The organism is Clostridium beijerinckii, assembly GCF_036699995.1.
Lineage (GTDB): Bacteria > Bacillota > Clostridia > Clostridiales > Clostridiaceae > Clostridium > Clostridium helianthi.
In genome coordinates this window covers 4,626,371-4,684,041 of the sequence record NZ_CP144906.1, presented here as the reverse complement: position 1 = coordinate 4,684,041, position 57,671 = coordinate 4,626,371, and the positions used below count along the sequence as shown (strand labels likewise).

General features: G+C 29.7%; 48 protein-coding genes (2 of these 48 running past the window's edge). 41 read left to right on the top strand and 7 right to left on the bottom strand.

Features of this window, described 5'->3' with window-relative positions; all coding sequences use genetic code 11:
- Positions 1-1,031: the 5' portion of a DUF5105 domain-containing protein gene (locus PZA12_RS21440; RefSeq protein ID WP_103697608.1), read on the bottom strand. 181 nt of this gene lie to the left of the window's left edge; the window shows 1,031 of its 1,212 coding nt (coding positions 1-1,031); the start codon lies at positions 1,029-1,031; its stop codon lies beyond the left edge, outside the window.
- A 745-nt stretch (positions 1,032-1,776) separates the two neighbouring features.
- On the opposite strand from PZA12_RS21440, the gene PZA12_RS21435 reads away from it, so the two are divergent.
- Together PZA12_RS21435 and splB are read left to right on the top strand one after the other, a co-directional pair.
- Positions 1,777-2,295 carry a hypothetical protein gene (locus PZA12_RS21435; protein WP_103697607.1) on the top strand — a complete coding sequence of 173 codons (519 nt, stop codon included), beginning with the start codon at positions 1,777-1,779 and terminating at the stop codon, positions 2,293-2,295.
- A gap of 130 nt (positions 2,296-2,425) precedes the next feature.
- Positions 2,426-3,448, top strand: a complete 1,023-nt coding sequence (gene splB, locus PZA12_RS21430) for a spore photoproduct lyase (RefSeq protein WP_041899841.1) — start codon at positions 2,426-2,428, stop codon at positions 3,446-3,448.
- A gap of 273 nt (positions 3,449-3,721) precedes the next feature.
- Here the strand turns inward: splB and PZA12_RS21425 are convergent, their stop codons facing one another.
- Entirely contained in the window at positions 3,722-4,042 is a 321-nt protein-coding gene (locus tag PZA12_RS21425; protein ID WP_078114487.1) for a YddF family protein, read from the bottom strand.
- Positions 4,043-4,250: 208 nt separating this feature from the next.
- On the opposite strand from PZA12_RS21425, the gene PZA12_RS21420 reads away from it, so the two are divergent.
- Positions 4,251-5,078: a methyl-accepting chemotaxis protein gene (locus PZA12_RS21420; RefSeq protein WP_078114488.1), complete on the top strand. Its 828-nt coding sequence runs from the start codon at positions 4,251-4,253 to the stop codon at positions 5,076-5,078.
- Positions 5,079-5,280: 202 nt separating this feature from the next.
- On the opposite strand, the gene PZA12_RS21415 is transcribed toward PZA12_RS21420, so the two are convergent.
- Entirely contained in the window at positions 5,281-6,603 is a 1,323-nt protein-coding gene (locus PZA12_RS21415; protein WP_103697606.1) for an alpha-glucosidase/alpha-galactosidase, read from the bottom strand.
- A 237-nt stretch (positions 6,604-6,840) separates the two neighbouring features.
- On the opposite strand from PZA12_RS21415, the gene PZA12_RS21410 reads away from it, so the two are divergent.
- The 3 genes from PZA12_RS21410 (at position 6,841) to cysK (ending at position 9,727) form a co-directional block, all read left to right on the top strand.
- Entirely contained in the window at positions 6,841-7,680 is an 840-nt protein-coding gene (locus PZA12_RS21410; RefSeq protein ID WP_078114491.1) for an AraC family transcriptional regulator, read from the top strand.
- 149 nt (positions 7,681-7,829) lie between these two features.
- Entirely contained in the window at positions 7,830-8,351 is a 522-nt protein-coding gene (locus PZA12_RS21405) for a nitroreductase family protein (RefSeq protein WP_077842390.1), read from the top strand.
- A gap of 440 nt (positions 8,352-8,791) precedes the next feature.
- Complete coding sequence (gene cysK, locus PZA12_RS21400; RefSeq protein WP_077838876.1) at positions 8,792-9,727, top strand: cysteine synthase A; 936 nt, start codon at positions 8,792-8,794, stop codon at positions 9,725-9,727.
- A gap of 439 nt (positions 9,728-10,166) precedes the next feature.
- On the opposite strand, the gene PZA12_RS21395 is transcribed toward cysK, so the two are convergent.
- Entirely contained in the window at positions 10,167-10,577 is a 411-nt protein-coding gene (locus PZA12_RS21395; RefSeq protein WP_078114492.1) for a hemerythrin domain-containing protein, read from the bottom strand.
- 382 nt (positions 10,578-10,959) lie between these two features.
- Between PZA12_RS21395 and PZA12_RS21390 the strand changes: the two genes are divergently transcribed.
- The 19 genes from PZA12_RS21390 to PZA12_RS21300 all read left to right on the top strand — a co-directional run bounded on the left by PZA12_RS21390 (position 10,960) and on the right by PZA12_RS21300 (position 33,110).
- Complete coding sequence (locus tag PZA12_RS21390) at positions 10,960-12,090, top strand: iron-containing alcohol dehydrogenase (protein WP_078114493.1); 1,131 nt, start codon at positions 10,960-10,962, stop codon at positions 12,088-12,090.
- Positions 12,091-12,196: 106 nt separating this feature from the next.
- Positions 12,197-13,642 carry an APC family permease gene (locus tag PZA12_RS21385; RefSeq protein WP_078114494.1) on the top strand — a complete coding sequence of 482 codons (1,446 nt, stop codon included), beginning with the start codon at positions 12,197-12,199 and terminating at the stop codon, positions 13,640-13,642.
- Positions 13,596-14,414 (top strand): carbon-nitrogen hydrolase family protein, encoded by an 819-nt coding sequence (locus tag PZA12_RS21380; protein WP_103697605.1) that lies wholly within the window; start codon positions 13,596-13,598, stop codon positions 14,412-14,414. Before PZA12_RS21385 ends, PZA12_RS21380 begins: the two co-directional genes overlap by 47 nt.
- Positions 14,415-14,695: 281 nt before the next feature.
- A complete protein-coding gene (locus PZA12_RS21375; protein WP_103697604.1) occupies positions 14,696-15,421 on the top strand; it encodes an amino acid ABC transporter ATP-binding protein in 726 nt (241 codons plus the stop codon).
- Between the two features lie 81 nt (positions 15,422-15,502).
- Positions 15,503-16,387 (top strand): substrate-binding periplasmic protein, encoded by an 885-nt coding sequence (locus PZA12_RS21370; protein ID WP_017212546.1) that lies wholly within the window; start codon positions 15,503-15,505, stop codon positions 16,385-16,387.
- A gap of 58 nt (positions 16,388-16,445) precedes the next feature.
- Positions 16,446-17,153, top strand: a complete 708-nt coding sequence (locus PZA12_RS21365) for an amino acid ABC transporter permease (RefSeq protein WP_077830609.1) — start codon at positions 16,446-16,448, stop codon at positions 17,151-17,153.
- A 316-nt stretch (positions 17,154-17,469) separates the two neighbouring features.
- Entirely contained in the window at positions 17,470-18,687 is a 1,218-nt protein-coding gene (locus tag PZA12_RS21360; protein ID WP_103697603.1) for a PucR family transcriptional regulator, read from the top strand.
- A 432-nt stretch (positions 18,688-19,119) separates the two neighbouring features.
- Positions 19,120-20,460, top strand: a complete 1,341-nt coding sequence (gene gabT / locus PZA12_RS21355) for a 4-aminobutyrate--2-oxoglutarate transaminase (RefSeq protein ID WP_077309247.1) — start codon at positions 19,120-19,122, stop codon at positions 20,458-20,460.
- 219 nt (positions 20,461-20,679) lie between these two features.
- Positions 20,680-21,615, top strand: coding sequence for a M14 family metallopeptidase (locus PZA12_RS21350; RefSeq protein WP_103697602.1), 936 nt, complete (start codon positions 20,680-20,682; stop codon positions 21,613-21,615).
- Positions 21,612-22,547, top strand: coding sequence for a M14 family metallopeptidase (locus tag PZA12_RS21345; RefSeq protein ID WP_103697601.1), 936 nt, complete (start codon positions 21,612-21,614; stop codon positions 22,545-22,547). Before PZA12_RS21350 ends, PZA12_RS21345 begins: the two co-directional genes overlap by 4 nt.
- Positions 22,548-22,811: 264 nt before the next feature.
- The gene (locus tag PZA12_RS21340; RefSeq protein WP_103697600.1) at positions 22,812-24,215 is read left to right on the top strand and encodes a cation:dicarboxylate symporter family transporter; all 1,404 of its coding nucleotides are present in this window, start codon (positions 22,812-22,814) and stop codon (positions 24,213-24,215) included.
- 318 nt (positions 24,216-24,533) lie between these two features.
- On the top strand, positions 24,534-24,914 hold the full coding sequence (locus PZA12_RS21335; RefSeq protein WP_017212540.1) for a GntR family transcriptional regulator: 381 nt from the start codon (positions 24,534-24,536) through the stop codon (positions 24,912-24,914).
- 177 nt (positions 24,915-25,091) lie between these two features.
- Positions 25,092-25,949: an ABC transporter ATP-binding protein gene (locus tag PZA12_RS21330; protein WP_078114501.1), complete on the top strand. Its 858-nt coding sequence runs from the start codon at positions 25,092-25,094 to the stop codon at positions 25,947-25,949.
- Positions 25,950-26,105: 156 nt separating this feature from the next.
- Positions 26,106-26,765 (top strand): ABC-2 transporter permease, encoded by a 660-nt coding sequence (locus PZA12_RS21325; RefSeq protein WP_078114502.1) that lies wholly within the window; start codon positions 26,106-26,108, stop codon positions 26,763-26,765.
- 306 nt (positions 26,766-27,071) lie between these two features.
- On the top strand, positions 27,072-28,070 hold the full coding sequence (locus PZA12_RS21320; RefSeq protein WP_103697599.1) for a hypothetical protein: 999 nt from the start codon (positions 27,072-27,074) through the stop codon (positions 28,068-28,070).
- Positions 28,071-28,257: 187 nt separating this feature from the next.
- Positions 28,258-29,049 (top strand): phosphocholine cytidylyltransferase family protein, encoded by a 792-nt coding sequence (locus tag PZA12_RS21315; protein WP_078114504.1) that lies wholly within the window; start codon positions 28,258-28,260, stop codon positions 29,047-29,049.
- Between the two features lie 107 nt (positions 29,050-29,156).
- Positions 29,157-30,455: a phosphoenolpyruvate mutase gene (gene aepX, locus PZA12_RS21310; RefSeq protein ID WP_077830754.1), complete on the top strand. Its 1,299-nt coding sequence runs from the start codon at positions 29,157-29,159 to the stop codon at positions 30,453-30,455.
- A gap of 131 nt (positions 30,456-30,586) precedes the next feature.
- A complete protein-coding gene (gene aepY / locus PZA12_RS21305; protein WP_078114505.1) occupies positions 30,587-31,720 on the top strand; it encodes a phosphonopyruvate decarboxylase in 1,134 nt (377 codons plus the stop codon).
- A 265-nt stretch (positions 31,721-31,985) separates the two neighbouring features.
- Positions 31,986-33,110 carry a 2-aminoethylphosphonate aminotransferase gene (locus PZA12_RS21300; protein ID WP_103697598.1) on the top strand — a complete coding sequence of 375 codons (1,125 nt, stop codon included), beginning with the start codon at positions 31,986-31,988 and terminating at the stop codon, positions 33,108-33,110.
- Positions 33,111-33,126: 16 nt separating this feature from the next.
- Here the strand turns inward: PZA12_RS21300 and PZA12_RS21295 are convergent, their stop codons facing one another.
- Both PZA12_RS21295 and PZA12_RS21290 read right to left on the bottom strand, forming a co-directional pair.
- Positions 33,127-33,927 (bottom strand): metal ABC transporter permease, encoded by an 801-nt coding sequence (locus tag PZA12_RS21295; protein WP_041899814.1) that lies wholly within the window; start codon positions 33,925-33,927, stop codon positions 33,127-33,129.
- Positions 33,928-33,960: 33 nt separating this feature from the next.
- The gene (locus PZA12_RS21290; protein ID WP_041899812.1) at positions 33,961-34,632 is read right to left on the bottom strand and encodes a metal ABC transporter ATP-binding protein; all 672 of its coding nucleotides are present in this window, start codon (positions 34,630-34,632) and stop codon (positions 33,961-33,963) included.
- A 281-nt stretch (positions 34,633-34,913) separates the two neighbouring features.
- Here PZA12_RS21290 and dltD point away from each other — a divergent pair, with 281 nt between their 5' ends.
- Genes dltD through dltC form a run of 5 tightly spaced genes read left to right on the top strand, consistent with a single transcriptional unit; the run spans position 34,914 to position 39,170 of the window.
- Entirely contained in the window at positions 34,914-36,098 is a 1,185-nt protein-coding gene (dltD, locus tag PZA12_RS21285) for a D-alanyl-lipoteichoic acid biosynthesis protein DltD (RefSeq protein WP_103697597.1), read from the top strand.
- The gene (locus PZA12_RS21280; protein ID WP_017212532.1) at positions 36,064-36,204 is read left to right on the top strand and encodes a hypothetical protein; all 141 of its coding nucleotides are present in this window, start codon (positions 36,064-36,066) and stop codon (positions 36,202-36,204) included. The genes dltD and PZA12_RS21280 overlap by 35 nt, the downstream gene beginning before the upstream one ends.
- A 14-nt stretch (positions 36,205-36,218) precedes the next feature.
- Entirely contained in the window at positions 36,219-37,733 is a 1,515-nt protein-coding gene (dltA, locus tag PZA12_RS21275) for a D-alanine--poly(phosphoribitol) ligase subunit DltA (protein ID WP_103697596.1), read from the top strand.
- A complete protein-coding gene (gene dltB / locus PZA12_RS21270; RefSeq protein ID WP_103697595.1) occupies positions 37,733-38,887 on the top strand; it encodes a D-alanyl-lipoteichoic acid biosynthesis protein DltB in 1,155 nt (384 codons plus the stop codon). Before dltA ends, dltB begins: the two co-directional genes overlap by 1 nt.
- A 55-nt stretch (positions 38,888-38,942) precedes the next feature.
- The gene (dltC, locus tag PZA12_RS21265; RefSeq protein WP_017212529.1) at positions 38,943-39,170 is read left to right on the top strand and encodes a D-alanine--poly(phosphoribitol) ligase subunit DltC; all 228 of its coding nucleotides are present in this window, start codon (positions 38,943-38,945) and stop codon (positions 39,168-39,170) included.
- 899 nt (positions 39,171-40,069) lie between these two features.
- On the opposite strand, the gene PZA12_RS21260 is transcribed toward dltC, so the two are convergent.
- Positions 40,070-40,483: a hypothetical protein gene (locus PZA12_RS21260; RefSeq protein WP_078114510.1), complete on the bottom strand. Its 414-nt coding sequence runs from the start codon at positions 40,481-40,483 to the stop codon at positions 40,070-40,072.
- Positions 40,484-40,894: 411 nt separating this feature from the next.
- Here PZA12_RS21260 and PZA12_RS21255 point away from each other — a divergent pair, with 411 nt between their 5' ends.
- The 11 genes from PZA12_RS21255 to nifJ form a co-directional block, all read left to right on the top strand.
- On the top strand, positions 40,895-41,296 hold the full coding sequence (locus PZA12_RS21255) for a DUF6762 family protein (protein WP_065418946.1): 402 nt from the start codon (positions 40,895-40,897) through the stop codon (positions 41,294-41,296).
- A 129-nt stretch (positions 41,297-41,425) separates the two neighbouring features.
- Positions 41,426-43,210, top strand: a complete 1,785-nt coding sequence (pepF, locus tag PZA12_RS21250; protein WP_103697594.1) for an oligoendopeptidase F — start codon at positions 41,426-41,428, stop codon at positions 43,208-43,210.
- 356 nt (positions 43,211-43,566) lie between these two features.
- Positions 43,567-44,607 carry a rhomboid family intramembrane serine protease gene (locus PZA12_RS21245; protein WP_103697593.1) on the top strand — a complete coding sequence of 347 codons (1,041 nt, stop codon included), beginning with the start codon at positions 43,567-43,569 and terminating at the stop codon, positions 44,605-44,607.
- A gap of 215 nt (positions 44,608-44,822) precedes the next feature.
- Positions 44,823-46,211, top strand: coding sequence for a glycosyltransferase family 2 protein (locus PZA12_RS21240; protein ID WP_078114513.1), 1,389 nt, complete (start codon positions 44,823-44,825; stop codon positions 46,209-46,211).
- A gap of 445 nt (positions 46,212-46,656) precedes the next feature.
- Positions 46,657-48,606, top strand: coding sequence for a DNA gyrase/topoisomerase IV subunit B (locus PZA12_RS21235; protein WP_103697592.1), 1,950 nt, complete (start codon positions 46,657-46,659; stop codon positions 48,604-48,606).
- A 134-nt stretch (positions 48,607-48,740) separates the two neighbouring features.
- Positions 48,741-51,653: a DNA topoisomerase IV subunit A gene (locus PZA12_RS21230; RefSeq protein WP_103697591.1), complete on the top strand. Its 2,913-nt coding sequence runs from the start codon at positions 48,741-48,743 to the stop codon at positions 51,651-51,653.
- 532 nt (positions 51,654-52,185) lie between these two features.
- Positions 52,186-52,737 (top strand): DJ-1 family glyoxalase III, encoded by a 552-nt coding sequence (locus PZA12_RS21225; protein WP_041899802.1) that lies wholly within the window; start codon positions 52,186-52,188, stop codon positions 52,735-52,737.
- Between the two features lie 138 nt (positions 52,738-52,875).
- The gene (recJ, locus tag PZA12_RS21220) at positions 52,876-54,642 is read left to right on the top strand and encodes a single-stranded-DNA-specific exonuclease RecJ (RefSeq protein ID WP_078114517.1); all 1,767 of its coding nucleotides are present in this window, start codon (positions 52,876-52,878) and stop codon (positions 54,640-54,642) included.
- A gap of 95 nt (positions 54,643-54,737) precedes the next feature.
- On the top strand, positions 54,738-55,817 hold the full coding sequence (locus PZA12_RS21215) for an undecaprenyldiphospho-muramoylpentapeptide beta-N-acetylglucosaminyltransferase (protein ID WP_103697590.1): 1,080 nt from the start codon (positions 54,738-54,740) through the stop codon (positions 55,815-55,817).
- Between the two features lie 149 nt (positions 55,818-55,966).
- Entirely contained in the window at positions 55,967-56,398 is a 432-nt protein-coding gene (locus PZA12_RS21210; RefSeq protein ID WP_017211285.1) for a flavodoxin domain-containing protein, read from the top strand.
- A 150-nt stretch (positions 56,399-56,548) separates the two neighbouring features.
- Positions 56,549-57,671: the start of a pyruvate:ferredoxin (flavodoxin) oxidoreductase gene (gene nifJ, locus PZA12_RS21205; RefSeq protein ID WP_077840372.1), read on the top strand. The gene runs 2,387 nt beyond the window's last position; only the first 1,123 of its 3,510 coding nucleotides appear in the window; the start codon lies at positions 56,549-56,551; its stop codon lies beyond the right edge, outside the window.

Sequence of the window (57,671 nt, the reverse complement as noted above, 5' to 3'; positions counted from 1 at the left end):
ATACCATTTGATAGTGCCTGAGATGTAGTAATATTTACAGCATCTTTAGAAATTTGATCTCTATCTATAAATGTTGATGATACTTTAACTTGTGCAGAATTGTCTGTTTTAGACACTTCTTCAAAATTAACTGAGTTTTTACTTATAGCACTTCTTAGAGCAGTTATCATTCCTTGAAGTTGATCATCTGATAATGAAATACCAGATTGTCCAGATTCTTTCTTAAAAGTTTTAAAATCATTCTTATTTATATTCTTAATTATTCTTTCGCCAAAAGCTTTGCTGTAACCAAGTTTCTCCATGCCGCTACTATCTTCCTTAATTACTAAGTTCCAAAGAACTTCAGCACTTTCTTTTGGTGAGATACTTTCTTCATCAATATTAAGATTATCTTTATTTACCGCTAATTCAACTAACTTGTACCCGAAATTAGTTTGATCATCTGCAATCCAATATCTATTAACTTTTTTAAATTTAAATGTATTTGAAGATTTATCAGAGCTCACTTCTGCATTTTTTAATCCTTCTGTAAGCTTGCTTAAATATATTTCACCAAATTTTTTATTTTCCTCTTCATTACTTGTAAATTCCATTTTATCAGTTTCGTCTAAAGCATCCATTGCTGTTTGTTCATCGATTTTTTTTATATCAAAATTAGTAGTTGAAATTTCTACTTCGGCTTCGTCACCAGATTTAGAAATTTGCTTTGTTTCATAGGTAATCTTTGAAAGTGCTTCTTTATATGCTTCGCATATAGAATTTAATTGTTCATCTGAAGCTGAATATTGCATCAAAAGAACATTTTTTCTTAGTTGGTCCTTAATTTTATCTTCGTATTCTTTTACTATATTGTCCTTCTCAGAGTCAGATACCCCTATCTTTTGAAGATCTTTAGCATCAGATTTAAATATTAGTGAACAGTAAATATCAGCTGAATTTTTTGCTGCATTACTATCAAAGCATCCACTAAATAAAAAACTAAATAGTAACGCCACCAATACTAAAAAACTAATTATTCTTTTTTTCTTCATTATTTTTTACCCCTATCATTTTAAGTTTAGTAGTTAACAAAGTACATTATATCATCCAATTAAAGTAATTTAAAGTTGTTTTTTACTAATATGGATGCTATTATAAAATGGAATTGGGGTAAAATTTCATATCTATCTTTAAAGATAAAGAGAAAAGAGTGATGAAAATAATGAAGGATAGATTAAAGAAAATATGTTAAATACAGTTAAATTTCAGCAGTAACTAAACTTTTAATTAATATAAAATATTCTTAAGTAAAGTTTATATATAATTTTAAAGACCACTGTCCTAAGTTATTTTAGAACGGTGGTCTTTGTATAGAACTTTTATTACAAATAATGCTTATTATGTAAAAGGATTTTATAAAATGAAAATGTATACAAAAGTTTTAGATTAATTGTATCCAATGGTAAAAATACAGTATAATTACATATTTAATTTATTAATTAAGTTTATTATTTATGTTATAATGAATTTGAAATAGGTATTCTACAGATTATTTTTGTAGAAAGGAGTAATAAAAGCAAAATGTTTAACGTTAACAATGTCACTATGAAGTCGTATTTAGATAGGAATACTCAATGGGAACAGAATTAAATTTCTTTGTTTGAATAAAAAAATTAAAATTCTTAAAATAAGAAAAATATTTATAATTTCGGTATGTTTCAACAGAAGTCTAAATTATATATTATCCATCTATAGAATTAAAATTTTACATTAAAATATAAAAAAGGGAGAATAAATATGAAACAAGATAAAAATTATCTATCAGCAATTTTAATTATAGCAGCTACTGGGTTTAGCTTGTTTATTATTATGCAGAATTTTTTAACTAAAACAAATGAGAGAGGGATTAGTGCTGGATTGCCATTAATGATTCCAACATTGGCATTACTTATTCCTTTAGCCATAATAATTGTAACAATGATTTCAAGGGAAGTAAAATACAAGAAAGCTCTAACTAATGGGGTTAAAAGTGTGGGACTTATTAGAAAGATAACAGAAACAGGGAAGAAGTATTCAAGAAAATTGGAAGAAGTTAAATTGGAACTTGATGTTTTAGAACAGAATGGAAGTAAATTTTTAGGGGAAGTAACAACAGTTATTCGTTATGCAGAATTAGAGTTCTTAAAAGAAGGGGAGCCAGTTCCTGTTATTTATAAATTAGATAATAAGCAAGAAATATCAATAGATAGGAAACCCAATGTAAACGAGCTTAAGGATAGAATAAACAATTATAAAACACAAAATAATATCAAGTAATTAAAAGTAAATTTAGGTATATATAATATAATTTTTAGCAAATACTAGCTTTATATAAACAAACACACAATATAAATATAAAGAGAGGAGAAAAAGAACCAGCGTATATATGCTGGTTTTTTGAAAAAATATGTTTATACCTAAAAGAGTTATATTTGAAAAAGATTCATTAGATTATGAGGCAGCTAAAAATATTTTAAACAAGTTTAAAGATAAAGAGGATGTTGAAATTATCAATATTACTTCAAATAAATTGAAGCAGCATATTCCAGGAGAAGATTTTTATGCTCAGTATAGGGAAGGAAAGAAGACTTTAGTGGTTGGAACAAAGAAGAGTCTGAAATTTCAATCTTGTAAGCCTTCGGCCCATTATCAATTACCACTAATATCAGGGTGTATGGGGCAATGTGAATATTGTTATTTAAACACAAAACTCGGAGATAAACCTTTTGTAAAGGTACATGTAAATATTGATGAGATTTTAAGTCAGGCTCAGAAGTATATAGATGAAAGGTTGCCCGAAATAACCATATTTGAAGGTGCAGCTACATCAGATCCAATTCCCGTGGAACCTTATACTCATTCACTTGAAAAGGCTATAGTATTTTTTGGTAAGCATGAAAATGCTAGATTCAGGTTTGTAACAAAGTATAATGATATAGATTCACTATTGGATTTAGAACATAATGGTCATACTGAAATGAGATTTAGCATTAATACATCATCAGTTATTAATAAGTATGAGCATGCAACAGCTTCACGTGACTTAAGGATAGAAGCTAGTATAAAGGCGGCTAAGGCAGGATATCCAATTGGATTTTTAGTTGCACCTGTGTTCATTTATCCAAATTGGAAAGAAGAATATCATGATTTATTGCTAAGTTTAAGTGAAAATCTGCCAAAGGATTTAAAAACTCCAGTGACATTTGAAATAATATCTCATCGTTACACATCAACAGCAAAAAACATAATACTTCAGGTTTTTCCAGAAAGTGAATTGCCAATGAGTGATGAAGAGCGTAAATTCAAATATGGTCAATTTGGATATGGAAAGTATGTTTATCCGAAAGAAAATATAGATGAAATGAAACAATTCTTTATAAAAGAAATAGAGGACTTATTTGAAAATAAAGAAATTAAGTATGTTATATAGGTAAATAGCAGAACGTAGATTTAAGTTTATATACTGAAATGCAGTGTAGGTTTTATATTGAATAGATGTAATATTCTATAGGATTACTGGAATATAATTGAAAACACTAAAAAGCAGATATTATCCAATTCATAATACTCAATTTTATTTTAACAAGCTAAATTGGAAAGACCTGCTTTTTAGAATCTTGAGCAATACCATTTGTCTTTTCAGCGTAAGAGTATCTATACGTACAATAAGCTCAAATATAATTCTAAGTTGAAAATTTTCTATTTATTCTAATCGCTCCATTAATTTAAATGAATAGCCTATTTTTTCTATTTCATCCCTTGATAAGACTGATCCCTCTGGAGGTCTTACATTTAATTTAAAAACTATAGCTTTTTGTCCAACCTCTTGTTTAAAATTTATACGATTCATTTTAATATCCATATTAAGTGTATCCGCGATAGCCTCTGCTGTTGATTCGTGTCCTATTGCAGATATGAATCCGTCCTTATATAAAAGATTTTTTGCAGATTCCACATCTATATCACTTATTTTATAAACACCATTTGTTGTAGCAACAGTTCCATTAAATATAGCAACCTTCATGTTCATCACCTCTAATAATATATTACTACATAAATCCTATATTTGTCAGTCATTTAATTTTTTATTGCAAAATCAATTAACTTATTTGATCAAGTTTATGCATTTGATATTTAACTTTAACAAGAAATCAAATATAATTATAATAGTATTTAATATTTTAATCGAAGATATAGTAATAGCTTATAAGTAGTAAGGATGGAGTTAAAAAATGTTAAAAGATAATTTTGGAAATGATGAATTGAATAGTATTTATAATTCTATTAAATATATAGAGGCTTTCTTTGATAATGACATAGAAATTATGTTAACTGATAGAGAAAAAGTATTATATTACAAAGGAAGTAAGGAAATAGACTTTAAAATAAAAGAAGGAGATGTTGCTGGAGATTTCGTGAAAAACGCTATGAAGAAAGGAAAACCAGTAATTGAAGTGATTCCAAAAGAGTTCTTAGGGGTGGCTTTTAAATCATATATGATTCCAATTAAAGATGATACTGGTGTTATAGGTTCAATTGCAATAGGAAAGAGCTTAACTAAGAAAAATTCAGTAATGGATATTACAGAAAGTTTAATTCAATCGGTTTCTCAAATATCAACTGGAATAAATGATATTTCAGCTAGTTTTCAGGAATTAGCAAGTATGAATTCAGAAATACTGGTTAAAACAAATGTTGCGAATGAAATGGCAGCTAATACTGATGAGATAGTTGGATTTATAAAAGGTATATCGTCTCAAACAAATCTTCTGGGATTAAATGCAGCTATTGAGGCGGCAAGAGCAGGAGAACATGGGAAAGGGTTTAATGTTGTTGCAAAGGAAATTAGAAAATTATCCAATGAATCCCATAAATCTATAGGATCAATAGAAACAGTTATAAAAGATATATCAGATGCAATAAAAAAGATAAATGAAAAAGTATCAGATGTTGATACTGTATCAGATAAACAATTAACAGCATTAGAAAAAATAACAGAATCAATTGAAAATCTAAATTCTACTGCAAGTTTATTAGGGAAATTGTCAGAAGAATTATAATAAATTCCATTAGGAAATATTATATTATGTAAGAGGCCGAAATTATAAAGGCATTTACAGGAAATGCATCAGTAAATGATTCTTGTGATGAATCGGTAAAAAAATAATGAAGTTCTTGCAACTGAAAAATAAAGTGGATATTTGTGGCAGCTCTTATCATGAGAGGTGCCACAAACTATATAAAGGAAGTGAACAATTTGATTTAGTTAAAGTCTTTCATATAATCTCCGTGAGCTTCAATCATTTCATTACACATTTTTATAATATCATCAATGGATAATTCAGCAGCTGTATGTGGATCCATCATGGCAGCTTGATAGATTTTACGTCTATCTTTTGTAACTGCTGCTTCAATTGTCAATAATTGAGAGTTTATATTACTCATATTCATAGCAGCAAGTTGAGTTGGAAGTTTTCCTACATGAGTTGGATGAATTCCCATAGCGTCGACCATACAAGGAACTTCTACACAGGCATCAGTTGGTAAATTATCAATGAGTCCAGTATTTAGTACATTACCACCAATTTTATAAGGAGTATTAGTCACAATTGCCTCCATAATATAAGATGCATATTCTTTTGAGCGTTCATGTGTAACTTTACCATCACGTAATATTTCATTTTTTTCTTTTTGCCAACCATCAATTTGTTCAATGCATCTTCTTGGATATTCATCTAGGGGTATATTAAATCTATCAATTAGTTCTGGATATTTTGATTTAATGAAAAAAGGATTATATTCTGCATTATGTTCGCTTGACTCAGTGCAGTAGTATCCAAGGTGCTTGATGTATTCATAACGAACCATGTCTTTATGTTTTTCTTCACCGGAATTTTTTAGCTCAGCTCTTTTTCTAATCTCAGGGTATAAATCATTGCCTGCTTTATCATATATTTCTAATAACCAACCCATATGATTAATACCAGCAATTAGTTCTTTTCTTCCTTCTAGTTTATCTTCCATGCCTAAATCTTTTAACAAATGTTCTGAACATACTTGTACACTATGACAAAGTCCAATTGTTTTTACTTTAGTGAAACGTTGCATAAAACCTGTAAGCATGGCCATTGGATTAGTATAGTTTAAGAAATATGCATCAGGGCATACTTCTTCCATATCTTTTGCAAAGTCAGCCATCACGGGAATTGTTCTTAGAGCTCTCATAATTCCACCAATTCCCATTGTATCTGCAATAGTTTGTTTTAAACCATATTTTTTAGGAATTTCGAAATCTGTGATTGTGCAAGGATCATATCCCCCAACCTGAATAGCATTAACCACAAAAGTTGCATCTTTAAGTGCTAGCTTTCTATTTTCAACGCCTAAAAAACATTTTATATTAGCCCTGCCATTATTTATATTTTTGTTGATTGCATTTAGGATTATTTCACTTTCCTTTAATCTTTCCTCATCAATATCATAAAGTGCAATTTCACTATCTCGTAGTGCTTCTGTGCACATACAATCACCTAAGACATTTCTTGCAAATACAGTACTTCCAGCTCCCATAAATGTAATTTTCATATAATCATCCTCCTTGAGTAATTTTGATTTTATTATAGATAAATTATATAATTGTAAATGTATGCTTTCTATGTTTTATGTTTCTAAAAATTGTGCTTATGTTGAATGTTTGTATATTTTTATTAATAAAAATTAGAAGCGGATTTATGATTTTGGTAAGTTATCACATAAATTTAGTTTTAAAGTTGGATAGCTATATTCATAAAGTATGTAAGTACCATAGAGGAGGATTAATTAATGGAAGCAAAGTTAGAATTTACTTCAAAATATAAATCAATCAGTACATTAACAATATACTATGGAGGCCATGAGGTCTGTGCGCCATCCCATTCTTTTGGGCCTGCCATTCGTCATCACTATCTTTTGCATTATATTTTAAATGGAAAAGGGAAATATTATGTAAATAACAAATGCTATGAATTACAAAGAGGAGAGGCTTTCTTAATTTGTCCAGGTGAATCTACCTATTATAAAGCAGATAAAGAAGAGCCTTGGGAGTACTGTTGGGTAAGTTTTGATGGGAATGATGCTAGCACTATTCTAAAAAATTGTGGATTATCAAAAAATAATTTAATTTTTAAGGATAATAGTAATGGGATTTTCAAAGAAAGGCTACTTTCACTAATACATAATTATGAAGAAGATAGTCACAATGAGTATGCTCTCATTGGTCAGTTGTATATGTGTTTTTCAACCATGTATAATCAGGTGAATATAAAAGAAAAAAATACTTGTGAATCATATGCTGATAAGGCCCGCGATTATATTTATAATAACTTTGGCTATGATATCAAAGTTAGCGACATAGCTAAATACGTTGGAATTGATAGAACATATTTATATAAAATATTTATGGAGGAATATAAAATTTCACCTCAGAAATATCTTATTTCTTTTCGGTTAAATACTGCTGTGAATTTACTTGAAACTACGAAAATGAATATAACAGAGATTTCTTATTCTTGTGGATTTAAGGATACTCCTACTTTTTATAAACATTTTAAGAAACAGTTTAATATTACACCTGTGCAATATAGAAAAAGTAACATTGATTATATTAAACTACCTAATGAATAGAAAAGTTGATATTAATAGAACCAGATTAGTGTGATTAGTTATAAAATTGATATAGTGGTATAATTTAAATATAAAAATTATAAGTAATTATCTTTAAATTAAATGGAAAAATAACGTATAAACATTTTTGTGTAAAAGGAGATGTTATCATGAATGAAGTATTACAAAACATATTAACAAGAAGAAGTGTGAGAGCTTTTAAGGAAGAACAATTAAAAGATGAAGAATTAGATTTAATTTTACAGGCAGGAGTAAATGCACCAAGCGGAATGAACAAACAAAGTTGGCAATTTACAGTTGTTCAAAGCAAAGAAAAGATGGAGCAGCTTGCAAAAGTAGTTAGAGAAGCTTTGAAAAGGGATGCTGGATATAACTTTTATGCGCCTCCAACTTTAATTATGTTGTCTAATGATAGAGATAATACAAATGGACTTGCAGATTGTTCTTGTGCATTAGAAAATATATTCTTAATGGCAAATTCACTAGGAATAGGCTCATGTTGGATTAATCAATTAAAGAATATTTGTGATGAAAAAGAAGTAAGAGAAGTATTAAATAGCTTTGAAATACCTGAAAATCATATTGTTTGGGGAATGGCAGCTTTAGGGTATCCGGCTAATACACCGAAGGCACACGGAAGAAAAGATGGAGTGATTAAATTCATAAAGTAATATCTATTAAAACAAATATCAGAATCAAGATGTGTTTCAATATAGAGAAAAATAAGCAAAATATCCTGAGTCTAGGAATTTGCTTATTTTTTATTCTGTAGGAAATCTACACATATAAAAAGAGTTTGAAGCACAATACAGAATTTATCTAAAGTCACCTGAAACTTTGTTCTTTAAAAATTAGCAATAATTGAATTATGAATAAATTACTATAAATAGTTAGAAAATAGAATGTTATAATATATCAAAAATAAAATTTACTATTTTATTTTTTAAAATAATTATTAGTATGTATATTTATCATCAATTGCATATATATGTAATTTAGGCAAAACTTTTTAAAATATACAAAAAAGTATTGACTATATAAAAGTAGAGGAATATACTTATAACATAGTAAACTGATAAGAATTATATGAGAAAGTTAAGGAGTGGTTGGAATGTCAAAGATATATAAGAATTTAGCAGAATTAGTAGGTAGAACCCCATTACTAGAAGTTGCAAATTATAGTAAGGGAAAAGATTTAAAAGGAACAATATTAGCTAAGTTGGAGTATTTTAATCCAGCAGGAAGCGTTAAAGATAGAATTGCAAAGGCTATGATAGAAGATGCTGAAAACAAAGGGTTATTAAAACCAGGATCAGTAATAATTGAGCCAACTAGTGGTAATACAGGAATCGGTATTGCATCTGTAGGTACTGCAAAAGGGTATAAGGTTATAATTGTTATGCCAGAAACAATGAGTGTAGAAAGACGTAGTCTTATAAAAGCTTATGGAGCTGAAATAGTTCTAACTGAAGGAGCAAAGGGAATGAAAGGGGCTATAGCTAAAGCAAGTGAGTTAGCAAATGAGACTCCAAATTCATTTATACCAGGACAATTTGTAAATCCAGCCAATCCAGAAGTTCATAAAAATACAACTGGTCCTGAAATATGGGAAGATACAGATGGAAAAGTAGATATATTTGTTGCAGGTGTTGGTACAGGTGGAACTGTTACAGGAGTTGGAGAATACTTAAAGTCTAAAAATCCAGATATTAAAATTGTTGCAGTAGAACCAGCTGATTCACCAGTTTTATCAGAAGGTAAATCAGGACCTCACAAAATACAAGGAATTGGTGCTGGATTTGTGCCAGATGTTTTAAATACAAAAATATATGATGAAATTATAAAAATAACAACAGAAGAAGCATTTTCTGCTGCTAGAGAATTATCTAAAACAGAAGGCTTGCTTGTTGGTATTTCATCAGGAGCTGCTGCATATGCTGCAACAGAATTAGCAAAACGTCCAGAGAATGCAGGAAAAACAGTTGTGGTATTATTACCAGATACAGGAGAACGTTATTTATCAACTGCATTGTTTGAAGATAAGTAAGAATATATAAGAAAAATTAATCATAAACTCAATTTGCTTAGTTTTAAGTGAATTGAGTTTATTTTCGGTATATAAGATTATAGATTTTGTATAAGTAAATTAACAATAAGCCATATGCATAAGTTCAACACTTATTTGTCTATAGAACTCCAACTTGAAAATTTGAGATATCACAAACATAGAAATTGGATACATATTTGTATAGTAGGCATTTGAAAATAAGCTGCTTAGGTTCTTAAGGGAAGGTTGTTCATTTACTGCCTGTCACACTGAAAGTGGGAGCATGCAGTAATGGGTGCAACCTGCCATTTAGAACCTTTCAGCGAAATTTTCATAGTCCTATGGAACAAATATGTATTCAATTTCGTTGGGGATTCACATAAGTTAGATTCTCATTGCGGAACCCTATATGTGATTAGAAGTGAAGTATTATATAAATCTATCTAATTAATTTATATAACTCACTTTCTTCTTTATTAATTCTCTTTTCTATAGCAACTAAGATTTTTTTTGTTTCACTTATAAAAACTTCATTGCCTTCAGATATTATTTTACTCTTTGTATTAAATTTATTTTTGTAATTTGTAAATGTATCTGAAATTCCACCCATTTCATTAATATAGGAATTTGCTAAATTTTTAAGTTTATTATCATCTCCGTTAAGTAGATTAGGGTATAAAAATTTATCCTCTGAACTTAGATGGATTTTCAACTTTCCAGCAAGTTTGTTTATATGTGTAGTTATGTCCAAAAGGTCAGATTCAAATTTTTTATTATTAATTGACTCATTTATATAATTTATTTCCTCAAAAATGCCCTTATGCTCTCTCATCAAATTATCTATATTCATAATTAACACCTCATTAATATTTGTAATTCATTAACTAAAGTATAGTTTTTATATGATAATAAGTATGTAACAAGAGTTACAATATTTATTTATTTATTTATTTATTTATGAATATTTATCTTATAACTGAAAATTTTAGTATTAGCACTGAAATAACAAGAAGATTATTAATTGTCCAATGTGCACTAAATTATTGTCTATAAAATTATAGAATATATATTGCCAATATGGTATTATAGTGTTGACAAAGGTGTCTTTATTATTAATAAAGGCATTTTTTTATATTCTTTTATTGAAAATTAAGATTATAAGAAAATGCTAAGTTAGAGAGAAATTATCAGTAGTTTAGAATCAACAATTAAACTACTTAGGGGGAGTTAAAATGAATTTTAATTATAATTTACCAATAAATCTTCTATTTGGAAGAGGGAGAAGTAATGAAATAGGAATTGAGGTTGCTAAGTATGGAAAGAAAGCGCTTATTGTAACTGGGAGAAACAGTACAAAAAAAAGCGGATTACTTGATAAGACTATAGCTTTGTTAAATGAAGCAAAAGTTCAATATGAAATTTTTGATAAAGTAGAGCAAAATCCACTTACTACAACTGTATATGAAGGGGTGGATGTTATAAAAGAAACTGGATGTGATGTTGTTTTAGGGCTTGGTGGTGGAAGTATTATGGATGCAGCCAAAAGTATAGCCTTTTCAGCTAAAAATCCTGGAGATATATCAGAATATATATTTGGTATTAAACAAGGGAGTGAAGCATTGCCTATAGTTCTAGTTCCGACAACATGTGGGACTGGAAGTGAAGGAAACTGTTTTTCAGTTCTTACAAATCCTGAAACTAAGGATAAGAAATCCCTTAGAACAAATATAATTATTGCAAAAGCATCAATTATTGATCCAGAACTTATGGTGACAATGCCAAAGAGCATACTTGCATCTGTTGGATTTGATGCATTAGCGCATAATATGGAAGCGTATTTATCAAAAATAGGACAGCCATTAACAGATATGAAAGCATTTTATGGAATAAAATTATTAGCAGAGAACTTAATTAAAGTGTACAATGATCCAAGTGATTTAGATGCATGGGATAGTGTAACTTTAGCAAGTACATTAGGTGGAATGGTGATAGGAATAGCAGGAGTAACTGCACCTCATGGACTTGAACATCCAGCTAGCGGATTACATGATATTGTTCATGGTAAAGGATTGGCAGCTCTTACACCAATTATTGTTGAAAAATCATGGGAAAGTAATTTAGAAAAGTACAGTAACATATCTAAACTATTAGGAGGAACTGATGCAAAAGACTGTTCAGATGCTATAAGAAACTTTCTGAAAAAAATTGATTTGAAAGTTACTTTAGGGGAGCTTGGTATTACAGAAAAAGATGTAGAATGGATGGCTGAAAACTGTATGAAGGTTTCAAAACCAAGTATAGCAAATCATCCTAAGGAATTTTCATTAGAAGAAATTAAGGATATATATTACAAGTCATTATAATATAGAAATTTAAAGTAATTTATTAGATGCAAAGGCGCACTGAAATAAAAATCAGTGCGCCTTTTATGTTATCCAAATTAAAAAGTATTTATTAGGAGGAATAATTATGGAAAAATCAGGTTTAAAGAAGGATAATTTAAGTATTATTGAAACAGTGGCTTTATCAGTGGCTATTATAGCACCAACAGCAGCGATGTCATTAAATATATCTCTAATGGCTCAAACATGCTCGTTTTCTGCACCACTTGTATTTCTAATTTCAACTATAGTAGTAGGTCTTGTATCATATTCGATTATAAAATTTAATCATTATATATCTGCATCAGGTTCACTTTATGCTTTTACTAAAACAGCCCTAGGAAATAAAATGGGATTTACATCTGGATGGGCACTGTTACTTGCCTATATTGCATTAGCAGGAGGCACTGCAGCAGGGTTTGGTAATTTCTTCTCTGGATTTTTATCTGTATTTGGATTTCATGTAAATTGGATGCCAATCTCAATAATAGCATCTATTGCAATGATTGCATTAGGAATCATTGATGCAAAGATATGCAATAGAATTATTCTAGTAATAGAAGGAATATCAATATTACTTATACTATTACTTTCAGTTGTAATTTTAATTAAAGTTGCCACTACAAATGGTTTGAGCTTGATTCCTTTTAAGAGTAACGGGGTTAGCACATCAGCTTTAGCTTCAACTTCAGTATTTGCATTTCTTTCTTTTATAGGTTTTGAAAGTGCTTCAAGTTTAGGTGAAGAAACAAAGAATCCTAAAAAATTTATTCCAATAGCAATAATAAGTGCTGTATTTTTATCAGGTTTATTTTACTTAGTTTGTAGTTATGCACAAGTTATAGGTTTTGGTATTGATGCAAAAGGACTTGAGGCGTTATCTTCTTCAACACTTCCACTTTCAGATTTATCAACAAAATATATGACAGAAGGATTTGGTACAATATTAATGTTGGTTGCTGCATGTTCAAACTTTTCTTGTGCGCTTGGATCTTATTGTGCTGGTTCAAGAATGTTATTTGCATTAGGTAGAGATGGAATAATGCCAAAAGCGATGATGAAAATACATCCTAAACACAATACACCATATTTTGGATTAATATTAATAATAATAATATCAGATATAGTTCAAATTGCATTATTTAAACATGATGGTATAGAAGTGTTTGGTTATTTGGCAACAATAGGATCATTAGCTATACTTGTTTCGTATATATTTACAAGTATAGGAGCTATGGTTTATTTTACAAGAAACAAAGTATGGGGAAAAACTCATTTAATAATACCACTAGCATCAATAGCAGCCTTGTTATATGTATTATATTCTAATGTTTATCCTATACCAGAGTTTCCTAATAACCTATTCCCATATATAGTATTGGCATGGATTGTAATAGGTTTTGTTATTAGTAATATATTTGGAAAAAGTAAGATTAAAAGTGATGAAAAGAGAGAGGGTTACGTATTAGAAGTAAGGGGATGGAAAGATGAAAATAAAAGTTACTTGCGTTCAAATGGAGCCAAAACTAAATGATGTAAAGTATAATTTAGAAAAGATGGTTACATTCATAAATGAGATTATGGAGAAAGATAGTGAAACTGACTTAATAGTATTTCCTGAGTTAATTACATCGGGATATGAATGTGGCAATAAATTTAAAGAACTAGCTGAAGTAGTGGAAAGTAGTAATAGTATAAAAGTCATAAGTGAACTTGCAAAGAAATTTGGTACTAATATAGTTTATGGATTTCCAGAAAAAGATGGTGTTCTAAAAGATGTTCTTTACAATTCATCTGTGTGTATAGATAGTAGTGGGAGAGTGGCAGGAGTATATAGAAAAGTACATCTATTTGATACAGAAAAAAGATATTTTAAAGCAGGCTGTGAGTTCCCAATTTTTAATACCTCTTTTGGAAAAATTGGAGTAATGATTTGCTGGGATACTGCATTTCCTGAAGTTGCAAGGACTTATTGCTTGAAAGGGGCTGAGCTTCTTGTGGTTAATACTAATTGGGAAAAGCCATATTCTGATGATTGGGATTTAGTAACAAGAGCACGAGCGTTTGATAATTGCATATATTTAGTAGCAGCTAATAGAATTGGACAAGATAAAGAATTGGGCTTTTTTGGCCATAGTAAAATAGTAGACCCTGTTGGAAGACCATTAAAAGAGTTAAATGATGAGATAGAGGGAATAATATCTGGGGAAATAGATTTAGAATTGCCTAGAAAGCTTAGATCCGAATATTACACTTTATTTCAAGATAGAAGACCTGAACTATACAAAGAGATAATAAAAGAGTAATAACAAGTTAAAATATTTAACAAGGAAGTTATATATTGTATACAAATTGTAGTTGGAGTGATAGATTCAAGCATTATTGAATAAACTTAGTGTTGAATCAAATAGTGTGCATACTGCACAAAAAAATTGTTATTTATGATTATAGAAATAGGGGAACTACCATGATAATATTATCCTAACGCAAAACAATGTAATAATTTAATATTAAATGCGAAGGCGCACTGTAAGAAAAAAACGGTGCGCCTTTTTCTTATTACTTTAGATGAAGTGGAGTTGAGAATATGTATAAGGTTAATGAATTATCAAAGAAATATGGAGAGTTAGAGGTTTTAAAAAATATAAGTGTAGATATAAAAGAAGGGGAAGTAGTTTGCATAATAGGACCATCAGGATCTGGTAAAAGCACATTTTTAAGGTGTTTAAATTTATTTGAAGTTCCAACAGGTGGGGAAATGTTCTATGATGGTAAAAATATACTGGGTAAGAATGTTGATAGCCGTTCTCTTAGGGAAGAAGTAGGAATGGTATTTCAAAAATATAATTTATTTCCACTACACACAGTGATAGAAAATGTTATTTTGGCACCTGTGCTTACAAAAAAGAAAAATAGAAAAGAGGCTGAGGAAATAGCTCTAGAACTTCTTAAAAAGGTTGGTTTAAAAGACAAAGCAGATGTATATCCTAGGACTCTATCTGGTGGGCAACAGCAAAGAGTTGCAATAGCAAGAGCACTAGCAATGGAACCAAGGATGCTCTTATTTGATGAACCTACATCAGCGTTAGATCCAGAATTGGTTGGTGATGTGTTAGATGTTATGAAGCAATTAGCTAAGGATGGTATGACTATGGTAGTTGTTACTCATGAAATGGGATTTGCTAGAGATGTATCTGACAGAGTAATTTTTATGGACAAGGGTTATATAGTTGAGGAGGGTACGCCAAAAGAGATTTTTGCAAATCCAAAAAAACCAAGAACAAAGGAGTTTTTATCTAGAGTTTTAAACTAAATTCACATGTTAAATTTGAAATTACTATAGATAATGAAAAGATTCAACATTAAAAATAATTACGAAAAGGGGAAATTAATTATGAAAAAACTAGGGAAAAAATTATTAGTTGTAACAATGGTTATAATGAGTTGTATTGGATTTATGACGGGATGTGGTTCGGGAAGTTCTAGTACTACATCAACATCAGCAGGTAATGATAAATCAAAGGATACATTAGCAGCTGCAAAAGAAAAAGGGGTATTAACAGTTGCTTCATCAAATGATGCACCATTTGCATTTATGGATGCTAAAACAAATGAATTTACTGGAATTGATGCAGAAATCATAACAGAAGTTGCAAAAAGATTGGGAATTAATAAAGTTGAAATGAAGCAAATACCGTTTGAAAACCTGTTGGTTGAGTTAAATAATAATACAGTAGACATGGTAACAGATGGAATGTATGTTAAAGACGAGCGTAAGAAATTAGCATTATTTACAAACATATGGTATAAGGAAGGCGAAGCTATAGTAATTCCTAAGGATTCAAAAATTGCAAGTAAAGACGATTTGAAGAATGCAACATTGGGCGGGCAAAAAGGTACAGCATTTCTTGAAACAGCTCAAAAGTGGCAACAAGATGGATCCGTGAAAGATGTTAAAGTATTTGGAAGTCAATCTGAATTAATGTTAGCAGTAAATACTGGTAAGGTAGATGCATGTATAACTGATGGAATGGTTGCAGGGTATACATTATCACAAGATAGCAGTCTTAATTTAAAGATATTATCTCCATATAAAGCTGAAACATCTGGAATGATAGCAGCAGCTGTTAGAAAAAATGATAAAGCTTTAGCAGATGCAGTTAATGAACAGATTGATGAAATGAAGAAAGATGGAACAATATTAAAACTTCTTAAGAAGTATGGAATGAATGAAGATTATTTTGTATCAGTAGAAGATGGTAAAGCTTCTGACAAGTAACAATATAAACTAAAAAAGAATCCAGACGGGTTCTTTTTTAGAAGGGGAGGAAATATATATGGATATTCTATCTAATTTAGATTTTGGTACAGCTTTCAAGTTCTTAGTACCTTCATTAAAGGCAGGTCTTTGGGTTGTAGTACAAGCGACGGTATTTGGATTTTTTTTAGCAATAATTTTAGGATTATTTATTGCAATTGGACGTATTAGTAAAATAAAAATTTTAAGAGGATTTTTATTAGTATTTTTAGAATTTATAAGAGGAACTCCTTTATTAGTTCAATTAGTATATATGTATTATGTAGTACCGCTTTTAGTATCTATCATTGTACAAATCTGGAATCCAGGATATCAATTTAAAATAAGTTCGCTAGTTGCGGGAACACTAGGTCTTGGGATTAACTATGGCTGCTACATATCGGAAGTTATTCGTTCATCAATATTATCAATAGATGGAGGGCAAACAGAAGCAGCATTAGCATTAGGACTTACAAGTAATCAAACTATGTTTAGAATAATAATACCGCAGGCACTTCGGAATGTAATACCTGTCTTTGGGAATTACCTTGTAATGATGTTAAAAGATACATCACTTCTTGCATATGTCTCGGTTAGTGAACTATTATTACGTACTCAAAGTTATGCGTCTCAGTCATTTTTAACTATTGAATCATATACAATTTTAGCAGGATTTTATTTAATATTAAGTTTGCCACTTTCACAACTAGTAAAATTAGTAGAAAAGAAGATGTTGAAATTTAACTAGTGGGGTATATGGTGAACAATTATTTAGGTGTCACCTGGTAAATTATTTTCTATTATAAACGTTTATGTAAAAACTGTAACTAAGAATCAAGGTATTTACCCATATTAAAAGAGAATATGAAACATTGTTAGTAGAAGGTTGAGCAAATTCTGATTATATCAATAAATATTGAGAGTAAGAAGAATTTGATCAACCTTCTTTTTAATATGAAAAAATTATCATAATATTATATCTTTTTTTATGAGGAGATATTATTATAAAAATATAATAAATAAAGATGACATTTTAAATAATTAGAGGGGCAAGGGTGAAGTTTATGTCAATTTCGGTAAAAGATATACTTAAATTAGATTCCTTAAGAAAAATTAATCTTGTTGGTGGAGAAGGTGGCTTAGAAAAAAGCATAGAGTGGATATATGTGGCGGAATGTTTTGAGAATCCATTGGAGGGAATTAAATGGCTGCAAGGTGGAGAAATCATATTTATAACCGGCGTTGGAATTAGAGAAAATGAAGGGCTATTATTAGATTTTATTAAAGGAATTAGTGAGAAAAATGGTTCGGGCTTAATAGTAAATATAGGTCCATACATAAGGAATGTATCTGAAGAGGCGATTAAACTTGCTAATGAACTTGAAATTCCATTGTTCACATTACCTTGGGAAGTTAAATTGGTTGAAGTCTCAAGGGAAATTAGTAATGCTATTATTTTATCTCGTATTGAGGAAAATTCTTTATCACATTTTTTAAGTAATATTCTATTTGGAGATGGTGAATTAGAAGGAGATGCAATACAAAAGGCCGCATATTTTGGATATAATCTATCAGGCGGATGTTGCATATGTGTTATAGATATTGATGGTTTCGAGAGATATTTAAAGCTAAAGAATTTAGGTGATGAGAAAAGTATATCTAAGATTAAAATAAATTTTAGAAAAATAGTTCAAGATATACTTGATAAACATGCACTAAAGGTACCAATAATAGATAAGGATGATGCTGTGATCTTTTTTATTAGGTCAGAAGAAAATTGCATGAATAGATTAGACAAGGCTTTAAAAGAGATACAGTCAGCTACAAAGAATCGCATGGATGGAATGTCTGTAAGTGTAGGAATAGGAAACTCGTACAAGGATTTAAAAATGATGAAACAATCATTAAATGAAGCGGAGCTAGCTATAGATAGCGCAAAATGCCAAGGTTTAGATGACACAATTACAAGATACAAAGATATAGGGATTTACAGCATACTTTTCAGCGTTGAGAATAGGAGTATATTAGAAAATTATTTCTCAGAAGTTCTAGGTCCAATTAGTAGTTCTGATAGTAAAGATAACAATTTAGTTGAAATATTGGAGATGTATCTAAATGAGAATTGTAATATTACAGTTACAGCGGAAAAGCTATTTCTTCATAGAAACACCCTTAAATATAAAATTAAAAAAATAGAAGAACTATTAAATTGTGATTTACGGAATTTTAATGATTGTATTAAAGTAAAGATTGCACTAGACATTGGTAAAATTCTTAAATAGGCAGATGAATAGTGTATATATTGTATATAATTTGTTGTTTAGAGCCTTCATTGATATTTTATAGTTTTTCTAAATAAAAATATTTATGATTTTAGTAAGTTGCAAAACAAGTCTAAGTTATATATTAATAAAATATTTGAAAAATAAATAATATGGCCAATGTGCACTAATATGTTATTTTTAAGCATGTATTAATCTAAGTTTTAATATGTTTATGTGTATTTGATCTCGGTATTTTAGTCAAAACATACAAAAACATTATAATGCTTGGACATAGAAAAGAAAAATAGAAAGTATTATTATATAAACAAGTTAAGAAATTTAAATAAATTTTATAGGCAATGGAGTCTTTCGTGTAAATAAACATGATGGCTCCTTTTTTATGGAATTAGAAATATATTAAGAAAATAAACGTTAATGGAGGGTTTTATAATGATAGAAGAATCAAATGTAAAATTAGTAACATCAATACCAGGTCCTAAATCAATAGAGATATTAGAGGAAAGAAAAAAATATGTTGCCGATGGAGTTTCGGTATCAACAGGTATTGCTATAGCTGAAGCAAAGGGAGCATTAATTAAAGATGTAGATGGAAATGTATTTTTAGATTTTGCAGCAGGAATTGGTGTTCAAAATGTTGGACATTGTGATCCTGAGATTGTTGAAGAAATAAAGAAACAAACAGAATTATTTATTCACCCAAGCTATAATGTAGTAACATATGAATCTTACGGTGCTTTGGCAAAAAAATTAACTGAAATAACAGTTGGAGATTACGAAAAGAAAGTAATGTTTGCTAATAGTGGAGCAGAAGCAGTAGAAAATGCTATAAAAATAGCAAGAACTTATACTAAGAAAACAGGAGTACTTTCAGCTACTGGGTCTTTCCATGGTCGTACAAATATGACTATGTCAATAACAAGTAAATACAAACCATACAAAAATGGTTTTGGACCATTTGCACCAGAAACATATAAATTTGATTTCCCTTATTCGTATAGAGCACCACTTGGAGTTTCAGAAGAAGAATATGCAGATGAATGTATTAATAGACTAAAAACTATGCTTAAAACAACTCTTTCTCCAGACATGATTGCATGTTTAATAATTGAGCCATTACAAGGTGAAGGTGGATTTGTAGTTCCATCTGCAAAATACATGAGAGAATTGCAAAAAGTTTGTAATGAGAACAATATAGTATTTATAGTTGATGAGATACAAGCAGGATTTGCAAGAACAGGAAAAATGTTTGCACATGAACATTATGGTATAGAACCAGATATTATTACTATGTCAAAATCAATAGCTGCTGGGGTACCGCTAAGCGCAGTTGTTGCTAAAAAAGAAATCATGGATTCAGCCTGTGTTGGTGGAATTGGTGGAACGTATTCTGGAAGTCCTCTTGGATGCGTAGCAGCGCTTAAAGTTATTGAGAAGATTGAAAAAGAAAATCTATGTGAAAAATCATTAAAACTTGGCGGATATATTATGGAAAGACTAAATGAGATGAAGGAAAAGTATACAGTTATAGGAGATGTAAGAGGTTTAGGTGCAATGGTAGGATTAGAATTTGTAAAAGATAGAAGCACAAAAGAGCCAGCAGCAGATTTAGTTAAATCTATAATTAAAAAATGTTATGAAAATGGTGTTATATTCTTAAATGCAGGTATACTTGGAAATGTAATTCGTTTCCTACCACCATTAGTTATGACAGATGAACAAGTTAAATATGGAATGGATGTATTGGAAGAATCAATAAAAGAGTGTATATAAATAATATTCAAATATTTTAGAAAGTACTTTTATATATGGACTGTAAAAAAGTTTGACAATAAAATATCCAAGTAGTAATATTAGATTAAAGCAAAGAAGCTCACACAGTGGGATTCTTTGCTTATTTTTTGTATAAAAGAAAATTTTTTTACAATAATAATATCAATTTAGATTGTTTTTACAGAATAGGTTTTTGAGTGTGAGCATATGGAGGGGAACATGGTAGAAACGGTAGTATCTTTAGGATTAGCGGTTGATGAGAAGTTAGTAATCAAAAAAAATAGACTTACGTCAGTAAATATTAATGAAAAGGCTAAAAGAATATGTATTATAACAGGTCTTCATGGAGATGAACTTGAAGGTCAATATGTATGTTACAAATTAATAAGAAAAATTAAAGAAAATATTAAATACTTAAATGGAATTGTTGATATATATCCATCTTTAAATCCGCTTGGAATAGATTCAGTACATAGGGGAATGCCAACATTTGATTTAGATATGAATAGAATATTTCCAGGATCTGAAAGCGGAGCAATGGCAGAACATGTTGCAGCTAAAATTATTGAAGATATAGAAGGGGCTGATATGTGCATAGACCTGCATGCAAGCAATATATTTTTGAGAGAAGTGCCTCAAGTTAGGGTAAGTGAGCATATAAAGGATAAATTAGTACCTTATGCAAAGCTGTTGAATATGGATTTTATATGGGTTCATCCAGAATCTACTGTTCTGGAATCAACACTTACATATAGCTTAAATAATAAAAATATACCAACATTGCTTGTAGAGATGGGGGTCGGAATGAGAATTACACAAGAATATGGGGATCAATTAGTGGAAGGTATATTTAATTTAATGAAAAAATTAGACATATGGAATGGTAAAGTAAGTCCTGTAAGAGATCCCATAATATCAACTGAAAAAGAAGTGAAGTTTATAAATGCTAATTCATCAGGAATATTTATGCCTTGTGTAAAACATTTGGATGAAATAAAAAGAGAAGAAAAAATTGGAGAGATTTTTAATTCCTTAACTGGGGAAATAGAAGAAGAGGTTATTTCATCTTGTGATGGAGTAGTATTTACATTGAGAGAATACCCAGTTGTTTATGAAGGATCACTTATTGCGAGGGTACTTGGAGGCGTAAAATGATAAAAGAAATAATATATACATTAAAGTCACCACATAGAGATGATATGAGAATAACAGGATATAAATTTGGAAAAGGTGGAAAGTCAGCATGCATAGTAGGTGCAATAAGGGGAAATGAGATACAGCAATTATATACGTGTTCTCAATTGATTAAAACTTTAACTAAGTTAGAGCAAAGGGGAGCAATTTCAAGACATAGCGAAATTCTTGTGATTCCTTGTGTAAATCCTCATTCAATGAATATCGGAAAAAGATTTTGGACAATGGACAACACTGATATAAATAGAATGTTCCCAGGAGAAGTACATGGGGAAACAACTCAGAGAATTGCAAGTGGTGTTTTTGAACAAGTTAAGGATTATACGTATGGAATACAGTTTGCTAGTTTTTATATGCCTGGAGATTTTATTCCGCATATAAGGATGATGGAAACAGGATATCAGAGTCCAAGTCTTGCAAATTTATTTGGACTTCAGTATGTGTTAATTCGTAAGCCCAAACCTTATGATACCATGACATTAAACTATAATTGGCAGATGTGGAATGCAAGTGCCTTCTCTTTATATACAAATGCTACAGATCAAATTGATGAAGTTTCTGCCAAACATGCAGTAGTGGCTGTATTAAGATTTTTAACTAGAATGGGAGTCATAAAGTATACTAGTCACAGTGGATACATAGCTAGTGTTTTGCAGGAAGATGATTTGCTTTCGGTAAAGACTACTACAGGTGGAATATATAGAAGGTTAAAAAATCCAGGAGATGGAGTGGAAAGAGGCGATGTTCTTGCAGAAATAATCCATCCATATGAAGGTGAAATCATTGAAAAAATTACATCTCCTACTGATGGAATAATCTTTTTTGCTCATAAGTCACCAATGGTCATGGAAAATGTGGTTGCATATAAAATAATAAGAAGACTTCATGAGTAAAATTTACATAACTATTATGAATATTAGCTTTTGATAATTGAAAGTTATATTCATAATAGTTATTTTTTTTATCATAAATTTTAAATGATATTTTGATTAAAGTAGTAATAAGTATTACATAATTATTATAAAGTATTAAGAAGTATATGTTTTCAGGAAGAATATATTTAAAAATAGTATTAACTTTTATTGACATATGATCATATAATTGATACTATAAGTATACTAATTATATAGGAATTATAGGAATTATAGGAGGGAACAATGGAAAGTACATTTTTTTCAAAATTTATAATGATAACAAGCTATAAACCAATAATATTTATAGCGATTTTAATAGGTTTATTCTATGGACTTTATAAGTTAGAAAAGGCTGGATTAAACTTTTCAAAACGTATGATTATTTCAACTGTGGGAGGATTATTACTTGGAGTTATAATACAATTTATAGCAGGATTTCCAAGCAATACAGGGGATGTTACCTGGATAGGTGAGGTTACAAAATGGTATGGGTTAGTAGGAAATGGATTCATGGACCTATTAAAAATGTTAGTAGTACCATTAGTTTTTCTTTCAATGTTAAAAGTTATAATAAACATGGATGAAAAACAAAGTTTAGGAAAACTTACTTCTAGATCGATATTTGTTTTATTAGGAACTACAGCTATTGCTTCAATAGTTGCTATAATAATCGGAAATTTATTTAGACTTGGCGTTGGAGTTGAAGCAATCCAAAGTAAAGCTGAATTAAAAGAAATAACATCTTTTGTAGATACTATGAGAGGACTTTTACCAGCAAATCCAATAAAAGCAATGGCAGATGCAAACATAGTGGCTGTTGTTATATTTGCAGCATTTCTTGGAATAGCTATAAGAAAACTAAATAAGACTAACAAAGATATTATAAAACCAGCAATAGATGTTATAGAGGCATTCTATAACATAATGACTACTGTAGCTAGAACAGTTATCAGATTTATGCCATATGCTGTATTACCACTACTTTCAAATACAGTTGCATCAAATGGAATATCAGCAATAATAAATGTGGTTAATTTCATAGTTGCTTTATATGTAAGTGTTATTATTGTATTTGTAATTCATCTTGTAATAATTTCGCTTAATGGCTTAAATCCTATTCAATATTTAAGAAATGTAATTGAGCCGTTAGTTTTGGCTTTTACATCTAGATCAAGTCTTGGAACTTTACCTGTTACTATTGAGACTTTGAATAAAAAGGTTGGAGTTGAAAAAGGAATTGCAAGCTTTGCAGGAAGTCTTGGAGCTAATATGGGAATGAATGGCTGTGCTGCTATATATCCAGCATTAATGGCTGTTACAATTGCAAATATGTCTGGAACTCCAATGGATTTTAGCTTCTACGCTATGCTGGTAATTACTATAATTATAAGTTCATTTGGAATAGCTGGATTACCAGGAACAGCAATAATGTCAGTATCAGTAGTAATATCAGGAATGGGAATGGGAAGTTTCTTCCCTCTTGCAGGAGGAATACTTGCAATAGATCCGATATTAGATATGGCGAGAACAGCGCTTAATGTTGATGGATCAATGGTTACAGCAGTAACAGTTGCTAAGAGCTTTAATGAATTGGATAAAGATGTATTTAATAATGTTCAGGATAAAGTCATAGCAGAAGGAAATTAAAAAATAGAATTAAGATATTAAAGACCATTAGGTGAGAATATAAATCACCTAATGGTCTTTTTGAATTGAAAGTGTATTAATAATATAAACTAACTTTAAAGACTTTATTATTAAGTGAAACTTGATTACGTTGTATTTTGGACTTCATCTTAATATTGGCTAAACTTATATAATGTAGTATAGCTGCTATCTTCAACTTAAAGAAGTATGAGTGTTACAGTAATAGAAATAAAATAAACAATAAATTATTGACAAAACTGTTCATACTGTATATATTGTATATATACAGTATGAACACAAAGGAGGCGAAGTAGTAATTTGAAAATATTACTTTCTAATAAATCTGATTTGCCTATTTATGAGCAAATTAAAGCTCAAATAAAAGAACAAATTCTATCAGGCGAAATTTTAGAAAATGAGTTTTTGCCATCAATAAGACAGCTGGCGAAGGACTTAGGCATAAGTGTTATTACCACAACCAGAGCTTATTCTGACCTTGAAAGTGAAGGGTTTATAGCAACTCTTAGAGGAAAGGGAAGTTATGTACTTCCTAAGGATAGCGAAATGGTAAGGGAACAATATTTAAAGAAAATAGAAGAAGCCCTCATGGTTGCTATTGAAAATGGGAAACTAGCTAATATATCAAATGATGAATTAGTGGTTATGCTAAAAACATTGGCAGATGAGCAAATTACATAAAGTGAAAAATTTCAGGTTGAGTTTTATACTCAAGCTGAATTTAGTTGAACTTATCCAGGAGCGTGCAGCCGTTATAAGGGAGTGTTACGGATGCTAGCTATCGGATAGAATATGTGGAAGTTTAATTATTACAATGCACGTTATTATTAAGAATATGATTTTAAGGAGTAGGGAAATATGAATGCACTTGAAATAAAGAATTTAAATAAAACATTTGATGGCTTTGAACTTAAAAATATAAATTTGGAATTGCCAAAAGGTTATATATTAGGATATGTGGGACAAAATGGTGCTGGGAAAACAACGACTATAAAACTCATAATGAATCAATTAAAAAAGGATAGTGGAGTAATAAAAGTATTTGGCAAGAGTTATGAGGATGGAGAAGAAGTTTATAAAGACATGATAGGATTTATCGGAGATGAATGCTATTTTCCAATAAATTTTACATTAAAAGATGTAATTAGTACGCTAAAAGATTTTTATACTTCATTTGATGAAAGCAAATTTAATGAATATGCTGAAAAATGGAACCTTCCTTATAAGAAAAAAATAAAAGAATTTTCAAAGGGAATGAAAGTTAAATTATCTTTTGCAAGTATTTTATCAAGAAATACAAAACTTCTTCTATTAGATGAACCAACAAGTGGCCTTGATCCAGTAGTTAGAAATGAAGTTTTAGAGATATTACAGGAATATATAGCGGATGGAGAAAAAAGTGTTCTATTTTCAACCCATATAACAAGCGATCTTGAAAAGATAACAGATTATCTATTCTTTATTAATAATGGAGAAAAGGTGTTTTATGATATAACAGAGAATGTACTAGAAAATCATCTATTGGTTAAAGGTGGTCTTGATGATTTAACAGAAGAATTAAAAGAGAAGTTAATTGGATATAAGTCTTCTAATTTTGGATTTGAAGGATTAATTGATTCAAAGAATAGAGAGTATATAAGTAAAGATTTGCTAGTAGAAAAACCATCAATGGATAACATTGTGATATTTTATATTAATGGAAAAAGGGATCAGTAATAAAGTATTCTATGCATATACGTTGCAAGAATAATTCTCCATCATAATTCTAAAAATATTGCAAGAATTTTAACTGGAATTGTGAATTGTGACATATATATTATGTTTTAGTATTAATTATATGTAGAATTTATAAAGAGAAAGAGGTTTTAAAATATGAGTAGATCAATAAGTTACTTAAAATTTGATTTAAGATTAATAAAAGAAAGTATTAGGCTTTATGTGTTAGCACCAGCGATATTTTGTGCTTTATTTATGTTTTCAGGAGAAACATACAGTATGGCATTATCATACTTATTTTTCTTTTTAATAATTTTAGCAACAATACCGTTTAGTACTCAAGGGAATGAAAAAAGCACTCAGATGTATTATATGTTTCCTGCTAAAATTTCTGATATGGTTCTTGGAAGGTTTTTGTATTTAATAGGTATAGCTTTGTTTATATTTCTCATTAATACATCTATTGTGACCTATCTATATCAGATTAATAGAATTCAAAATTTTGAAATTTTAACAATGTTCTTTTGTGGGTTAATGAGCTTAATAACCTGCTTTATTCAATATCCTATATATTACAAGTTTGGAATGGAAAAGGGCAAAGCAGTATCATTATTAGTATATCTTTTACCTGCATTTTTCATATTTGCGTTACCATCATTTTTGGTAAATAAGGATGGTTTTATATTAGAGAATTCTTTAGATTTTATTATAAATAATAAGTTAATATTAATAATTATCAGCATGTTAGTCACAGCACTTATAGGATATATTTCATATCTAATTTCATATAAGATATGTAAAGCAAAAGAAATATAGTGTGTAAAGATATTTGTTAAAAAATATTTAGAAATATTAAGTATAAATTAAGGTAAATTTAATATTTTTTTCTATCATTTATTAATCAAAAATATGTATAATAGAAATATGATGAAAAGTAAATTATTAACATACATTGTATTTTTATCATCAAGTGAAACTTGATTCAGGTGGGGTTTGATCCCCATCTGAATCTTAGTTGAACTTATCCAGGAGCGTGCAGCCGTTATCTCCAGCTTAAAGAAGTGGAGTGTTACCGATGCTAGCTATCGGATAAATAATGAGTATTTACAGGGGGAAAGAAAAATGAAAATGAAAAAAACTTTGGCATTCATTATGACAGCAGCTTTAACTGTTGGAACAATGGCTGGATGTAGCCAAGCAACACTTAATTATGCACAGGAACTTTCAAATACGTCTAAATGGGAAGCAACAACATCAAGCATTGATGGAGACTTAAATATCAATGTAAAAGGAAAAGATGGAACTGAAACAAAACAAGAAATAAAATTTGCGGCTACTGGATATACAGCAAAAGACAAATCATATGTTGATATGACATTTACTGATCCAGCAGGAAAGCTTAATATTCCAGAACTTAAAGCATATTGCGATGGAACTACAAGTTATATAAATAAGAGCTTTTACCAAGGGATATCTTCTTTAACTGGACAAAGCGCTCCAACAGGTTTAAATAATATAACTCAAGAGTATATAGGTATTGATACAGAAGCATCAGGTGTTGATGCAACAAAATTAAAATCATTAATGACTCAACCAGATGGAATGGTTGAATTCGGAAAGATGATATTTGGAGGAAGCGCTGATCTTGATTTACCTTTCGTTCAAAATGGAAGAGAATATACAATAAATCTTGATGCAGATAAAACTGTAGATTTAGCTGCAAAAGCATTAAAAGCAACAGCTAATAATTTAGATAATCTTAATAGTACATTTAAGTTAGGATTGCCAGCTGAAAGTATTACACAGATGAAAACTGCTGCTAATAGCCCAGAATTTGATAAATCATTACCTGAAATTAAGGCATCATTAGCTGGAACAACTATTAACTCAAAAGAAGTATTTGCAGATAATAGTTATAGCTCAGATTTCAACATGAATTTACAAATTAAAGATTTTGGAACTATTGCATTAACTATGAAAACAACAGATACTAAGAGTGATGTCAAAGGGATAACTTTCCCAACTAGCACATTAAAAGTTTCTCAAGAAGAGTTTAATAAATTAATGGTTCCAGCAACAAACACAACTATAGCATCATCTACAAATGTAGTATCAAAATAATACTTTAAAATAATAAAATAAAAGCTTTATTAAAATGAACCACTTCCTATCAAACAGATAAGGAGTGGTTCTTTTTTTTGAATATATTTTTAGAATTAAAGTAAATTTCTGTATGAACATATTGTTTTGAACAATGAAAGATGTTAAGATAATTTTGTTCAAAATATGAACCGTATGGAGGGGGAAAATGAGTAAAGTAAGAACAGCAGTAATTTTAGCAGCTGGAATGGGATCAAGATTGCAGGATATAACAAAGGATATGTTACCAAAAGGATTTATAAAGGTAAATGGGAAAAGCTTGATAGAAAGATCTATTGAGAAATTACGAAGTCTAGGCATAGATAAAATTTATATAGTAACAGGACATTTGCATGAATTTTATGATGAACTAGCAAAAGATAAAAATTATATAGAAACAAGAAAAAATAGAAAATATAAAGCTACTGGCAGCATGACTTCACTATCAATTCTTGAAGATGAATTAAAAGAAGACTTTTTGCTACTTGAAAGTGATTTAATATATGAGGTTTATGCACTAATAAAGACTATAAATTTTGAAGAAAATGATTGTATTTTACTAAGTGGAAAAACAGATTCTGGAGATGAATGCTATGTAGAAGTTAGGGATAATAACTTATATAAAATATCCAAAAGAAGAGAAGATATAGGACATGTGTATGGGGAATTGGTTGGGATTTCTAAAATATCATTAGAGTTGTATAAGGAAATGCTGAAGCAATATAAAGAATTTAATAGAAAAATATATGATTATGATAGTATTTTTGAAGATAAGTGCGAGAAGACAAAGAAATACGATTATGAGGATGCAATATTTGATGCTGCTAAAAAAAGAAAAGTAGGATATTTAAAGATTGAAAATTTAGTATGGGGAGAAGTAGATGATAAAAATCATCTTGAAAGAATAAAGAAATCAATCATACCAAAGCTAGAAAAAATTTCGGAAGAGAGAGCAGTATAGAGGAAAATGTTTGGATATGCGTTAGGTTAATAGATTTTTTATAGTTAAGTTTTAACGTCTAGAAATATGCATATAAAAATGTAGAAAATAGGAGAGAGTGAAAGAATATGAAAACAGTTTATGTTGCTATGAGTGCTGATATAATTCATCAAGGACATCTAAATGTACTAAATGAAGCAAGAAAATTTGGAGATATAATAGTGGGATTGCATACAGATGAGGTTATAAGAGGTTACTGGAGAAATCCAATAATGAAATATGATGAGAGAAAAGAAGTGATTAGTAATATTAAAGGCGTTATATCTGTAGTTCCTCAAGAAAGCTTAGATCAAGTTCCAAACCTTCTTAAAATTAGACCTAACTATGTTCTTCACGGGGATGATTGGAAGGAAGGCTCGCAAAAAGAATTAAGAGAAAAAGTTATAGAGGTGTTAAAACAATGGGAAGGAGAACTTATAGAAGTTCCATATACTAAAGGGGTTTCCATTTCAAAATTAGATGAAGAATTAGCTAAAATAGGTATAACGCCTCAAATGAGAATGAAAGGCCTAAAGGAATTAATTTATTCAAAGAAACCCCTAAGAATACTTGAGGCTCATAATGGCTTAACAGGACTCATTGTTGAAAAGACTAAAGTTCAAAGGGATGGGAAAATAAAAGAGTTTGATGGAATGTGGATTAGTTCATTATGTGATTCAACAGCTAAGGGAAAACCTGATATAGAATTGGTAGATTTAACATCAAGATTAAATACAATTAATGATATTTTAGAGGTAACAACAAAACCTATAATAGTTGATGGTGATACAGGAGGACAAATTGAACATTTCGTCTATACTGTTAAGACTTTAGAAAGGTTAGGCGTTTCAGCTATTATCATTGAAGATAAAACTGGTCTTAAGAAAAATTCATTATTTGGAACAGAAGTGAAGCAAACTCAAGATACAATAGAACACTTTTGTGACAAAATAAGGGCTGGGAGAGAGGCGAGAGTAACTAGTGATTTTATGATAATTTCGAGAATTGAAAGTTTAATTGCAGGCGCTGGAATGGATGATGCTATAAAAAGGGCCAAAGCTTATATTGAAGCAGGAACAGATGGTATCATGATTCATAGTAAAGAAAAAGATGGAAGAGAAATCATTGAATTCTGTAGAAGATATAATGAGTTTGAAAATAGAGTACCTTTAGTAGTAGTCCCAACTTCATATAATTTTATGAAAGAGGAAGAGTTAATGGAATTAGGAGTTAACGTTATTATTTATGCAAATCATCTGATAAGAAGTGCATATCCAGCAATGGTAAATACAGCGAAAAGTATTTTAGAGAATGGGCGATCTAAAGAGGCTTCAATCAATTGTATGCCTATAAAAGAAATACTTACTTTGATTCCAGGAGGAATGTAAAGAAATTAAGTAAACAACTGAAATTATATATATTTGAGTGCTTGTTCCATTTTTTGACTATTAAAATATTATATTTGGAGTATGCCGAAAATATAGTTTTCATAAGCGTAATATTAAAGGAGTTAAAAAGAATGATTGAAGTAAAAGAGTTTTATAATGAGCTATTAAATAACAATATAGATTTCTTTACGGGTGTTCCAGATTCTTTACTAAAGTCTTTTTGTGCATACATTAAGGAAAATGTAGGTAGCGAAAAGAATATAATTTCAGCTAATGAGGGGAATGCAATAGGAATAGCGTCGGGATATCACTTAGCAACAAAGAAAATTGGCCTAGTATACATGCAAAACTCAGGTCTTGGAAATGCATTAAATCCACTTGCATCACTTACAGATAAATTGGTCTATAGTATACCAGTGCTTTTAATAGTTGGATGGAGAGGTGAGCCAAATAAGAAAGATGAACCTCAACATAAGAAACAAGGACTTGTTACAATGGAGACATTAGACCTTCTAAGCATTAAATATGATATTTTAGATAATAACACAAGCAATGATGAAATGAGGAAAAAGGTAAGGAACGCAAATAATTATATGAAGGAAAATAGCGAGCCATATGCATTGGTAGTGAAAAAAGATACTTTTGATGAATATCAAATAAAGTATGATGAGACTTTGGAGTTAGAAATGACTAGGGAAGATGCTATAGAAATATTAATATCTAAAGCGAAAGAAAAATCAGTTGTAGTATCGACAACGGGAATGGCTTCGAGGGAACTTTTTGAGTTGAGAGAAAGATATAATGGAGACCATAGTAAGGATTTTTTAACAGTAGGATCTATGGGACATGCATCTCAAATAGCATTGGGTATTGCATTAAGCAGAAAAGACAGAGATGTCTATTGTATTGACGGAGATGGTGCTTTAATAATGCATCTTGGCGGTTTGCCTATAATAGGAAATCAAAATACAGATAATCTTAAGCATATTTTGATAAATAATGGAGCTCATGATTCAGTAGGCGGTCAAGAAACTGTAGGATTTAAAATAGATACTTTAGCAATTGCTAAAGCTTGTGGATATAAAAAATTCTACTCGTGTAGTTCAAGAGATGAATTAGTTAGGTTATCGGAAAAAATAAGCAATGAGAAAGGTCCTATATTTTTAGAGATAAAAGTAAAAAAAGGTTCAAGAAAAAATTTAGGAAGACCTACAACAACACCAATTGAAAATAAAGAAATGTTTATGAAATTTTTAGAGAATTAATATAAATGTAGCAAAAATAATTCTTCATCACAATTCTAAAATATTTCAAGAATTTTAGAATTGTGAATTATGAAACGTGCATTGTGAATTGCAACATACACATGTTATAAAAATTTCAGTTCATTGAAGCCTGTTTTAAATAATTATACAATGCAAGCAGGATACTTTGAATGAATTATATTATTTAGAATTTATGTATAAAAAAAATAGACAGGCATGCTGAGTTGTTGTTTTTTTTGATAATACGGTATAGGAGGAAATTAATTTGGAAATCAGAAGAAATATATTATTAAATCCAGGACCAGCTACCACATCGGATACAGTAAAATTCGCTCAGATTGTACCAGATATTTGCCCAAGAGAAAAAGAATTTGGGAGCATTATGGAGTTTATATCAAGAGAACTTACTGAATTTGTAGGTTCAAATGAAAAGTATACAACTATATTATTTGGAGGATCGGGAACTGCAGCAGTTGAGGCGATTTTAAGTTCGGTAGTTGATAATAAAACCATATTGATAATTAATAATGGGGCTTATGGCAAGAGAATGTGTGAAATTGCAGAAATATATAATTTGAATTATATAGAATTTAAAAGTTCTCAAATAGAAACAATAAACTTAAAAGAGTTGGAAGAAGTAATTAAAAAGAATAATGAAGAAAATAAAATAAATAATTGTGGAGTTATAAGTCATTTAGCGGTAGTCCATCATGAGACTACAACAGGGATATTAAATGACATAGAATTATTAGGTGAAATTTGTAAGAAATATAGTATTGAGATGATAGTAGATGCAATGAGTTCATTTGCAGGAATTCCTATAGATATGGATGAGATGAATATAAGATATTTAGCATCGAGTTCAAATAAATGCATACAAGGTATGGCAGGAATAAGCTTTGTAGTAGCAGATAAGAAGGCTTTGAATAAAACTCAAAGTATAAAACCTAGAAATCTCTACCTTAATATATACAAACAATATTCATATTTTAAAGATAATTATCAAATGAGATTTACGCCGCCAGTTCAAATACTTTATGCATTAAAGCAGGCAATAATAGAGGCTAAGAACGAGACAATAGAGAAGAGATATAAGAGATATAAAGAGTGTTGTAAAATTTTATGGGATGGACTAGATAGACTTAATTTAAATAGACTAATAGATAAAAACATATCATCAATGCTTTTGACTTCAGTAATTGAGCCACAGATAAAAAATTATAAATTCGATAGATTACATGATTACTTATATAATAGGGGATTTACTATATATCCAGGAAAGATATCTTTAGAAAACACATTTAGAATAGCTAATATAGGTGATATATATCCAGATGATATGAGGAGATTTGTAAAAATATTAGAAGAGTATTTTACAGGTATTATATAATAATACCTGTATTAGCCTAATCTTCATAATTAAAAAATCTTTTAAATATTAGTGTTAATAGAAGAACTATAACCGATATTAAGGCAATAGTACCACCAGGTGCACTATTTATATAATAAGAAGATATAAGTCCTATCATAACATCTACAAAACCAAAAATAATAGCAAAAATTAGGGTTTTAGTGAACCCTTTTTTTAATTGCATGGCTGTTGCAACCGGAACTACTATGATTGATGAAACAACAAGGATACCCATAACTCTTATAGAAAGAGAAATTGTTGCACCAACAAGCAAAGTAAAAATATAATTAACAAGCTTAACGTTTATTCCAGCTGTTTTTGCTCCATTTTCATCAAAAGTTACATATATTAATTTGTTGTATAGAAATAGAAGACATATAAGGCATATTCCTCCAACGATAGCGATTAAGAATATGTCAGAGTCTGTTACAGTTAAAATACTTCCAAATAAAAACGAATCTACTTTAGCTGAAGCTTTACCACTACTTATTAAAATAATAGCTATTCCTAAACTCAATGTCAGAACAATTGACATGACAAGTTCTGCGTATTTTTTATAATACGTTCTTAGAAATTCTATTACAAGAGCACAAATGCTAGTAAATGAAAATGCAGTTAAGAGTGGGTCAACTCCTAAAAGAAGACCTATTGCGACTCCAGCAAAAGATGAATGGGACAATGTATCACCAATCATTGAATAACGTCTAAGAACAATAAAAAGTCCTATAAAGGGACACAGTATAGAAACAATAAAGCCAGCAATAAATGCATTCTGCATAAAACCTAATTGAAACATAAATTATTACCTTCCTAAATATAGTTTAACCACTTAAATTATGTTGTAAAATGAATCTTCAGATTCTAGATATCTTTTAAAATCATCCTTTGTATATAATTTCATAGCACAATTCTCTAATTTTAAAATGTGTGTTGAATACTTTAATGCAACCTTAGTGTTGTGTTCAACAGAGATAATAGTTTTTCCTAAATCCTTATTTAAACTTTGGAGTAGAGGATATATTTCATTTTGGCTCTTTTCATCTATTCCAGTTGATGGCTCATCTAATATTATTAGATCGGGATCACCTATTAACGCTCTAGCAATAAAGATTCTTTGCTGTTGTCCACCTGAAAGGTTTCCTATCAACTTATTGCTAAATTCACTCATGTTTACATTTTTTAGAGAACTTTGAATGCACTTTGAATTCTTAATACCTACTGTTTTAGCATGACACGATAGAACTTCCTTAACTGTTATTGGAAATTCTGCATTGAAATTATCCAGTCTTTGTGAAACGTATGAAACTTTATTAGAATCTAAACTTATGCAACCACTATCAGGTTTTAAAAGACCTAATATAAGTTTTACTAGTGTACTTTTACAACTTCCATTTTCACCAAGTATAGATAGATAAGTTCCTGTAGGTATATTAAGATTAATATTTTTTAATAAATCTGTTCCTTTTGTATAAGAAAACGATAGATTTTTTATAGTAATCAAATTATCAACTCCTTAAAGCATTATTATATTATACACTTAAATGCAAATAATTTGCAATAGAATATATTTTTATATTATGATTAATATCCAATACTATAACTATTTTATACTACAATGCTATAAAAATTTGTCATAGAGAGTCATCGTTGACTGAGGACATATATCTTCATCGGTTGATTTTATATGCTATGATAGAAGGGACTTTTGGATTGAAATATGTCTTAAATTAGTATAGAATTAAATGGAAATCGTAGTAGAAAAACAAGAAATAGGAGGGACAAATGAAAAAAAAGCTTATATATATGTTATTCCCTATTATTACAGCTGTAGTAACCGTTATGTTACTTAATATTTTTTTGGATAAAGAAATAGGCGCTATGTTAAAAAGCAAGGATTTAACTGAAATAAATATAGAGTATGGGAGCAGCTATAAGGATAGAGGACTCGTATATAATGAATTTGTTACAAATAATAATTATCAAATATTAGAGGGGTCATCAGAGTTAGGGGCACCAGTCTCACAATTAGCTACAACTTTTTTTCCTGTAGAAGGAATGGATACAATCGTAACTAATGGTAGAGCATATTGTCAGAACTTGACTCAGATATCTAATTTAGGAAGCCAGAATACCCAGAGTAAACCAAATGTTGCATTTATAATTTCACTTCAGTGGTTTATGAGTGACCATGGTGTTGACGGGACAGACTTTCAAGCTAATTTTGCACCAGTGCAATTTTATAAATTTTTATCAAATAAAGAAATAAGTGAAGAACATAAAAAAACATATGCAGCTAGAGTGGACAAGTTGTTATCAGGAAGCTCACAATATATACCAGAAAAGCTTTATGCAAAACTTTATATAAACGATAATTTAATATCTAAAATATCAAGTGTTATATTTAAGCCATATTTTGTTGCAAGGGAAAATATTGTTGAACTTAAAGACAAAGGTCTATTATATAGAAGGTTAAAGAAACTACCTGAAAAATCAGAAAAACAGCTAAGAACAGTTGATTGGAATGAAGAGCATAAGAAGGCCGAGGAAGAAGCAAAGAAACAAGTAACTAATAATGAGTTCTACGTATATGACACATACTATGACAAGAATTTAAAAAATAATTTACAATCTCAAAAAGATATAAATAAAAATGTTGATTTAATGAATTCAAAAGAATTTGATGACTATGAATTATATTTGGACACTTGTGTTGATCTAGGTATAAAGCCATACATAATTTTAGCACCAACTAATGGAAGATGGTATGATTACACTGGAATGACTAAGCAAAGTAGAGATGAGTTTTTCGATAAAGTGGAAGAAATGGCTAAAGAAAGAGGATTTGATGTTTTGAACTTAAAAGATCAAGAATATACGCCTTATTTTATGTGTGATGTAATGCATCTAGGATGGAAAGGATGGCTTGAAATTGATGAGCAACTTTATAAACGAAATAAAGAAAAATAGAGCTTTAGGATTTGCATTAGTAAGTTCGATTGTAGTTATTTTAGCAATTCTAGTATTAACATTTGAACCATTTGCTGAAATACCATTTGTATATAATCAATTTTAAGGGAGATATAAATAATGAAGATTTTAGAAGGCATAAAAAAATACTCAAATAGTAATAGAATCGCATTAAAATGTGATGGAAATGTTATGACATATGCAGAATTAGATACAATATCAGAATGCATAGCAGCTTTTTTATTAAGGGAATTTAAAGACGATAGAACGCCTATTATTATATATGGTAATAAGGAAAATTTAATGATGGCAGTTATGATGGCTGCTTTAAAGTCAGGAAGAGCTTATATACCAATAGATATTAGTTATCCCAAAGAGAGAGTGGAGGCAATTATCAGTGAGGTTCATCCAAAGGTTCTTATTGATTTTAGCAAAGAAAGCAATTTTGAAAGTATAAGGATCCTAAAAGATAAAGATATTGAAGAAATAGTAAAAGAATATAAAGATGTTAAAGTAGAAAAAGAAAATTGGGTAAAAGAAGATGAAAATGCATACATATTATTCACTTCTGGAAGCACTGGAAAGCCAAAAGGTGTTCAAATAAGCAGTAACAATTTAGATAATTTTGTTGAGTGGATTGCAGAATATTTAAATTTAGATGAAAAAGAAGAAGTATTCATGAATCAGGCTGCATATTCTTTTGATTTATCTGTAACATCAATTTACCCAGGGTTATGTTATGGGAAAACATTACATGGATTTTCAAAAGAAACACTTTCAAACTTAAAGAATATGTTTGATGACATGAGACAATCTGATATTAATATATGGGTATCAACTCCTTCGTTTGCAGGAATGTGTGTTGCAGAAAAAGACTTTAATTCTACAATGCTTCAGAATTTAAAAGCAATGATCTTTGTAGGGGAGGTATTACCAAAACCATTATGCGAGGAACTTATAAATAGATTCCCAGGAACAAGAGTGGTAAATGGATATGGTCCAACAGAGGCAACTGTAGCAGTTTCAGCTAATGATATGAGCAAAGAATTATTGTTGGAAGAAGGAAGCTTGCCTATTGGATATCCAATGAAAACATCAGTTGTAAAGATTGTTGATGATGAAGGCAAAGTGTTAGGTGATGGAGAAAAAGGAGAAATAGTAATTGTAGGTCCTAGTGTAAGCAAAGGATACTTTAATAATGAACAAGTTACTGCAAAAGCATTTTTCTATGATGATTATAATGGATCTAAATGTAGAGCATATAGAACAGGAGATTTAGGCTATTATGTAAATGGAAATCTATATTATTGCGGAAGAAAGGATTTCCAAATAAAGCTTAATGGTTTTAGAATAGAAATAGAAGATATAGAAAATAACTTAGTTAAAGTTAGTAATATAAAAAATGCAGCTGTTGTTCCGATAGAGAAAGATGGAAAAATTGCATATTTAACTGCGTTTATTGAGTTAAAAGAAGACAATGGCTTAAGTGGATTAAAAAATGGAATAATGATAAAAAAAGAGTTGGCAAATTTGATTCCTTCATATATGGTACCTAGAAATATAAAAATTGTTAAGCAATTTCCGACTAATGTAAATGGAAAGATTGATAGGAAAAAACTATTGGAGGAAGTATAATGAAGTTGACACAATACGGAGATTACTTTTACTTATATATCTTGCTATTAACATTTATTCCTGCCATAGTTTTAGGGCTAAATGGGATTAAATCAAAATATTATGGAATAATTGCTTCGGCTGTAATGATATATTTGATCATGGGAAAAAGTTTAGGATTAGCTTTATTTTCAATGTTTTTAGTTGGCGAAATTTTTGTTATATACTTATATTTGTTTGTTAGAAAGAAAACAGATAACAAATATTTATATTGGTTATTCTTATTTGCATCAATGATTCCGCTTATATTAACTAAAGTAGCAGGGGTTACACATTATGCTTCATACATTGGGTTTATTGGTTTATCATATCTAAATTTTAAGGCGATACAAGTAGTAATAGAAATTTATGATGGTAGAATAACTCAAATAAATTTTATGACATTTATTCATTTTATAACATTTTTTCCGACCCTAAGTTCTGGACCTATAGACAGATGGAAAAGATTTGAGGATGATTTAAATAAAAAAGTGGAAAAGAATATATATTTAGAAGAATATTTAATTCCAGGTCTGAAAAAGATATTTATTGCAATTGCTTATAAATTTATACTAGCATATTTAATTGATACATATTGGTTGTTAAAAATACCTTCAGGTATTACAATATTAAATAGTGTAAATTATATGTATGCTTACACGATGTATTTATTTTTTGATTTTGCAGGATACAGCTTATTTGCAGTTGGATCAAGCTATATCTTTGGAATCAAAACACCAGATAACTTTAATAAACCTTTCTTAAGTAAGGATATGAAAGAATTTTGGACAAGATGGCATATATCTTTATCAAGATGGTTTGGAGATTACATTTTCTCAAGATTTGTGTTAAATTCTATGAGGAAAAAGAGATTTAAGAATAGGTTTGTTGCGTCTCATGTGGCTCAAATTATTACTATGTTTATAATGGGACTATGGCATGGACTAACTGCATACTATATAATTTATGGATTATATCAAGGAATTGCATTAGTTTTAACTGATATCTATCAGAGAAAATCAGGCTTTTATAAGAAACATAAAAAAGAGAAATGGTTCAATTATGCTCAGGTATTAGTAACATTTCATATAGTATGTTTTGGTATGCTGATATTTTCAGGATATTTATTCAAATAGAAATAGACAAGCTAAGAAATAAAAAAATTAGTACTATAAGAAGGAGTATATTATTATGAAAGATAAAGTTTTAGAAATATTTACTGAAGTTACAGGAAATGATGAAATAGCAGAAGATTTTGATTTAGATCTTTTTGAAGCTGGGCTATTAGATTCCCTAGCAATAATTGAAGTTTTAATTCAAATAGAAGAAAAGCTAGGAATCAAATTACAACCTACAGATTTAGAAAGAGAAGATATGTCAACTGTTAATAAGTTGGCTGCGTTCTTAGAAACTAGATAAAATCTATAGTTTTCTGTAATGAGAATTCTCGCTGTATAGTTCTATAGATAAACCAACTAAGACCCGAACTTATTCATATAGCTCGCCGAAATAAGGATTATGCTGTTGTTCAAGTTTCTAAGGAATTATGATGGATGATCCCAAGATTACAAGTTGCACCCAAGATGCTAGCATCAAAGGCAAGCGCTCACAGAGAAAGTTCGAAGAACGAAATATAAAATTTAGATTCTCACTTTTTGAACTAGCATACTTGAAACAACTTATAATCTAGGAATCAGAGCCATCAAATTCCTAATGAAACATTTCACAAAAGCATAATTCTTATTTCTAGTTGGGATATATTTCATAGTATAAAATCTAACTTATAATTGGTTTATCTATATTATAGATAAGCAACTTAAGAATTTTACTTATGCATTTGATTAGTTCTTCAATTTACTTGAGCTAGCTTGGTGTATATGTCAAGTTCTTGTTTTGGAAATCTATATAGATAACACAACTAAGACCTGAACTTAAGCATATAACTCGCCGAAATGAATAACATACTTAGAAACATTCCACAAAAGTATATTATCCATTTCTAGTTGGAAAATATTCAATAGTTTAAGTATAGTTTATAATTGTGTTATCTATATACAAAAAAGAATCAGACTTATGATATGAAATTCTAGATACTAGAAAAAGGGTTAATCTTTTGTGCAGTGTTGCATTGAGAATAAGGCTGGAGGATTTCTTCATTGGAAATTGTTCCACTTTTTGCTTGTCCTGTGTTTGCCACAGGAGCATGCAGAAATGGGTGCAACTTCTAATGTTAGAAATCCACAGTCCTATTCTCTAGCATACCGAAACAAAAGATTAACCCTTCTTTCGGCGAGTTTATTGCATAAGTATGAACTTATTTATTCGTTAAATATTTTTTCTAAGCACCAGCTTTTCTTATCATCCTTTTTAAAGCTTCCTTTAATTGAAATGGTTTTATGGGGAGCAGCCTTAGAAAGTCCAGATGCTTCAACAACAGCAGTTTCACCATCATTATATAGCAGTGACATTTTTTGAACTCTAAGGAGTTTGTTTTCTGATGAGAAGCCAGAAGTAAAGTTATGTTCTACAGAAAATCCGAGGTCCTTGGAATTGCTTGATATATAAATATCACGAGTCATAAAGAATGAAGCTATAATTATTATTCCGAAAGAAATAGTTAAAGATAACATGAGTCTTCTTTTATTTTTTAGAGTAATATTTTTCTGGAGTCTTCGTCTTCTTCTTTTTTTATAAACAAAGTACTCTTCTTGAATCTGTGCGCTATTCAGCATACTGTATACCTCCTTTATTTTTGATGTACCTAAAGTATAGTTCGAAGAAATTAATAAATAAGATTAAATTCACAGTATATGAGTGAACATAAGAAAATATTACCATATAATTCCATATAATAAAAATAAAAGCGTATGACAAAGTTAAGGAAAAAATATTATTATCTGAGTGAATTCTGAATATAGTCTTATATTTGGAAAAAAGTTTACCAGGTTTTATTTTTATGGTTATAAAATGTCTTTTTTGATATAATTTTATATGAGAAATTAACTATATATGTTTTAAATTAATTTTATACTTTATTGAACTATGGCTAAAAATAGTAATGTAGGAGATTTCATAAAACTTATATATGTTTTGATTTACTAATATAAAAATAATTAATATAAAAATAACAGGATGGTGGAACTATGGATTTTTCAAGTTTAGTATTAATAGAAAAAGATAAAGAAACAGGATTTATAAAGAAAGAACTAGGAAGTTTTGAAGTAAATGAAGGTGCATTGTTTGTAAAAAAGCTTTATGTGTTGGATGATATTGTATATATGTATTTCGATACAAATAAAAATGTTGAAGAATGGGAATACTCAGCAATATATGATTTATTTAATAACGAAGCATTTACTGAAAAAGGATATGAAATTGAAGAGGATTTAGAAGAATACAATCCTACATATATAATAAAATTTAATTATGTAGATGACTATGATGTAATGAAAGGGAAGATACAAGAAGTGGTATCTATAATAGATAATGAGATGAATGCAGTATTTGAAGCTATTAAGGGAAAAGAATCTGAATATACTGAGTAGATAAAAGATATTTTATAGTCATTTGTGTACATTTCATAAGCATATTCTTAAGAATATATATGGTAATATTCTTGAGATAAATAAGGTTTAGAATTTTACTAAAATTTTTGTAAAGAAAGGTGTATTTATATGAGTGATTTAAAGAAAAGAGAAGAAATTGAAGATAAGTTTAAGTGGAAGGTTGATAAGATTTATAAAAATATAGAGGATTGGGAAAAGGAATTTGAAGATGTAAAAAATGAAGCAGTTAAATTAAAAGATTTCTCAGGAAAACTTGTGAATGGAGAAGCAATACTAGATTATTTAAAATTTAATGAAAAAGTATCTAGGAAGGCAGAAAATTTATTTATTTATGCTCATTTAAAGTGTGATGAAGATACTTCAAATACTACTTATCAAAGTTTAATGAGTAAAGTTGATATATACATGGCAGAGCTTGCAAGTTACACAGCATTCTTTGTACCGGAAATTTTGAGTTTAGATGATAGCTTTATTAAAAGCGAAATAAACAGATTAGATGAATTAAAACAATTTGAATTCTTAATCGAAGATATATTAAAAGAAAAGCCACACATATTATCTAAAGAGATGGAAGAATTGTTAGCAGCGGCATCAGATTGCTTGGATGCTCCTTCAGCAATACACAATATATTAACTAATGCAGATATGACATTTGGGAAAATAGAAGATGAAGATGGTAATGAAGTTGAATTAACAGAAGGAAACTATTCTTCATTCATAAGAGGTAAAAATAGAGAGGTAAGAAAAGCAGCATTTGAAAGATTATTTGGGGAATATGATAAGTTGAAAAATACTCTAGCAACGTCTCTAAGTGCATCAATAAAAACTTTCAATTTTAGCAGTAGAGTTAGAAAATATAATAATGCATTGGAAGCATCATTGAAACCTAATAATATTCCTTTAGAAGTTTACAAAAATGCAATTAAAGTAATAAATAATAATTTAGATTCACTTCATAGATATGTGAAAATTAAGAAAAAACTATTAGGATTAGATGAAATTCATATGTATGATTTATATGTTCCAGTCATTGAAATTCCAAAAGAAAGAATTGAGTTTAATGATGGAGTAAATATAGTATTAAAAGCATTAAATCCTTTAGGAACAGAGTATTTAGATATCTTTAAAAGCGGAGTTAATGATGGTTGGATAGATATATATGAAAACAAAGGAAAAAGAGGAGGAGCATATTCTTGGGGTGGATATGATACTATGCCTTATGTTTTATTAAATTATAATAATGAGCTAGGAGATGTTTCAACTTTAGCACATGAAATGGGCCATTCAATTCATTCATATTATTCAAGAAAAGAGCAGCCATATTACTATGCAAATTATACATTATTCTGCGCAGAAGTTGCATCCACAACAAATGAATCATTACTTATTCACTATCTAATTGAAAATGAAAAGGATGAAAAGAAAAAATTATATTTAATAAATCAAGAATTGGAACAAATAAGAACAACTGTATTTAGACAACTGATGTTTGCAGAATTTGAGTTATATACACATGAGACTCTAGAAAAAGGAATACCATTAACAGCGGAAGATTACAATAAAGCTTGGCATGATCTAAATGTTAAGTACTTTGGAAATGAAATTGTTATAGATAAAGAAGTAGATGTCGAATGGTCAAGAATTCCTCATTTTTATTCAGATTTCTATGTTTATCAATACGCTACAGGTTACGCAGCAGCATCAGCTTTTTCTAAGGCTATCTTAGATGGTAAAGAAAATGCGGTAGAAAAATATAAAGGTTTCTTAAAATCTGGTGGAAGTGATTATCCAATAAATATTTTAAGAAATGCAGGAGTAGATATGACAACAGATTTACCAATAGAAGCTACAATAAAGAGATTCAATGAGCTTTTAGATATGATAGATAACTAGGGTTTACAAGGTAATTCAGAAATCCAAGATGTATTTCAATAAGGTATATGAAAGAAAATAACGAGTCCCAAATGCCATGATTATTTTTCATTAGGAGAAGAAGCAGATTGGATTCATAGCGATCCTATTAGTGCAATCTACTGATGAAGCAGAGTGGAAAATAGGCACTTATGAAAAGAGCAGCTATGCTGCAACAAGGAACTTTTCTTAGCAGATAGATTTGTTATTTTTTTGATTATGCCTAATATATAATGTAAAATTCACAATTGTGACAGAAAATAAAATTGTCTATAATTGTGAATTTACATTATAAAATAATAAGTTATGAATTTTTATATAAGAATAGGTAAGGTATTATGAATAACTTTAAAGAAGAATTTTATAAAATTTTAGTAAATGCAGAGAATTTCTATATGAAACAATATTATAGTGATTTTCATAAAAGAGAAATATTTCTTGCAATTAAAGAATTATCAAATGGAGTATACTGTGTTTTGATAAGCGAGGATGAAAATGAAAATATAGACTTTTTAGAAGCTTTTGAATATATAAAAACCTTAGGAAAAGACTTTTCTCTAAATATGATAGTTTTATCTAAAGGGGAATATACAAATATAAATAATACAGTTATGGTAAATAAACTTATCGTGGATAAAGAAAATTATACAGTTATTAAGTGTGATGAATCATGTCTGCCCTTAAAAAAAATACTTGAACTGTATATAAATAAAAGTAAAGTGAAAAATATTGATAATAAGAGAGAATTTTTTAGATATAAAATTCCAACTATGATTTTAATATTGATAAATGTAATAATATTTATAATAATGCAAATTGATATTTATAATATTAAACATTCATTAGGTTCATCTCAGTTGTTATCAGAGGAAATGATAAATGCAATAAATAATTCAGTACTAGTGACCTTTGGAGCTAAATATAATGCACTTATAAATAATGGAGAAGTATGGCGGTTATTAACTTGTGCTTTTTTACATTCTAGCATTATACATATAGCATTTAATATGTATTCTTTATATATAGTAGGTCCGCAAATCCAGCAGATTTATGGGGCTAAAAAGTATCTAGTTATTTACATCACTTCTTGTATAACAGCATCAATATTAAGTTATCTAGCAAGTCCATATACTATATCAGTAGGAGCATCAGGTGGCATATTTGGTCTTTTGGGAGCTTTGTTAGCTTTTGCAATTATGGAAAGACATAGATTGCAGAAAAAATATATATCTAGCTTACTACAGATAATACTTATAAATTTATTTATAGGATTAAGTGTGAAAAATATTGATAATTATGCACACATAGGTGGACTTATTGGAGGAGCATTGATTGGATATGTCTCTTACAAAATATTAAATAAACAGTTGAAGAATTAGATAAATTTATATATTTTTATTGCTTGGGAAATATCATGAATTGGGCTAGAAAAAATGAAATGTAAAGGATTTTATTGAGGCAATATTAATTTTATCTTAAGAAAATAGGGTTGATTTTTTATTTTTATTGAAATATTATTAAATAGGTATAGTATGATGATAGATATAAAATAATAAATGGGAATAAATCTCATTAAATATTAGGAGTGAATGTAATGGGAAAATACATTTTTACCATAACAGCATTTTTTCAAATTTTTGTTTTTGCAATAACATGTTACTATTTAGCTTTAGGACTTATAGGGCTTTTCAGAAAGAAAGAGAATAAGAACTATGAACCTAAAAATAAATTTGCATTGTTAATAGCAGCACATAATGAAGAAGTCGTTATTGGTAGTCTCATAGAGAGTATGCTAAAACTAGATTATCCTAAGGAAATGTATGACGTTTTCGTTATTGCAGATAATTGTACAGATGATACAGCTAAGATATCTAAAGGTTACGGGGTAAATGTTTGTGAAAGATTTGCAAAAGATAAAAGAGGAAAAGGTTATGCGTTAGAGTGGATGTTTGCAAAGTTATTTGCAATGGAAAAACAATATGATGCTATTGCTATCTTCGATGCAGATAATCTTGTACATAAAGATTTCTTAAAAGAGATTAATTCAAAGATGCAGGAAGGTTACAAAGTTGTTCAAGGATATATAGACAGTAAGAATCCAGATGATTCATGGATTGCTGCGGCTTATTCAATAGCTTTTTGGACTCAAAATAGAATGTTCCAGTTAGCTAGAGCTAATATAGGATTTTCTAATCAAATTGGTGGAACAGGATTTGCAATTGAAACTAAGACATTGAAGAAATTAGGCTGGGGTGCCACTTGTTTGACAGAGGATTTAGAATTCTCATGTAAGCTTGTACTAAATGGAGAAAAAGTTGGTTGGGCTCATGATGCGATTATATATGATGAAAAACCATTAAAGCTTAAACAATCATGGACTCAAAGAAAAAGATGGATGCAAGGTTTTACAGATGTTGCTTCAAGATATTTCTTTAAGCTTGTTAAGAAGTCAATAATGGAAAGAAAGTTTTATATGTTTGACTGCGCACTATACGTATTGCAGCCTTTTGTAACGTTATTACTTGGTATTTCAGCAGTTTTGACTTTAATACAGGCAAATACTTCAGGCGTAAATATATTTATTATAAATTATTTGTTTAGTGATGTTGGATTTAAGACATTTGCGGTCATTCAATTTTTGATTACTCCGCTAATATTAACAATTGATAAAAAAATTACAAAACCATTCTTAGTTATGATGGTATTATATTCTAGTAATGTTTTCGTAGTTCCTTATTTAACAGCTAATATGGATAATTGGATTATTGCTTGGGTGAGTGGCTTAGCTTATAACTTAGCATTCTTGATATTAACAGGAATATTACTAGGAAAGAAAGAATTAATTTTATTCTTTAGATTCTGGTTATATGCGTTATATACATTAACATGGATACCAATTACAATTCAAGGTATATTAAATAAGAATAATAAAGAGTGGAGTCATACTAAGCATGTTAGAAAGATAGAAATATGTGATGTGTAATACTCTAAACAAAAGTATAAATTAGAAATCAGGATGTCGTAAAATGGTTGAAAAGACCTTTTTGACATCCTATTTTTATTATGATAAGGTATATGTTTTATGAAAATGTCAAATAAATATATATAAGTAGTAAGTATTGTTAGAAATATATATTTTAATATAAATATTAATGAGATATAATAATGAAATATTGTTTGTCTCATGCAATGCAAGGGACAGAGATTTTAGAAGATTAAAAAAATAAGAAATGTCAGAGTGTTTTTTTATAAGGAGACTCGACTCATGTTCGTTTGTTGAGTGCTCACAGAGTAAGCGACCATCATAAAATCATAGATTAGAGATGTCTTCTTAAGTTTTTTTTGACATTAAAGCAGAAAGGCAGTATATTTTATAGAGCGAAATAATTACGAAAAAATAAGAACTGGTGTTCAGATGGAGGAGTTTTATGGAATTAAAAAATACTAATGCTTATGATGTAACAGATTTAACATCACTTGAAAAGCTAGAACCTGTAAGAATAAGACCAGGTATGTATATAGGATCTACAGGCAGTAAGGGGTTACATCACTGTATATGGGAAATAATAGATAACTCCATAGATGAAATAGCTAATGGATATGGTAATAAAGTAACTATAACATTAAATGAGGATAAAAGTGTAACAGTATTGGATAATGGAAGAGGTATACCTACAGGAATTCATCCAATCAAAAAGAAATCTGGAGTTGAAATGGTATTTACTGAACTTCATACAGGAGGAAAGTTTGATAATAAAAATTATAAAACTTCTGGAGGGCTTCATGGAGTTGGAGCAGCAGTAGTAAATGCTTTATCAGAATGGTTAGAGGTTGAAGTTTACCAAAACGGGAATATATACAGACAAAGATTTGAATATGCTTTTGATAAAGAATTAAAAAGAGAAATGCCAGGAACAGCTGTTGGCAGCTTGAAGGTGATTGGAAAAACAGATAAGGTTGGAACAAAGATCACATTTAAGCCGGATAAAGAAATCTTCTCAACTACTGATTTTAAATTTGATATAATAGATAGCCGATTACAGGAGCTGGCATTCCAAAATAAAGGGATAAGATTAGAATTAATAGATAAAAGAAAAGGACAAGAAATCACTAAAGAATATTACTCAGAAAATGGTCTTTTAGATTTTATAAATTATCTAAATGAAAGTAAAACACCAATTCATGAAGAGCCTATAATTTTTGACGGCGAAAGAACTGTTGGGGAACTTCAATTATATGGTGAAGTATGTATTCAATTTACAGATTCAACTACTGAATATATTGCAAGTTATGTGAATAACATTCCAACAACAGAAGCTGGGACTCATGAAACTGGATTTAAGACTGGAATGACAAGAGCTTTTAAAGAATGGTCTAAAAAGTTAGGATTGGTTAAGGAAAAAGATAAGGAATTTGAAGGCGATGATTTAAGAGAAGGTATGACTGCTATTGTAAGAATTAAAATCACAAATCCTATCTTTGAAGGTCAAACTAAGACTAAACTTGGAAATAATGAAGCGTATACTATGATGAATGATTTAGTGTATACTAAATTTTCTGAATGGATAGAAGATAATAAAACTTTGGCAACAAGTATAATCAATAACGCATTAGAAGCAGCTAAAAGAAGAGACAAGATTAAGAAAATAAATGAAGCAGAAAAAAAGAAAATAGGAAAAGGTACAGCACCACTTGCAGGAAAAGTTGCTGTGTGTACATTGAAAGATAAAACTGTAAATGAATTTATAGTTGTGGAAGGAGATTCAGCAGGAGGATCTGCAAAGCAAGCTAGAGATAGAAGGTTTCAAACTATAATGCCTTCAAAAGGTAAGATAATGAATACTGAAAAACAAAAACTTGAAAATGTATTGGCTTCTGAAGAATTAAAAATATTTAACACTGCTGTTGGAACAGGTACTTTGGATAACTATAGAGAAGAAGATTTAAAATATGACAAGATAATAATAATGAGTGATGCTGATGTGGATGGATATCATATTAGGACACTATGGATGACTTATATTTATAGATATATGAGGCCACTTATTGCTAATGGACATTTATACTTGGCACAGCCGCCATTGTACAAAGTATATAGAGAGACTAAAGGAAAAACTATAGTTAAGTATGCATATAGTGATGATGAACTTGAAAATACAAAGAAACAAGTTGGAAAAGGTGCGCTGATTCAAAGATATAAAGGACTAGGAGAAATGAATCCAGACCAATTGTGGGATACAACATTAAATCCAGAAAGTAGAACCCTGCTTCAAGTAACTATAGAAGATGCGGCTAAGGCAGAAAAGATGGTTTCATTACTTATGGGGGATATTGTTGAACCTAGAAAGAACTATATGTATAAATACGGAGAATTTTAATCAATTCACAGTGTACAATGTACAAGGCACAATTAATGAACACGTTCCTGCGGAACTTGAAATTAAAATTTAGAAATTTCACAATTAATTGTGCATTGTGAACTGTGCATTATGCATCAAAAAAGGAGAAGAGTATGGCAAAAAAGAATGAAAATATTATACCTAAAGATAATAATATAATTGGTATTCCTTTAGAAGAAGCAATGCCAGAGAATTATTTACCATATGCTATAGAAGTTGCTAAAGATAGAGCACTTCCTGATGTTAGAGATGGTCTTAAGCCTGTGCATAGAAGAATTTTATATGGTTCATATATGCTTAAGGCCTTTCCGGATAGACCTTATTATAAATCTGCAAGAATAGTTGGAGATATCTTAGGTAAGTATCACCCTCACGGTGATTCATCTGTATACGAATCTATGGTAATACTAGCTCAAGATTTCTCAACTAGGGCACCGTTAATTGAAGGTCACGGGAACTGGGGATCTATCGATGGTGATGGGGCTGCGGCTATGAGGTATACAGAGGCTAGATTATCTCCTATTGCAATGGAAATGCTAAGAGATATTGAAAAGGACACGGTAGAAATGGTTCCAAACTATTCTGATAGTGAAATGGAACCTAAAGTATTACCGAGTAGATATCCTAATTTATTAGTAAATGGAGCGTTTGGTATAGCTGTAGGGCTTGCAACTAATATACCTCCACATAATTTGGGAGAGGTAACAGAAGGAGTACTAGCATATATTGATAATAATGAAATAACTACTTCTGAACTTATGAAATATATAAAAGGACCAGACCTACCTACTGGAGGAATCTTAATAGGGGAAAAATCCATTTTATCAGCATATGAAACTGGTGAAGGAAAAGTAGCTTATAGAGCAAAAACTTCAATTGAAAAATTGGAAAATGGAAGAATGGGAATAATTATAACTGAATTCCCATACAGAAGAAATAAGTCTAGGATTCTCCAAACAATATCTGAAATGACAGGAGATAAGAGACATGCAAAAGCATTGGAATCTATAACAGATATTAGAGATGAGTCTGATAGAAGTGGAATAAGAGCTGTAATTGAATTAAAGAAAAATGCAGATGAAGATGTCGCAGATAAAGTTCTAAAATATTTGTTCAAGAAAACTGATTTACAATGTAACATAAGTTTTAACATGGTAGCCCTTGCAAATGGAAAGCCAGAAACTATGAGTTTAAAGGCTATAATAAGATATTATGTAGAGCACCAGAAAGAAATAATAACTAGAAGAACCCAAAAAGAACTTGATGTGGCAAAAAAGAGGCATCATATTGTTGAAGGATTTATTAAAGCTATAAGTGTTTTAGATGAAGTTATAGCAACCATTAGAAGTTCAAAGTCTAAAAAGGATGCATCGGAAAACTTGATAAGCAAATTTGGGTTTTCTGAGGCTCAAGCACAAGCTATATTAGAACTTATGCTATATAGATTAACTGGTCTTGAAATAGAAATATTTGAAAAAGAATATGCGCAGCTTGAGAAGCTTATAAAGAAACTAGAAAAGATTTTATCTAGCGAAAAAGAACTTTTGAAAGTTGTTAAAAGTGAATTAAAAGAAATAAGCGATAAGTACGGAAATGATAGAAGAACTGAAATTATACATGATGATAATGAAAGTAAAATTGATGTTGAAGAATTAATTATTGTAGAAGAAGTTATGATAACAATATCTAAAGATGGATTTGTAAAGAGAATACCATTAAAAAACTACAATAGATCTAGTTCTAATCCAGAAGATATTGAGTATAGAGAAGGAGATTCTTTAAAATATTTAATAAATTCTAATACTAAGGATACACTTCTTGTATTTACGGATAAAGGTTTTATGTACCAAACGAAGGGCATTAATATTCCTGAAATGAAATGGAAAGAAAAAGGGGATAGATTAGATGATATTATTAAATCCTTAAATCTTGATAATGAAAAGATAATTGCAGCGATATCCATAGATAATTTCAATCCTAGCAAAGCATTTAGATTTATAACAAAACATGGAGGAATTAAGTTAAGTTCTCTAGATAAATTCCAAACTGCATATGGTAAACTTCAAGCGTTAAAACTTAGAGATGGCGATGAGCTAATTGATGTATCAATGAGAGAATTGGAAGAAGAAGAGAAGTTCTTAAAAGTTAAGAGTAAACTAGGGTTGGAATTTACTCTTGAAATAAAAAATCTAGAGGAAACTGCTAGAAATATTTTACCTACTCAGCTATTTAATTTCTCAGAAGAGGATGAAATTAGTCAAGTAGAAGACACTAATGAAATTGAATATTTTGAATTAAGTGTTGGAGTTACGGATAAGAATAAGTTTAAATCCTATGATAGGATAAAAGAGGATTCGTTAAAAGTTAAAACAAATTCTTTAAAGGAATTGCTTATCTTTAGTAACAGGGGATATGTATATAAAATACCAGTATTTTTAATGAGAAATGTTTTAAATAAAGAAATAAATGTAGAAGCATTTATAGGTAAAATGGAAAAGGGAGAAAAGATAATAAGTTTGATTTCCATTGATTCTTATGATGAAGATTTAGGAGTATACACGTTTACGAAAAAAGGAATGGTTAAGAAAACATTGTTAAAAGAATTTGAAGGTGACTTCCTAAAGCAAGCATGCTATAAGTTTAAGTTTGAAGATGATGAAGTTGTATCTGTAGAAATGAATCAAATAAAGCTTGGACATTTAATCATGATAACTAAAAAAGGAATGGCAATAAGATTCCCGGTTGAAAATGTAAATATAATGGGTAAAATAGCTTCGGGAGTAACAGGAATAAGTTTAAGGGATGAAGATCAAGTTATTTTTGGAAAGTATCATAGCAATTACAGGAAAAGTGATGACAATAGCGTGATTTTATCTTCCGATAATACAAAAATTACACTTGTTTCTAAGGGTAAGGAAAAATCAGTAATGGATATAAGTGATATTAAACTTCAAAACAGAGCTGGAAGAGGAACAAGTATAATGATGGTCTCACTTGATGATGAAATAAAAGATGTACACATATAAAAGAGGTGCGAAGCACAACCAAGAACTTATAACTATAAAAAAGGTGCGAAGCACAATTAAGAACATAGCACATATAAAAAAGTGCGCACTGCTAAGAAGAGTGCGAAGCACAATGCGGAACTTATTAAGCATAACCAAGAACTTATAATTATAAAAAGTGAAAAGTACAAAAAAGAACATATTGCCAATAAAAAAAAGTGCGCACTGCTAAAAAGAGTGCGAAGAACAATGTGGAACTTATTAAACACAACTAGTTATGTTGTATATAAAATAAAAAATTTTGATTCTTACTTTTTAGCAAAGTGAGTGACTCACACATAATATATTATTATGTGTGAATCATTTATGGTAGTTGGTTACAAGAAAGTAAAGAAGATTATAGAGTGGAAAGTTCCAATTCTAACAATTAATTTGTGGTAGTTAAACAATAAATGGGGTATAATGTAGGTATAAATTGAAGAGAAGCAGAATGAGGGTGTTCTAAAAAATAGTTTAGGATATCCTCATTGTTTAGATTTAAGGAGGAATTGATATGAAGAAAGTATGCGTTTTATTAGCAGAAGGTTTTGAGGAAATAGAGGCTTTAACTGTATCTGATATAATAAGAAGGGCAGATGTAACTTGTGATTTAGTATCAATTGCAGAAAAGCAAGTTAAGTCAAGTCATGGTGTGGTAGTTCAGGCAGATAAGCTTTTTGATGAAAATATGGAATATGATTTAGTGGTAATACCAGGAGGAATTCCAGGAGCTACTAACTTAAGAGATGATGAGAGAGTAATAAAATTTGTTAAAAAGCAAAACAAAGAAGGAAAATTAATTGGAGCAATTTGTGCAGGACCAATAGTTCTTGGAAGAGCGGGAATCACAGAGGGAAGAAATATAACTTCTTATCCAGGATATGAAGATGAATTACCAAATTGTGAATATTTAGAAGATGCTGTAGTAGTTGATAAGAATATAGTAACTAGCAGAGGCCCAGCAACAGCGATGGCATTTGCATATAAGTTATTAGATATTCTTGGGTATGAGAATAAAGTAGAAAGTATTTCATCTGGTATGCTATATAAGATGTTTATAGGGTAAAAGTTATCAAATTTACTGGGAAAGTTTTCACTTTATTTCAGTATAAGAGAAATGAAAGATATGGAAATCTAAAGTATATAACCTCTAGGATCAAAGGTCTTAGGGGTATTGTTGCGGCATGCTGTGAGGGGAGAAGAAATGGCAGAAAGATGGTTTATAAAAAATATAAAAGCTGACTATAAATACATATCTAAAAAATATGCGCTTTCAGAATTAGTTAGCAGGCTTATAGTAAACAGAAATATTGTAAGCGATGAAATGATAAGGAGTTATATTAATCCTGATTTTGATAAATTTCATGAGGCTAGAGAGATGAAAGATTTAGAAAAATCAGTTGATATACTGCATGAGAAAATAAAATCTCAGAATAAGATACGAATTGTTGGAGATTACGATGTTGATGGTGTAATAAGTATTTATATTTTATACTCAGCTTTAAAAAGGTGCAATGCAAATGTAGATTATGAAATTCCAGATAGAATAAAAGATGGATATGGAATTAATATGAATATTATAAGGCAGGCAAAAGAAGATGGGGTTGATACCATACTAACTTGCGATAATGGTATATCCGCTATAGACCAAATAAAATACGCAAAAGAATTAGGAATTACTGTAATAGTTACAGATCATCATGATATACCATTTGTTGAGAAAGAAAATAACGTCAGAGAATTCATAAGCTTAAGCGCTGATGCAGTAGTAAATCCAAAGCAAAGTGAATGTAATTATAAATTTAAACAATTGTGTGGAGCGGGCGTAGCATTTAAGCTAGTAGAGGTTCTTTATGATGCTTTTAATATAGATAAAAAAGAATGCTATAAATTCATAGAATTTTTAGCAATAGCCACAGTTTGCGATGTTGTAGATTTGGTAGATGAGAATAGGATATTTGTTAAAAAGGGATTAGAGCTTATTAACAGCACAACTAACTTAGGCTTACAAGAATTAATAAGAGAATGCGAATTAACAGAAAAAACTTTATCGGTATATCATCTTGGATTTATTATAGGGCCATGTATAAATGCTTCAGGGAGGCTAGATTCGGCTAAAAGAGGATTGGAATTATTGCTCTCAGATGACGAAGAGGAAGCAGTAAGGCTCGCAAAAGAGTTAGTTAAGCTGAATGAAGAGAGAAAAGATATGACTATGAAGGGTGTTGAGGCCGCTGTTGAAATTATAGAAAAAAGTGGAATGATAAATGATAAGGTATTTGTTATTTATATACCTGATATACATGAAAGTTTAGCAGGTATAATAGCAGGAAGAATAAAAGAAAAATATAATGTTCCAACTTTGGTGATAACAAAAGCGGAACATGGTGTGAAGGGTTCAGGAAGATCAATAGAAGAATACAATATGTTTGAAGAGCTTATTAAGTGTAAGGACCTGCTTGAAAAATTTGGTGGACACCCTATGGCAGCAGGTTTTTCGTTAAAGGAAGAAAATATAGATGAATTTAGGCGAAGATTAAATGAGAATACAGTTTTAAAAGACGAGGATTTATTGAGAAAAGTTACCATAGACTCGGTTTTGCCACTTGATGATATAAATTACGATGTGATAAATGATTTGGAAAGATTAGAGCCTTTTGGTAAATCAAACTCTAAACCATTGTTTGCTGAGAAAAATATTAATTTATTAAGGGCAACAATACTTGGGAAGAATAGGAATGTGCTAAAATTAAAACTCAAGACCAGGATGAATAAAGCTCTGGATGCTATTTATTTTGGGGATATTGAAAAATTTGAGGAAGAAGTTAGCAATAAATATGGAAACGAAGAATTGCAAAAACTTTATAATGGAGAATACAATCATGTAAACCTTGATTTAGTATTTTATCCAAGTATTAATGAATATAATGGTAATACTACTATACAAATTGTAGTACAAAACTATAGATAAAGATATAAAGTTTTTTAGCTAAGCATAAAAAAATGTTATAAACTTAAAATTACATATCATAAATTTTGAGTGATTATAAGAAAGGATGATAGTTTTTGGCTAAGTATAAAATAATAATGACAGGGGGAGGAACTGCTGGTCACGTTACTCCTAATCTGGCTTTAGTTCCTAAATTAAAGCAAAAGGACTTTGAGATAAAATATATCGGAAGTTTTGACGGCATTGAAAAAGAAATAATAACTAAAAACAATATACCTTTTTTCGGAATTTCGTGCGGGAAATTACGAAGATATTTTGATGTGAAAAATTTTACTGATCCATTCAAAATTTTAAAGGGAATTGCTCAAGCACTAAAAATATTATCAAAAGAAAAACCAGATGTGATTTTTTCAAAGGGGGGGTTTGTAGCTGTTCCAGTTGTAATAGCAGCATCTATTAAAAAAATACCAGTGGTTGCACATGAATCAGATATGACTCCAGGGCTTGCAAATAAACTTTCGGCACCATTTTGTGATAAACTATGTGTCACATTTAGAGAAAGTCTAAAGTTTGTAAAGGATGATAAAGGAGTACTTACAGGAAGCCCAATCAGAGAAGAAATACTTAACGGAGATAAGACTAGAGGAAAAAAAATATGTGAATTTTCTGACAATAAGGAGATTCTCTTTATTATGGGGGGGAGTCTAGGTTCTAAGCTCATAAATGAAGAAATAAGAAAAAATCTAGATAAGCTTTTAAAAGATTTTAATATAATTCATATTTGCGGAAAAGGTAATGTAGATAATAATTTTTTAAATAAAAAAGGGTATAAGCAATTTGAATATGTAACCGAAGAATTGCCTGACCTTATGAAGGCTTGTGATTATATAATTTCAAGAGCAGGTGCTAATTCTATATTTGAATTTCTAGCATTAAAAAAACCAACACTATTAATACCACTTTCAAAAAAGGCAAGTAGAGGGGATCAAATATTAAATGCTAAGTCGTTTGAAAAAGAAGGGTATTCATTAATGCTGCAAGAAGAAGAAATTAAAAATAATGTATTATATGAAAAAGTTCTTGAGCTAAAAAAAAGAAAAGATGAATTAATTAATAATATTGAAAAGAGTCAAGCCAAAAGCGGTGTTGAAGCAATAATAAACGTATTATTAAGAAGTGTTAAGATAAAAAAATAATTTATTAAATTTGTAATTATTATTTAAATAAAGCACAAATTATACAATCAAATCTTGCAAAAAAAAATATGTGAGATATAATAAAAGAGTAAGTTCATTTTAGTGAAAACATAAGTTAATTATTTAACAAGAAGATGAGGTGCATTACAATGAAAAAAGTTTCAATCATTTATTGGAGTTGTGGAGGAAATATAGAAGCACTTGCGAACACTATGGCAGATGGTGCTAGGGAGCAAGGAGCGGAAGTAAGTGTGAAGCACGTTGCAGATGCCACATTGGAAGATGTTTTAGAAGCTGATTCTATTGCTTTTGGAAGTCCAGCAGTAGATGCCACTAAAATCGAACAGGAAGAAATGAAACCATTTTTAGATCAATTACAAAACTATAGAGATGTAAACATAAATAAAAATTGTATTTTATTTGCAACTTACGGGTGGATTGAAGATACTTTTATGAAATTATGGAAAGATGAAATGTCATCTTATGGTTTTAATGTAATTGGAGATTTAACAATTAAAGATTCACCAACTAAAACGCAGGCAAACATTATTAAACAATTAGGAAAAAAACTAGTTAATTAATATAAGGTTTGTCATATTGTTTCGTGCGTCTATTGTTAAAAATCTCTTAAGATAAATATTAATATGTTTATTAGGTGGTCTTTAAGACTAACTTATTAATAAATTTAAATTACTAATTTATGTTTAAAATTAGAAAGAGGGGTCAACGCGATGAGAAAAATGAAAACTATGGATGGTAATACTGCAGCAGCTCATATAGCATATGCTTTTACAGAAGTTTCTGCAATATATCCAATCACACCATCATCACCAATGGCAGAACACGTAGATGAATGGGTAGCACAAGGAAGAAAAAATATTTTTGGACAACCTGTTAAAGTTATGGAAATGCAATCAGAAGCTGGTGCTGCTGGTGCAGTTCACGGATCTTTACAAGCTGGAGCATTAACAACAACTTTCACTGCTTCACAAGGTTTATTATTAATGATACCAAACATGTATAAAATTGCTGGTGAAATGTTACCAGGAGTATTCCATGTATCAGCTAGAGCATTAGCTACTTCTGCTTTAAACATATTTGGAGATCACCAAGACGTTATGGCAGCAAGACAAACTGGTTTTGCAATGCTTGCAGAAGGATCAGTACAAGAAGTTATGGACTTAGCAGCAGTTGCTCATTTAACTGCAATTAAGACAAGAATTCCATTCTGTAATTTCTTCGATGGATTCAGAACATCTCATGAAGTTCAAAAAATTGAAGTTCTTGAATATGATGAATTAGCTAAATTAGTAGATTGGGATTCAGTTTCTGCTTTCAGAGCTAGAGCTTTAAATCCAAATCATCCTGTAACTAGAGGTACTGCACAAAACGCAGACGTATACTTCCAAGAAAGAGAAGCAGTAAACAAATTCTACAATGAATTACCAGAAACTGTTGAAGGTTACATGGCTGAAATTACTAAATTAACTGGTAGAGAATATCACTGTTTCGATTACTATGGAGCACCAGATGCTGATAGAGTAATCATAGCTATGGGTTCTGCTACTGATGTTTGTGAAGAAACTATAGATTACTTAAATGCTAACGGAGAAAAAGTTGGTGTTGTTAAAGTAAGATTATTCAGACCATTCTCAAATGAAAGATTATTAGCAGCTATTCCAAAGACAGTTAAGAAAATTGCTGTATTAGATAGAACTAAAGAACCAGGATCAACTGGGGAACCATTATACTTAGATGTAAGAAATGCATTCTATGGCCAAGCTGATGCACCACTTGTTGTTGGTGGAAGATTTGGTTTAGGTTCAAAGGATCCAAATCCAGGTCACATTGCTG

Excerpts from the sequence above, each read along its gene's own strand:
- PZA12_RS21365 (WP_077830609.1), top strand. The coding sequence starts at position 16,446 with ATGGATATTCTATCTAATTTAGATTTTGGTACAGCTTTCAAGTTCTTA.
- PZA12_RS21320 (WP_103697599.1), top strand. The coding sequence starts at position 27,072 with ATGAAAATGAAAAAAACTTTGGCATTCATTATGACAGCAGCTTTAACT.
- PZA12_RS21345 (WP_103697601.1), top strand. The coding sequence starts at position 21,612 with ATGATAAAAGAAATAATATATACATTAAAGTCACCACATAGAGATGAT.
- PZA12_RS21295 (WP_041899814.1), bottom strand. The coding sequence starts at position 33,927 with ATGTTTCAATTAGGTTTTATGCAGAATGCATTTATTGCTGGCTTTATT.
- PZA12_RS21340 (WP_103697600.1), top strand. The coding sequence starts at position 22,812 with ATGGAAAGTACATTTTTTTCAAAATTTATAATGATAACAAGCTATAAA.
- PZA12_RS21360 (WP_103697603.1), top strand. The coding sequence starts at position 17,470 with ATGTCAATTTCGGTAAAAGATATACTTAAATTAGATTCCTTAAGAAAA.
- gabT (WP_077309247.1), top strand. The coding sequence starts at position 19,120 with ATGATAGAAGAATCAAATGTAAAATTAGTAACATCAATACCAGGTCCT.
- PZA12_RS21390 (WP_078114493.1), top strand. The coding sequence starts at position 10,960 with ATGAATTTTAATTATAATTTACCAATAAATCTTCTATTTGGAAGAGGG.
- PZA12_RS21210 (WP_017211285.1), top strand. The coding sequence starts at position 55,967 with ATGAAAAAAGTTTCAATCATTTATTGGAGTTGTGGAGGAAATATAGAA.
- PZA12_RS21415 (WP_103697606.1), bottom strand. The coding sequence starts at position 6,603 with ATGAAAATTACATTTATGGGAGCTGGAAGTACTGTATTTGCAAGAAAT.
- PZA12_RS21325 (WP_078114502.1), top strand. The coding sequence starts at position 26,106 with ATGAGTAGATCAATAAGTTACTTAAAATTTGATTTAAGATTAATAAAA.
- PZA12_RS21370 (WP_017212546.1), top strand. The coding sequence starts at position 15,503 with ATGAAAAAACTAGGGAAAAAATTATTAGTTGTAACAATGGTTATAATG.
- PZA12_RS21245 (WP_103697593.1), top strand. The coding sequence starts at position 43,567 with ATGAATAACTTTAAAGAAGAATTTTATAAAATTTTAGTAAATGCAGAG.
- dltD (WP_103697597.1), top strand. The coding sequence starts at position 34,914 with ATGAAAAAAAAGCTTATATATATGTTATTCCCTATTATTACAGCTGTA.
- cysK (WP_077838876.1), top strand. The coding sequence starts at position 8,792 with ATGTCAAAGATATATAAGAATTTAGCAGAATTAGTAGGTAGAACCCCA.
- PZA12_RS21240 (WP_078114513.1), top strand. The coding sequence starts at position 44,823 with ATGGGAAAATACATTTTTACCATAACAGCATTTTTTCAAATTTTTGTT.
- aepX (WP_077830754.1), top strand. The coding sequence starts at position 29,157 with ATGAAAACAGTTTATGTTGCTATGAGTGCTGATATAATTCATCAAGGA.
- splB (WP_041899841.1), top strand. The coding sequence starts at position 2,426 with ATGTTTATACCTAAAAGAGTTATATTTGAAAAAGATTCATTAGATTAT.
- PZA12_RS21375 (WP_103697604.1), top strand. The coding sequence starts at position 14,696 with ATGTATAAGGTTAATGAATTATCAAAGAAATATGGAGAGTTAGAGGTT.
- PZA12_RS21405 (WP_077842390.1), top strand. The coding sequence starts at position 7,830 with ATGAATGAAGTATTACAAAACATATTAACAAGAAGAAGTGTGAGAGCT.
- PZA12_RS21235 (WP_103697592.1), top strand. The coding sequence starts at position 46,657 with ATGGAATTAAAAAATACTAATGCTTATGATGTAACAGATTTAACATCA.
- PZA12_RS21380 (WP_103697605.1), top strand. The coding sequence starts at position 13,596 with ATGAAAATAAAAGTTACTTGCGTTCAAATGGAGCCAAAACTAAATGAT.
- PZA12_RS21350 (WP_103697602.1), top strand. The coding sequence starts at position 20,680 with ATGGTAGAAACGGTAGTATCTTTAGGATTAGCGGTTGATGAGAAGTTA.
- recJ (WP_078114517.1), top strand. The coding sequence starts at position 52,876 with ATGGCAGAAAGATGGTTTATAAAAAATATAAAAGCTGACTATAAATAC.
- dltB (WP_103697595.1), top strand. The coding sequence starts at position 37,733 with ATGAAGTTGACACAATACGGAGATTACTTTTACTTATATATCTTGCTA.
- PZA12_RS21315 (WP_078114504.1), top strand. The coding sequence starts at position 28,258 with ATGAGTAAAGTAAGAACAGCAGTAATTTTAGCAGCTGGAATGGGATCA.
- pepF (WP_103697594.1), top strand. The coding sequence starts at position 41,426 with ATGAGTGATTTAAAGAAAAGAGAAGAAATTGAAGATAAGTTTAAGTGG.
- PZA12_RS21385 (WP_078114494.1), top strand. The coding sequence starts at position 12,197 with ATGGAAAAATCAGGTTTAAAGAAGGATAATTTAAGTATTATTGAAACA.
- PZA12_RS21225 (WP_041899802.1), top strand. The coding sequence starts at position 52,186 with ATGAAGAAAGTATGCGTTTTATTAGCAGAAGGTTTTGAGGAAATAGAG.
- PZA12_RS21230 (WP_103697591.1), top strand. The coding sequence starts at position 48,741 with ATGGCAAAAAAGAATGAAAATATTATACCTAAAGATAATAATATAATT.
- dltA (WP_103697596.1), top strand. The coding sequence starts at position 36,219 with ATGAAGATTTTAGAAGGCATAAAAAAATACTCAAATAGTAATAGAATC.
- PZA12_RS21280 (WP_017212532.1), top strand. The coding sequence starts at position 36,064 with ATGAGCAACTTTATAAACGAAATAAAGAAAAATAGAGCTTTAGGATTT.
- PZA12_RS21410 (WP_078114491.1), top strand. The coding sequence starts at position 6,841 with ATGGAAGCAAAGTTAGAATTTACTTCAAAATATAAATCAATCAGTACA.
- PZA12_RS21435 (WP_103697607.1), top strand. The coding sequence starts at position 1,777 with ATGAAACAAGATAAAAATTATCTATCAGCAATTTTAATTATAGCAGCT.
- dltC (WP_017212529.1), top strand. The coding sequence starts at position 38,943 with ATGAAAGATAAAGTTTTAGAAATATTTACTGAAGTTACAGGAAATGAT.
- PZA12_RS21255 (WP_065418946.1), top strand. The coding sequence starts at position 40,895 with ATGGATTTTTCAAGTTTAGTATTAATAGAAAAAGATAAAGAAACAGGA.
- PZA12_RS21260 (WP_078114510.1), bottom strand. The coding sequence starts at position 40,483 with ATGCTGAATAGCGCACAGATTCAAGAAGAGTACTTTGTTTATAAAAAA.
- PZA12_RS21420 (WP_078114488.1), top strand. The coding sequence starts at position 4,251 with ATGTTAAAAGATAATTTTGGAAATGATGAATTGAATAGTATTTATAAT.
- PZA12_RS21330 (WP_078114501.1), top strand. The coding sequence starts at position 25,092 with ATGAATGCACTTGAAATAAAGAATTTAAATAAAACATTTGATGGCTTT.
- PZA12_RS21395 (WP_078114492.1), bottom strand. The coding sequence starts at position 10,577 with ATGAATATAGATAATTTGATGAGAGAGCATAAGGGCATTTTTGAGGAA.
- aepY (WP_078114505.1), top strand. The coding sequence starts at position 30,587 with ATGATTGAAGTAAAAGAGTTTTATAATGAGCTATTAAATAACAATATA.
- PZA12_RS21425 (WP_078114487.1), bottom strand. The coding sequence starts at position 4,042 with ATGAAGGTTGCTATATTTAATGGAACTGTTGCTACAACAAATGGTGTT.